The following is a 57,671-nucleotide window of genomic DNA, read 5'->3' as shown; positions in this document are numbered from 1 at the left end:
CTCACCACGTCGGTGCCGTCGAGCAGCACCGCGCCGCCGAGCGTCGCCGTCTCCGGCATCAACCGGAGCATCGCGCGAGCGGTGACGGACTTGCCGGAGCCGGACTCGCCGACCAGGGCGAGGACCTCGCCGGGACGAACGTCGAGGCTGACGCCCTTGACCGCGTCGACGGCGCCGCCGTCGGTGGCGAAGGTGACGGTCAGGTCGTCGACGACGACGACGGGTGCGTTCTCGGTGTCGGTCGTCATGCGCCCGCTCCATCCGCGGTGGCCGTGTTGCGCGCGTCGCGCGTGGACACCAGCTGCTTCAGCCGTCGGCGCGCACGCAGACGGGGGTCGGAGATGTCGTTGAGGCTCTCGCCGATGAACGTCACCCCGAGGACGAGCACCACGATCGCGACACCCGGGTAGACGCCGGTCCACCAGACGCCGCTCGCGACGTCGGACAGCGCGCGGCTGAGGTCGTAGCCCCACTCGGCGCCGGACGTCGGACCGATGCCGAACCCGAGGAAGCCGAGGCCGGCCAGGGTCAGGATCGCGTCGCTGGCGTTCAGCGTCAGGATGAGCGGCAGGGACCGCGTCGAGTTCCGCAGCACGTGCCGGATCATGATGCGCCACGGGTTCGTGCCCATCACGCGCGCCGACTCGACGAACGCGTCGTTCTTCAGGCGCACGGCCTCGGCACGGACCACCCGGAAGTACTGCGGCACGTAGACGACGGTGATCGAGATCGCCGCCGCGATGATGCCGCCCGAGTAGCTCGAGTTGCCGCCGGAGATCACGATCGACACGACGATCGCGAGCAGCAGCGAGGGGAAGGCGTAGATCGCGTCGGCGACCACGACCAGGACCCGGTCGAGCCAGCCACCCAGGTAACCGGAGACCAGGCCGAGCAGGACGCCGACGATGATCGACACGACGACCGCGACGATCACGACGAGGACCGCGGTGCGGGCGCCGTAGACGACCCGGCTGAACACGTCGAACCCGCCGACGGTGGTACCCCAGATGTGCTCGGCGCTCGGAGCGCCGGTGCGCGGGAAGCTCTCGCCGTCCGCGCCCTGCAGCTGGCCGAAGCCGTACGGGGCCAGGAGCGGCGCGAACACCGCGACGAGCAGGTACAGGGCGCAGATGACCACGCCGACGATGAGCATGGCGCGCTGCCAGCCGGTGCTCTTGCGGAGCTGGACCACCACGGGCAGCCGCTTCCAGAGCGGCTCGTGGCGGTCGACGAGGGTGGTGTCGGCCATCGTCAGAACCTCACTCTCGGGTCGATCAGGGCGGCGACGACGTCGACGATGAAGTTGGTCACCGCGACGATCACCGCCAGCATCGCGACGATGCCCTGCACGGCGACGAAGTCACGGGCCGACAGGTACTGGTTCAGCTCGAAGCCCAGGCCGCGCCACCCGAAGGTGGTCTCGGTCAGGACGGAGCCGCCCAGCAGCATCGCGATCTGCAGGCCCATCACGGTGATGATCGGCACGAGCGCGGGGCGGAATGCATGGGTCCGGACGAGCCGCGACTCGCGGACACCGCGGGAGCGCGCCGCGTCGACGTACTCGGAGCCGAGCGACCCGATCATGTTCGCGCGCACCAGGCGCAGGAAGATGCCGGCGGTCAGCAGTCCGAGGGTCAGCGCCGGCAGGACGGCATGCTGCAGGACGTCGCCGATGACCGCCGCGTTGCCGGTCCGCAGCGCATCGATGATGTAGATGCCGCTTGCGCCGGGGATGCCGTCGAGGATGAGCTCCACTCGGGTCGATGCGCGGTCGCCGAGGGGCAGCCAGCCGAGCCACACCGAGAAGACGAGCTTGAGCAGCAGACCGCCGAAGAAGACCGGGGTCGCGTAGGTCAGGATCGCGAGGGCACGGAGCAGCACGTCGGGCCACTTGTCGCGCGTGTACGCGGCCAGCATGCCGAGCGGGATGCCGAGCACGAGTGCGACGACGAGGGCGTAGAACACCAGCTCGGCGGTCGCGCCGCCGTACTGCAGGATGATCTCGGTGATCGGCCGGTTGTCCGTCGACGCGTTGCCGAAGTCACCACGCAGGATGTTGCCGAGGTACTCGAAGTACTGCACGAGCACGGGACGGTCGTACCCGGCGGCGTGCAGGCGTTCCTGCAGCTGCGTCGGCGTGAGCCGGCCGCCGACCGACGCGGTGATCGGGTTGCCGATGACGCGCATCAGGAAGAAGACGAGCGTCACCAGGATGAAGACGGTCGGGATGATGAGGAGGAACCTGACGAGGATGTACCGGCCGAGTCCGCCGCCACTGCTCTTGGCACGGCGTTGTGCCTGTGGCTTGGTCGGATCGGTGCCGTTCACGTCCTGGGTCGCCTCAGGGGTGCTCAGGGTCACGGGGAGGGGTGCCTTTCATGCCGGTGCGCAGGCCGCGGGCGTTCCTCGTGGGAACGCCCGCGGCCTGCGCGAGGGGCGTGGTGCTACTTGCTGAGGGTGGCGTACCGGAACTTGAACGAGGCGTCGAGGGTCAGGCCCTTGACGTCCTTGCCGGCGACGGCGACGGACTTGCCCTGCAGCAGGGGCAGCGTCGAGATCTGCGATGCCTCGCGCTCCTGGGCCTGCTCGATCAGGTCGGCACGCTTGTCGGGGTCGGACTCCGCCTGCTCCTTCGCGATGAGGTCCTGGATGACCGAGTCGTCGTAGTGGTTCTGGACGAAGTTCTCCTTGGTGAAGAACGGCGACAGGTAGTTGTCGGCGTCGGAGAAGTCCGGGAACCAACCGAGCTGGTACTCCGGGTACGCGTCCTTCGTGCGCTCCTGCGCGTAGGTCGTGTAGACCGTCGACTGGATGTTGACGGTGAACAGCCCCGAGTCCTCGAGCTGCGTCTTGAGCAGCGCGTACTCGTCGTCCGAGGCCGAACCGTAGTGGTCGGGCGCGTACTGGATGTCGAGCTGCACCTTGCCGGAGACACCGGCGTCGGCGAGGGTCTTCTTCGCCTTGTCGACGTCGGGGCCGCCGTCGCCGTCGCCGTACATGTCCTTGAACGGCTGGACCGCACCGGTGAGGCCGTCCGGCACCATCGAGTACAGCGGCGTGAAGGTGTCGTTGTAGACCTCCTTCGCCAGGGCGGCGCGGTCGACCACGTCAGCGGCGGCCTGGCGCACGGCGAGGGCCTTCGCCTCGTCGGCGTCGTCCTGACCGGTGCCGAACGGCTGCGTCTTGAAGTTGAAGACCACGTAGCGGATCTCGCCGCCGGGGCCGTCGGTGACCTTGAGGTCGTCGTCCTTGCGCAGGTCCGAGATGTCGGTCGGCGTCAGCGAGCGGTACGCCACGTCGACGTCGCCCTTCTGCACGGCGAGCTTGAGGTCGGTCTCCTTCGTGAAGTAGTTGGCCGTCACCTCGTCGGTCTTCGCCTTGCCGAGCAGGCCGTCGTACTTCGGGTTCGTCTTGTACTGGACCAGCTGGTTCTCCTTGTAGGAGCTGATCTGGTACTGCCCGGCGAACGCCTTGCCCTTGACGATGTCGGCGGCGCTGGTGAGCTCCGTCGGGCTGAAGACGTCCTCGTCGACGATCGGACCGGCGGGGCTCGAGAGCACCTGCGGCCAGGTCTGGTCGGCGTGGTCGAGGTGGAACACCACGGTCGTGTCGTCCGGGGTGTCGATGCTCCTGAGGTTGGCCAGCAGCGACTGCGGACCGTTCTCGTTGTTGATCTTGAGCTCGCGGTCGAACGAGAACTTCACGTCGCTCGAGGTGAGCTTGTTGCCGTTCGCGAACTCGAGGCCGTCCTTGAGGGTGACCTCGTACGTGGTCGGGTCCGTGAACTCCGCCTTCGTCGCGATGTCCGGCTCGACGTCCGGGCTGCCGACGGGCGTGTTCATCAGGAACGGGAAGACCTGGTTCTGCACGGCGAAGGAGCCGTTGTCGTAGGAACCGGCCGGGTCGAGGGACGTGACCTTGTCCGTCGTCCCGATGCTCAGGCCGTTCAGCTCGGTGTCGCTCACGCTGCTGCTCGCGCAGCCGGTCAGCACCAGCGCCGTCGCTGCTGCTCCGGCGCCGAGCGCGATGCCGCGCCTGCCCCACGTGGCTGTGTGCTTCTTGAACACGGATGCCATGTTCGATGCCTCTCTTGAAGATGGGTGCAAGTGTCCTGACCGGCGGGTGGAACGTCTGTGTGCCCGGCCAGGAACGCTCATTGGTATCACCCTGTCACGGAACAGATCGAACCGGGAGCGATTTGTTTACACCGCTGTAATGCACGCACCCGTCGCGTGATGCATCATTCGTGCGCATCGACCCGGCGCGCCGCACACGAAAGTTGCGCCGTGCAACGCGCCGCCCGAGCGCCGCCTCCGGCAGCCGAGGTTCCGAAATCTCGGCATCTCGACGCTCGTTCGGCCCGGCATCGGAACCTCGGCGGAGCGCACGCGGCGTGTTGTGGAACCTCGGCATGCCGACCGGGAGGCCCGTCACACCTCCGCAGCGGCCGTCACCTCGCCGACGTGGTCGCGCCGCACGGCCTCAGTCACGTCGTGCGGTCACGTCGCCTCGGCAATCGTGCCCGCCGAGGTTCCACAAACGGCCGCTCGAGTGCGGCCAGATGTGCAGATTTCGGAACCTGGACGAACCGCACACGGTCGGGCACCCGGACACCCAGGCGCTCTGGCGGGCTCGGGCGGGCGGCTCGGGGGCTAGGACGCCTCGGCGTCGGCGCGCAACCGCATCCGCTGCGCGTCGATGTCCACGAGCTGCCGCTGGATCTCGGCGCGACGCTCGGCTTGCTCGTGCGGGTCCGCGCGCTGCAGCTGTCCGAGCAGCGAGGCCTTGCGGGCGAGCAGGTCCCGCTCGACCAGGGCGACGACGATGCTCCGGCAGTACGCGGCGAGGTCCTCGGCGTTCCGCGCGGGGATCGGCGCGAGGGCCAGTTCGTGCGTCAGGGTGCGCAGCGGCGTCGGCACGTCGGCGAGCAACCGGTCGAGCCAGTCCCCCGCCCCGATGACGTCGACGTTGGCGACCACCGCGTCCCGCACGACGGCGAGCATCGGTGCCGAGAACGTTGCGGACGCGGCGAGCCCGAGCAACGGCGCCCCGACGGAGGTCGGCTGCTGCACCATCGCCATCACGGCGTCGCGCTCCATGCGGCTGATCGGGTCGTTCGGTAGCGAGCGGATCCCGGCGACGGGCTCCTCGACCACACCGGCCCCGTCGGTGGCGTGACCGGCGCGACCGTCGCGCCCCGGGCCTCCTGACCGATCGTCCGTCGACCCCGCGCGCCGACGCGCGGTCTCGACCGCTCGGCGGACCTCGGGCATGTCCATCCCGAGCCACCCGGCGAGCTCACGGACGTAGCCCTGGGTGAGCGATCGGTCGCGGATGCCGGCGAGCACGGGGGCGGCTGCGCGGAGTGCACCGACGCGACCCTCGACCGTCTCGAGGTCGTGGCCCTCCAACGTGCGGCGGATCATGAACTCGAACATCGGACGCTTGTTGGTGATGAGGCGGCGGATGGCGTCGTCACCGCGGGCGAGGCGGAGATCGCACGGGTCGAGGCCGCCGGGCGCCACGGCGACGAAGGTCTGCGCGGCGAACCGCTGCTCCTCGGCGAAGGCGCGAGAGGCGGCTCGCTGCCCGGCCTCGTCCGGGTCGAACGTGAAGACGACCTCGCCGTTGGCGTTCGGGTCGGCCCCGGCCAGGTCGCCGAGCATCGGGCGCAGCACCTTGATGTGGTCGACGCCGAACGAGGTGCCGCACGTGGCGACCGCGGTGGTGATGCCGGCGACGTGGCAGGCCATGACGTCGGTGTAGCCCTCGACGATCACGACCTGCTTCTGCTTCGAGATGTCGCGGCGGGCCAGGTCGAGCCCGTAGAGCACCTGGCTCTTGTGGTAGATCGGGGTCTCGGGCGTGTTGAGGTACTTCGGGCCCTTGTCGTCGTCGAGCAGGCGCCGGGCACCGAACCCGATCGTCGCCCCGGTGACGTCGCGGATGGGCCACATCAGGCGCCCGCGGAACCGGTCGTACGGCGACCGGTCGCCCTGGCTGACGAGCCCGGCCGAGGTGAGTTCCTCGAGGGTGAAGCCCCGACCGCGCAGGTGGTCCTTGAGCATGTCGTACGACTTCGGCGCGAAGCCGACACCGAAGTGCTGCGCCGCCGAGGGGTCGAACCCGCGCTCCCCCAGGAACCGCCGTGCGGGGTCGGCCGCGGCGGTGGTGAGCTGCGCCGTGTAGTACTCGAGCGCGGCTTCGTTGGCGGCGATCAACCGGGCGCGGGTGTTGTAGTCGGTGCGCGGCCCGTCGCCCTCTTCGTAGTGCAGGGTGAAGCCGATCTTCGCGGCCATGCGCTCGACGGCCTCGGCGAAGGTGGTGTGGTCCTGCGCCATGATGAAGCTGAAGACGTCGCCGTCCTCACCGCAGCCGAAGCAGTGGTACCGGCCCACCTGGGGCCGGACGTGGAACGACGGGGAGCGTTCGTCATGGAAGGGGCAGAGCCCCTTCATCGAGCCGACGCCCGCGTTCTTCAGCGTGACGTAGTCGCCGACGACGTCGGCGATGTTGACACGCGAGCGGACCTCGTCGATGTCGTTCCGCGCGATCCTGCCAGCCACCCTCTGATCCTAGTTCGTGGCACCGACCTCGGCCGACCGCGGCCCCGAGATGTGGACGAGCCACCGACGCCCCCGCTCACACCGGGACGTGGACGAGCCACCGACGCCCCCGCTCACACCGGGATGTGGACCGCTTCCCGCTCGCCGACCACCAACCGCCGGTGCCAGGCGATCGCGCCCTGGTCCGTCAACCTGGCGACCTGGTCGACCACGGCACGGAGTCGTCCGTCGTCGTCGGTCGCCGCACGCCAGTCGGCCGCGAAGCCGGGTTCGAGGTCCGACGGCCCGGACGCGGCCAGGGCATCGAGCAGCTCCGTCAGGATCCGCCGCTGGTCCTCGTACACGGGCTGCCGGTCGCCCTGGGTCATCACGAACGCCGCGACGATGCCCTTGAGCACCGCGATCTCCCCGATGATCTCGGGCGGTGTCACGACCGAGGCCGCGAACCGGACGAGGGACCCGGAGGCGTAGGACTCGCGTGTCGCGGCCGTCGCCGTCCGCGCGAAGCGTCCGATCAGCTGCGAGGTCAGGTTCTTGAGGTGCGCCGCGTCGCGGCGGGAGCCGTCGTACGAGGTCATCCAGAGCGGCAGCGCCCGGAGGCGGTCGAACGCCTCGAGTAGTTCCTCGCGGCTCAGGTCGTCGCCCACCCACGCGTGCATCGCGGTGACGATGTCGTTCTCGCCGACGCGGTCACCGAGGGCCGCGACGTCGATGAACCCGGCGACGACGGCGTCCTCGAAGTCGTGCACCGAGTAGGCGATGTCGTCCGACAGGTCCATGACCTGCGCCTCGATGCACCGCTGGCGCCGGGGCGCCCCGGCGCGGAGCCACTCGAAGGCATCGTGGTCGTCGTCGTAGAAGCCGAACTTGGTCCGGCCCGATGACGACTCGGAGACGCCCTGCGCCGCTGGCCACGGGTACTTGCAGCTGGCGTCGAGCGAGGCCCGGGTCAGGTTCAGCCCGAACGGACGGTCCCCGCCCCCGGCAGCGCCGGCGTCGGCGCCCGGCCGCAGCCCGTAGACCTTCGGTTCGAGCCGGGTGAGCAGCCGCAGCGTCTGCGCGTTGCCCTCGAAGCCACCGATGCCGGCGGCCCAGGCGTTGACGGCGGTCTCGCCGTTGTGACCGAACGGCGGGTGGCCGATGTCGTGCGCCAGGCACGCGGTGTCCACGACGTCGGGGTCGAGGCCGAGCGAGTCCGCGAGTTCACGACCGACCTGCGCCACCTCGAGCGAGTGCGTCAGGCGGTTCCGGGCGAAGTCGAGTCCGGTCGTCGGGCTGAGCACCTGGGTCTTGGCGGCGAGGCGTCGGAGCGCGCTCGAGTGCAGCAGCCGTGCGCGGTCGCGGGCGAAGTCCGACCTGCGGTTGCCGTGCTCTTCCGGCAGCCAGCGCTCGGCGTCGGCCGGACCGTACGAGGCGGTGGCGCTCATCCGCCGCTGTGGTGCAGCTCGGCGGCGGCGAGGACCTTGCGGAACTCGCTGTCGACGTCGCGGGACTCGAGCCAGCGGTCGGGCAGGGCGGTGCGCTTCGGGTTGCCGGAGCGGCCGCGGGGCCCCTCGGCGTCGGCCCCGGGGTACGGCGCGTCGTGGTCGAGCTGCCCGAGCAGGTCGTCGATCTCCTGCAGGCTCGACGCCATCGCGAGGCCGGACCGCACGTCGCTGCCGATCGGGTACCCCTTGAAGTACCAGGCCACGTGCTTGCGGACGTCGCGGCAGCCGTGCTCTTCGGACCCGAAGAACTCGACGAGCAGTTCGGCGTGCCGGCGGAAGCCGTCCGCGACCTCGCCGAGCGACGGCATGTACCGCAGCCCCTCGCCGCGGAACGCCGCTGCCAGGTCGCCGAACAGCCACGGACGCCCGAGGCACCCGCGCCCGACGACGACGCCGTCGGCGCCGGTCTCGTCGACCATCCGCAGCGCGTCGGCCGCGGACCAGATGTCCCCGTTGCCGAGGATCGGGATGTCCGTGACGGCTTCCTTCAGCGTCGCGATCGCGGACCAGTCGGCGTGACCGGAGTAGTGCTCGTTCGCCGTGCGCGCGTGCAGCGAGACCGCGGCGACGCCGGCGTCCCGCGCGATGCGTGCGGCGTCCAGGTAGGTGAGGTGGTCCTCGTCGATGCCCTTGCGCATCTTCACGGTGACGGGCACGTCGCCCGCCGCGCGGACGGTCTTCGTGACGAGTTCGCGGAACAGCTCGAGCTTCCAGGGCAGTGCCGCGCCGCCGCCCTTGCGCGTGACCTTGGGCACCGGGCAGCCGAAGTTCAGGTCGATGTGGTCGGCGCGGTCCTCGCCCACCAGGATCGATGCCGCCTCGGCCACGGTGTTCGGCTCGACGCCGTACAGCTGGATCGACCGCGGGGTCTCGGACTCGTGGTGCTGGATGAGCTGCATCGACACGGGGGTGCGTTCGACCAGCGCGCGCGAGGTGATCATCTCGCACACGTAGAGACCGGCGCCGTACTCGCGGCAGAGCCGGCGGTACGCCATGTTCGTGATGCCCGCCATCGGCGCGAGCACGACCGGCACGTCGACCTCGATCGGGCCGATGCGCAGAGGGCGTGCTGGGGCTTGTGTGATCGTCATACCTGCTCCATCCTCCCACGTCGGTGCCCGGCGGTAGCGTTCTCCACATGACGATCGACGCCAGCACCCGGTTCGACACCGACGCAGCGGCCCGCGGCCTCACGGTCGAGGTCGTCGAACGCCCCGCTGCGGACTCCCTGCAGCAGGCCGCCGAGCTGCTCGGCATCGATCCCGGCGACATCGTCAAGACGCTCGTCGTGAAGCGCCACGACGGCGGCTTCCTGCTCGCGCTCGTGCCGGGCGGTCGGAGCATCGCGTGGAAGAAGCTCCGCACCGTGGTCGGCGTGAACAAGCTCTCGATGCCCGACGCGGCGACCGCGCTCCAGGCGTCCGGCTACGAACGCGGCACCATCACCCCCATCGGAGCGACCGGTGCCCTGCCCGTCTACGCCGACGAACGGATCGTCGGTCGACGGGTCGCCCTCGGCGCCGGTCGCCACGGAGCGAGCGCCTTCGTCGACGCCGACGACCTCGTCGCCGCGTACGGTGCGACGGTCGCCGACATCACCGACGAGGAACCGCAGCGCGACTGATCGCGTCGGCAGCAGCGCGACGCGCGACCGACGGATTGCGCCCCCGTGCGGTCGTCGCGCCCCGCAGAGTCGGGGCGCGACGACCGCACCGGGGCGCGGGACCAGCAGCGCGCGACGCGCGACTGACCGAGCGGTCAGTCCGGCACCTCGGACCAGTCACCCTCGGCGCCGGCGAACGAGCCGGCGTCGATCAGGCACGCATCGCCTTCGCAGACCGGCGCCCCGCCGGGCGTGACGAGCGTCAGCAGGGTGGGGCGCGCCTCCAGGCCGGTGAGCGCGTCCGGCACGGACGGCACGGACGTCACGGCCTGGAGGCGCACCGCGCCCTGGTCGCTGATGGTCATGTCCGTCATCGGGTCGCCGCCACGTCGGCGCTCGCGTCGTCCGCAGCGCGTTCGGTCGCCGAGGCGACCTCGTCCGGAGTCGTCCCGCGCAGCGCGACGACCTGCGTCAGCACCTGCTCGAACGCGGCCGGGTCCTGCGCGCCGGAGACCCCGTACTTGCCGTCGATGACGAAGAAGGGAACGCCGTTGATGCCGAAGGCCTGCGCCTGGGCCTGGTCGGCGCGGACGGCGGCGAGCTGTGCGTCGTCGCGGAGCGTCGCGAGGACCTCGTCGCGGTCGAGCCCGATCTCGGCGGCCAGGTCCGCCAGCGTCGCCTCGTCGCCGACGTGTTCACCGCGTTCGAAGTAGGCGGTGAACAGGCGCTCGACCATGTCGAGCTGCTTGCCGTGCTGCTTGGCGAGGTGGATGACCTGGTGCGCCTTCACCGTGTTGGTGTGGTGCATCGCCTCGAAGTCGTAGTCGAGCCCGACGCTCGCGGCGATGCCGGTGACCTGGTCGAGCATCTGCTGCGCCTGCTCGACGGGCATGCCCTTGTGGTTCGACAGGAACTCGGCCTCGGTGCCCTCGAAGTCGACGGGGGTGTCGGGGCTCAGCTCGAAGGAGTGGTACTCGACCTCGACCGGCAGGGAGTCCGACGAGGCGCCGAAGGCGGCCACGCCGGCCTCGAACTTGCGCTTGCCGATGTAGCACCAGGGGCAGGCGATGTCCGACCAGACATCGACCTTCACGGAGTCGTTCATGCTGACACCAACGCACGGCGTGCGCGCGCATTCCCACCCTTGGCGGCGAACCCCTACGCGCCGAGCAAGCGCTGCGCCAGGTAGCCCTGCAGCTGGTCCAACGCCACCCGCTCCTGCGCCATCGTGTCGCGCTCGCGCACGGTCACGGCCTTGTCCTCGAGCGTGTCGAAGTCGACCGTGATGCAGAACGGCGTGCCGATCTCGTCGTGGCGACGGTAGCGGCGGCCGATCGCGCCGGCGTCGTCGAAGTCCACGTTCCAGTTCTTGCGCAGGTCGTCTGCCAGGCCACGGGCGACGGGCGAGAGCTGCTCGTTGCGCGACAGCGGCAGCACCGCGGCCTTGACGGGCGCCAGGCGCGGGTCGAGGCGCAGCACGGTGCGCTTGTCGACGCCGCCCTTCGCGTTCGGGGCTTCGTCCTCGTGGTACGAGTCGAGCAGGAACGCCATGAGCGCACGGGTCAGGCCGAACGACGGCTCGATGACGTACGGCACGTACTTCTCGTTGGCGGCCTGGTCGAAGAAGCGCAGGTCTTGGCCGGACGACTCGATGTGGTTGTTGAGGTCGAAGTCGGTGCGGTTCGCGACGCCCATGAGCTCGCCCCACTCCGAACCGGTGAAGCCGAAGCGGTACTCGATGTCGGCGGTGGCGTCCGAGTAGTGCGCCCGCTCGCCGTCCGGCACGTCGAAGCGCCGGAGGTTCTCCGGGTCGATGCCGAGGTCGGTGTAGAACGCGACGGAGTCGGCGATCCACTGCTCGTAGTGCTCGCCCGCCTCGGCCGGCGGCACGAAGTACTCGATCTCCATCTGCTCGAACTCGCGGGTGCGGAAGATGAAGTTGCCGGGCGTGATCTCGTTGCGGAACGCCTTGCCGACCTGGCCGATGCCGAACGGGGGCTTCATGCGGCTGGTCGTGACGACCTGCGCGAAGTCGACGAAGATGCCCTGCGCGGTCTCGGGGCGCAAGAAGTTCAGGCCCTCCTCCGACTCGACCGGGCCGAGGTAGGTCTTGAGCATGCCGGAGAACTCGCGGGGCTCGGTCCACTCGCCGCGGGTACCGCAGTTCGGGCAGGCGATCTCGGCCATGCCGCCCTCGGGGTCGCGGCCCTTCTTCGCCACGAACGCCTCGGTCAGGTGGTCCGCACGGAACCGGTGGTGGCAGTGCAGGCACTCGACCAGCGGGTCGGTGAAGGTCGCGACGTGGCCGGAGGCCTCCCACACCTTGCGGGGCAGGATGACGGCCGAGTCCAGGCCGACCATGTCCCCGCGGCCGCGGACGAACCGCTGCCACCACTGGCGCTTGATGTTCTCCTTGAGCTCCACACCGAGGGGCCCGTAGTCCCACGCGGAGCGGGAGCCTCCGTAGATCTCACCCGACTGGAAGACGAAGCCGCGGCGCTTGGCCAGGGCGATGACGCTGTCGAGACGGGAGGGCTGTGCCAAAGGGTGCTCCAGAGGTCGCCGAGCTGGGTGCTCGGTGCGGAAACGGTCCGGGCAAGACTACCGGCGTTCGTCGGCCGGGAGGCCCGCCCCGCGTCCGCCGTCCGCGCTCACCTTCCCGACGCGCCCGGCCCCACCCCGCCCAGCGCGGCCACGACGTCGGTCACGTCCGCCTCGTCGTTCCACAGGTGGAACGCGATCCGCAGTCGCCCGGCACGTCCGGAGGCGGTGAGCCCCGCGGCGGTGAGGGCACGGAGGGCCGACCCGTCGGCGTCCGCGAACGTGACGATCGCCTGCCCGTCGCCCTGCCGAGGCGACCCGAGGGCGTCGCACAGCCGATCTGCGAGACCGGTGGCGTGCCTCCAGACCGCCTGCTGGTCGAGCGCGACCGCGTGCTCGAGCGCGGCCACGGCACCGGGCCACGCCTGCCAGGCCGGCGAGACGTCGAAGCGACGGGCGTCGTCGGCCAGGTGCATCACGGGTCCGTAGCACGACGACCACACGTCCTCCCCCGCGTACCAGCCGGCCTGCACGGGGCGGAGCCGGCCGAGGGCGGTGTCGGAGAGTGTCATGAAGGCGACGCCGCGCGGCGCGCAGAGCCACTTGTAGGCGTGCGTGAGCGTCACGTCGAACGGCGCCGCGTCGACGGGCAGGACCCCGGCGGCCTGCGTGAGGTCGCACAGGGTCAGGGCGCCGACGCGGCGGGCCGCAGCCACGACCGGGTCGGGGTCGGTGACCGCGCCCGTGGCGGACTGCACCGCGGACCACGCGACGAGGGCCGTGTCGGGCCCGACGGACGCGGCGAGCCGGTCGAGCGGGACGCTCCGGACCCGGACGCCGCGGTGTACCTGGGCGAGGAACGGGAACACGACCGAGCTGAAGTCGCCGTCGGGGACGACCACCTCGGCACCGTCCGGCAGCGCGTCGGCGACGACCGCGGCCATCACCGATGTCTGCGAGCCGGTCGCGACGCGGGACGCCGGGACCCCGACGAGCTCCGCGAAGAGCGAGCGTCCCTGTTCGACCAGTGCCCCGTAGCGGGCCGGCGACGTCTCGGCGCGGGACCACGCGTCGAGGTCGGCGCGCTGGGCCGCGAGGGTGCCGTGGGTCGGCAGACCGGCGGTGCACGCCGCGAGGTAGCCGCGGCCGGCGGGGAAGGAGTCCATGCGGACAGCGTCCCGGCTCGCTCCCCATCACACCAGTGCCGGTTCGTTGTGCCACCGATAACATCACGTGATGGACGAGATCGATCCCCAGTTGCTCCGGGTGCTGCGCGCCGTGGCCGACGGCGGGTCGATCACCCGTGCCGCCGCAGCGCTCGGGTCGAGCCAGCCGGCGGTCAGCCAATTGCTCGCCCGGGCCGAGCGGCGACTCGGGCACACCCTGGTGCTGCGGTCCGGGCAGGACGGTCGCGGCGGGCGCGGTGCGACGCTGACGGACGCCGGCCGGGTGCTCGCGGACCACGCCCTGCACGTGCAGGCAGCACTGACCGCCGCGCGCGAGGACCTCGACGCCGTCGGGGGCCTGTCCCGCGGTCGGGTGCGCCTCGCCGGGTTCCCGAGCGCTTCCTCCGCCCTCGTGCCCGCCGTGCTCGCACGGCTGGCGGCGACGGCTCCCGGCGTGACGACCTCCTACGTGGAGGTCGAACCGCCCGAAGCACACGACCTGCTGCGGAGCGGCGAGGTCGACGTCGCCCTCACGTTCACCTACGTCGGCGACGAGGTCGGAGCCACCCCGGACCCCGGGCTCGTCACCCGGGCGCTGGGGCGCGACCCGCTCGCGCTGGTGACGCCGGTCGGGGCAGGCCGACCGGGAGGCCCGGGGTCCGTCCGCCCCGCCGGCCCAGCTGCCGTGGACCTGGCGGCACACCGCGATGCCCGCTGGATCGGCGGCTGCCCGCGGTGCCGGGGGCACCTCCTCGCCTCGTGCGCCACCGCCGGGTTCACGCCGGACATCGTGCTCGAGACCGACAACGCGGCGGCGGTCGTGGGGCTCGTCGCCGCCGGACTCGGGGTGGCGTTGCTGCCCCGGCTGGCACTCGCCACGACGGTGATCCCCGCCGAGGTCCGGGTCGATCCCGTCGACGACGACCTGGCTCGACGCGTCGAGGTCGTCGTGGCGCGCGGGGCCGAGCGCGTCCCCAGCGTGCTGGCCGCCCTGGACGCCGTGCGGTCGGCGGCGCACCTGCTCGACGGGCCGCTGCCGGGCTGAGGAGCCGGGCTGCGCGGCCCGGGTCGGGCTGGGCTGGGCTCGGCTGGGGCTACGCCGTCGGGGCGTCGACCGCGCCGCCGTAGCGCCGGTCGCGGCGTGCGTACTCCTCGATCGCACCCCACAGGTCGGTGCGGCGGAAGTCCGGCCACAGGCGGTCGAGGAACACCATCTCGGCGTACGCCGACTGCCAGAGCAGGAAGTTGCTCGTGCGCTGCTCCCCTGAACTGCGGAGGAACAGGTCGACGTCGGGCATCTCGGGCACGTACAGCCGCTTCGCCAGGGCCTTCTCGGTGACCTGGCTCGGCTTGAGGCGTCCGGCGGCGACCTCTTCGGCCATCCCCCGCACGGCGTCGACGATCTCGTTCCGGCCGCCGTAGTTGACGCACATCGTCAGGGTCAGCACGTCGTTGCCGGCGGTCATCTGCTCGGCGCGGTCGAGTTCGTCGATGACGCTCCGCCACAACCGCGGACGCCGACCGGCCCACCGCACCTTGACGCCCCACTCGTTGAGCTGGTCGCGCCGTCGGCGGATGACGTCGCGGTTGAAGCCCATCAGGAACCGGACCTCTTCCGGGGACCGCTTCCAGTTCTCGGTCGAGAACGCGTACGCCGAGATGTGCTTGACGCCGATCTGGATGCCGCCGGCGACGACGTCCAGCAGCGAGGCCTCACCCGCCTTGTGCCCCTCGATCCGGGTGAGCCCTCGGCCGTTCGCCCACCGGCCGTTGCCGTCCATCACGATGGCCACGTGGTCCGGCACGAACCGGGCCGGGATCGCCGGGGGCGTCTGGCCCGTCCAGTCGATCGGGCGGAACGGCTCGGCGTCGTCGGGGCGGCGGGGGCTCATGCGGTGGGGGTTCCTTCGGCGGCGGGATCGAGGTCGGGGTCGGCGGGGTCCGGGACGGAGGGCGCCGGGGTGGAGGGCGCCGGGGTGGAGGCGACCGCACGGGCCGTCGCCTCGGGCCCGTCGTGGGTCAGCGGCACCGGCAGCGGATGCTCCGACCGGTCGACGTGCGGCAGGGACCGGAGCGATCGTTCCAGGTGCCACTGGGCGTAGGCCGCGACCACGCCGGAGGCGCGTGACCGCGTGCGCTCGTCGGTGGCGTCGACGCTCGCCCAGTCGCCGGCGAGCAGCGAGCCGAGTACCCCGAGGGTCGCCGGGTCGAGCCGCGGCGTGCCGGGAGGCGCAGCGCGATCGGCGACCACGCCGCCGAGCTGCACGACGAAGGCCGAGTGCGGCCCGGGCTCCCCGGTGACCGCACAGTCGCCGAACGAGGGCGCCCACCCTGCGATGCTCATCGCGCGGAGCAGGTAGGAGTCGAGCGTGGCGCTGGAGTGGTGCTCACCGCGGGACAACGACCGCAGCGCACCGACGAGCAACAGGTACTGCTGCAGGCCGGCGTCGGCCTCGCTCAGGCGGTCGGCGGTCTCGACCATCGCGCTGGCAGCCGTGTACGCGCCGTAGTCGGCGACGATCTGCGCACCGTAGGCGCCGAGCGACTCAGCCTGCGTGACGATGTCGAGCGAGCGCCCCTCGTAGAACTGGGCGTCGACGACCATGAACGGCTCGAGGCGGCTACCGAACTTCGACGCGGTCCGCCGCACGCCCTTGGCCACCGCTCGGATCTTGCCGTGCTGCCGACTGAGCATGGTGACGATGCGGTCGGCTTCACCGAGCTTGTGGGTGCGCAACACGACGCACTCGTCCCGGTACAGCGGCATGCCCCCAGTATCCCCCGCCCCGCCGACACCGCGCCGCGCGGGGCTGGGCACGCGCGGGGCTGGGCACGCGCGGGGCGGGTCGTGCGCGGGCGCGGGGCGTACTCGGCGGAATCGGGCGTACCTGGTCGAAAGAAACGCCCAGGTACGCCCGATCCGACGTGCCATCGCGCGTGACGGGGGAAGTACCGCGCGTGTCAGGCGGAGACGAGCTCCGGCGAGTCGGCGCCGGTCGCGGCTCCCGCGCGGACCGCACGGTTGACCGCGGAGACGATCGCCTTGAGCGACGCCGTCGAGATGTCAGCGTCGATGCCGACGCCCCACAGGCGCACGCCGTCGACGTCGAGCTCGACGTAGGACGCCGCCTTCGCGTCACCGGAGGCGCTCATCGTGTGCTCCGAGTAGTCGTACAGCGTGACCTGGACGCCCTGCGCGGCGAGGACCTTGAGGAACGCGTCGATCGGACCGGTACCCACGGCGTCGGCGGTGACGGATCCCTCGTCGACGCGGAGCGCGACCGACAGCGAGGTCGTGCCGTCGAAGTCGCTCGACGTCGCCGTCTTCGTGAGCTCGTAGCGACCCCACTTGTCGTCGTCGGTCGGTGCAGGCAGGTACTCGTCCTGGAACACGTCCCAGATGCGCTGCGAGGAGAACTCGCCGCCCTCGGTGTCGGTGTGCCGCTGCACGACGCCGGAGAACTCGATCTGCAGCTTGCGGGGCAGGTCCAGGGCGTGGTCCGTCTTGAGCAGGTAGGCGACGCCGCCCTTGCCGGACTGCGAGTTGACACGGATGACGGCCTCGTACGACCGGCCGATGTCCTTCGGGTCGACGGGCAGGTACGGCACCGCCCACTCGATCTCGTCGATGTCCTTGCCCGCCGCGGCCGCCTTGGCCTTCATCGCCTCGAAGCCCTTGTTGATGGCGTCCTGGTGCGAGCCACTGAACGCCGTGTAGACGAGGTCGCCCGCCCACGGCTGACGCTCCGGCACCGGCAGCTGGTTGCAGTACTCGACGGTGCGCTTCACCTGGTCGATGTCCGCGAACGAGATCTCCGGGTCGATGCCCTGCGTGAACAGGTTCATGCCCAGCGCGACGAGGTCGACGTTGCCGGTGCGCTCACCGTTGCCGAACAGGCAGCCCTCGATGCGGTCCGCGCCGGCCATGTAGCCGAGCTCCGCGGCGGCGACGGCGGTGCCACGGTCGTTGTGCGGGTGCAGCGACAGGATGACGTCCTGACGGTGGGCCAGGTTGCGCGACATCCACTCGATCGAGTCGGCGTAGACGTTCGGCGTCGCCATCTCGACGGTCGCCGGCAGGTTGATGATGACCTTGCGGTCAGGGGTCGGCTCGAAGACCTCGAGCACGGCGTTGCAGATCTCCAGTGCGACCTCGAGCTCGGTGCCCGTGTAGGACTCCGGCGAGTACTCGTAGTAGACCGTCGTGTCGTGCTGGAGCGTCGCCTCAGCCGCCTTGCACAGCTTCGCGCCGGCGACCGCGATGTCGACCACACCCTGCACGTCGGTGCGGAAGACGACCTCGCGCTGCACGATGCTCGTCGAGTTGTACAGGTGGACGATGGCCTGCCTCGCGCCGTCGATCGCCTCGTACGTGCGCTGGATGAGGTGCTCGCGCGCCTGGGTCAGCACCTGGATCGTGACGTCGTCGGGGATCGCGCCCTCGTCGATCAGCGACCGGACGAAGTCGAAGTCGGTCTGCGAGGCACTCGGGAACCCGACCTCGATCTCCTTGTAGCCCATGCCGACGAGCAGGTCGAACATCGCGCGCTTGCGCTCGGCGTCCATCGGGTCGATGAGGGCCTGGTTGCCGTCACGCAGGTCGACAGCGCACCAGCGCGGCGCCTTGTCGATGCGCTTCATCGGCCAGGTGCGGTCGGGCAGGTCGACCGAGATCTGTTCGTGGAAGGGGACGTACTTGTGGATCGGCATCCCGGAGGGCTGCTGCGTGTTCTGCATCGTTCGTCGCTTTCGTGTGCTCTGGGTGAGGGCGGCCACGACGGACTCCGCGACGAGGTGGGCCGGTGTGTCAGGCCTCGTCGCGGCAGCGAAGGAGGAGGAGTGCCGAGTACATCGGGTCCACGGTAGCACCGGCCGCGGCTCGTGTGACAGCGAGGGGCGTTCGAGTGGTCACGACATGCCGTCGGCCGGACGCCGAGGTTCCACGAACCGTCGCCGGCGGCCGTCCGGAGTCCAAGATCGTGGAACCTCGGCGAACGCGAGCGGCGTGGCGCGAGCGGCGTGGCGGGAGCGGCGTGGCGGGGCGGCGTGGCGGGAGCGGCGTGGCGGGGCGGCGTGGCGGGAGCGGCCGGGGCGGCGGAGGCACGGGACGACGGACCGGAGGCACGGTGCCAGCTGGCACCGTGCCTCCCGTCCGCCGCGTGGCCCGACCACGGCCGCTCGTCAGTCGACCGCGAGCGCTTCGGTCGGGGGGACGCGCATCGCGCGCCGCACCGGCGCGATCGTCGCGACGACCGCGAGCACGAGCGCCCCGACGACGACGATCCCGATGGTGAGCGGCGGCAGCACGGGCGTGACCGGGGTGCCCAGCGATCCGAGCAGCGTCTGCCCGCCGACCCAGCCATAGAAGGTGCCGAGCACGAGCCCGGAGACGACGGCCGCGACGACCATCTGCACGGCCTCGGTCACGATCATCCGGCGGACCTGCGCCCCGGTGAGTCCGAGGACCCGCAGCAGCCCGAGCTCACGGCGACGCTGCAGGACCCCGAGTGCGAGCGCGTTCACGACCCCGACGGCGGCGATCACGGCGGAGAACCCGACGATGACACTGACGACGGCGTTCAGCTGCACGAAGAAGTCGCGCTGCGCCTGCACCATCTCGGTCGTCATCTGGCCCTGCCCCAGGTCCTCGAGCTGGGCCTCGAGCACGTGCTGCATGATGCCGAGCGCGACCGCGAAGGTGACGAGCAGGGTGACGCCGATCACGAGCCCGATCGTCGCCCGCGAGGACCGACCCGGCGCACGCATGGCGTTGCGGCCGGCGAGCAGGACGACGGGGTCGTGCGAGCCGATGCGGCCGATGAGCTGCAGGACGGGCGGCATCACGATCGTCGCCCCGACCGCGACGCCCGCGAAGGACACGAACCCGCCGAGTGCCGCCGGCAGCACCGCGATGGGCGAGCCCGCGCTGACCGCGAGCCCGATGAGCATGAGCGCCGCGCCGCCGGCCATGAGCACGATGGCCCAGACCTTGCGGGCGGTGCCGGAGCGGACGTCGTCGTGGCTCGGTTCGACGCTCGACGACAGCGCCTCGAGCGGGGTGACGGTCAGCACCCGGCGGGAGCCCGCGGCGAAGGCTCCCCAGGTCGCCAGGACGACCGCGACGACCGGCAGCACGAGTTCCCACGGCAGGAGCGTGTAGTCGGTGTCGGGCAGGAAGCCGTTGCCGCGCAGGACGACGACGAACACCGCGGACAGTCCGGTGCCGACGACGGCGCCGATCAGCCCGCCGAGTACCCCGACGACCAGGCCGGTCCGGGTGATCCGGGCACGGAGGGTCGCACCCGTGGCACCGACGAGACGCTGCAGCGCGATGATCCGGGTCTGCCCGGCGATGAGGGTCGCGCAGGTGTTGGCGGTGACGATCGCGCCGACGTACAGCGCGATCCCGAGGAACAGCCAACCGACGACGGACAGGATCGCTTTGACCGGCCCGAGGTCGGCGAGCCCGACGGCGCCGAGCGCCTCGGTCACGATGCCCGGGGCGATGACGAGTGCTGAGCCGAACGTCGTGCCGAGCGCCGCGACCAGCACGGTCGGGGCGAAGGAGCGGACGCCGTTCACGCTGCCGCCTCCATCCCCAGCATCGTGGTGGAGATCGCGCCGGCGTCCATCGCCGGGCGGTCGGCGACGACCCGGCCGTCGGCGAGGAACAGGATCCGGTCGGCGTTGGCGGCGGCGACGGGGTCGTGGGTCACCATGACGACGCTCTGACCCCACTCCTGCACGGCGCCGCGCAGGATCGCGAGGACGTCACGGCCGGTGCGCGAGTCGAGGGCACCGGTCGGCTCGTCGGCGACGACGACTGCCGGCCGCGAGGCGAGCGCCCGGGCGATGGCGACGCGCTGCTGCTGCCCACCCGACAGCTGGTGCGGCCGGTGCGACAGCCGGTTGCCGAGTCCGAGCTGGTCGACCAACCGGTCGATCCACGCGCTCTCGTCCTTCGACGGCTTGTGCCCGCCGAGCAGGAACGGCAGCCGGATGTTCTCGCTGACGTCGAGCGTCGGTACCAGGTTGAACGACTGGAACACGAACCCGAGCCGGCGGCGACGGAGCTCGGTCAGGTCCTTGTCGCCGAGCCCGGTGATGTCGACGCCGTCGATCTGGATGCGGCCGGCGGACACCGCGTCGAGGCCGGCGGCAACGTGCATGAGGGTCGACTTGCCGGACCCGGACGGCCCCATCACGGCGGTGAACTCCCCCGCGCCGATGTCGACGCTGACGTCGTCGAGCGCTGTGACCCGGCGCGCGGCGTCGCCGTAGTGCTTGGACACGTGGTCGAGTCGGATGATCGGAGCGTGGCTGGTGGTCATGCACCAACGATGACGGCCGGGAGGCCCGGCCCGCGTCCGTCGGGCGGCTCCTGTGGATGCACCGCTCGGCTCGACTTCCTGTGGACGGGTCATCCGATCGGATGACGTCCGTCAGTCGGCCTTGCCCACCAGTCCGTGCTCGTGGGCGAACACGACGAGGCGCACGCGGTCGCGGAGTCCGAGCTTCGTCAGGACCCGCGAGATGTGGGTCTTCACGGTCGCCTCGCTGACGTACTCGTGCTGCGCGATCTCGCTGTTGCTGAAGCCGCGGGCCGCCAGGTCGAAGATCTCGCGCTCACGCGGTGTCAGGTCGTCGAACGTCGCCGGCACGGTCGCGGCCTGCTCGACCGAGTCGTCGTACCGACGCAGGAGCTCCCGCGTCGCCGAGGCCGCGAAGACCGCGGTGCCGGCGTGCACGGTCCGCACGGCGGCGAGCAGGAACTCCGGGTCGGCGTCCTTCAGCACGAAGCCGCTCGCCCCGGCGCGGATGGCCTTCGCCGCGGCCTCGTCGAAGTCGAACGTGGTCAGGACGAGCACCTTGGCGCCGTCGGTCCCGGCCTGCTCGACGATGTGCGAGGTCGCCGTGATGCCGTCCATCACGGGCATGCGGACGTCCATCAGGACGACGTCCGGGCGGGCGCGGCGGACGAGCTCGACGCCCTCGGCGCCGTCGCCCGCCTCGCCGACGAACTGCAGGTCGGGTTGGGAGCCGATGAGCATCCGGATGCCCGTGCGGAAGAGTGCCTGGTCGTCGACGAGGGCGACGCGGATCCGGCCGTCGGCCGGCGGGGTGGTGGTCATCGGGCGGTGCGCTCCTGCTCGGTCGGGCTGGCGGTCGGGCCGGCGATCGGGGTGACACGGCCGCGGGGCATCTGTCCGCTGGCGGGGACCGCGGGCATCCGGACCGAGACCTCGAAGTCCGGTCCGCGAACCCCTGCGGTCATCGTGCCGCCGGTCATGGTCGCACGCTCGCGCATCCCGACGAGGCCGTGTCCGGTGCCGGGACCCCGCGTGCCGTCGTCCGCGCGGCGGTTCACGACCGCGATCTCGACGGTGTCCGGTCGGTAGGTCAGCGATGCGTGCACCGGGGTCCCCGGTTCACCGTGCTTGTACGCGTTCGTCAGGCTCTCCTGGACGATCCGGTACACCGCGAGCTGCGTCGTGGTGGGGAGACCGGCAGGGTCGCCCTCGCGCTCGACCCGGACGTCGAGGCCGACCTGCCGCATCTCGCCGATGAGCCGGTCGATGTCGTCGATCTCGGGTGTCGGAACGGTCCCCTGCTCGTGCCGCAGCGCACCCAGGAGCTCGCGGACGTCGCCGAGCGCACGGCGGGCGGTCGTCGAGATGGTGCCGAGCGCCTGGTCGGCGACGGCGGGGTCGGCCTTCAGCGCGTAGCGGGCGCCGTCCGCCTGGGCGATGACGACCGCGAGCGAGTGCGCGACGATGTCGTGCATGTCGCGGGCGATCCGCACACGTTCCTGTTCGACGGCGACGGCGCGGTCGGCGCGGGCGGCGTCGCGCTCGGCGAGCAGCTGGGCCTCGCGGCTCATGCTCGCCGACCGGCGGGTGCGCAGGACGAGGCCCGCCAACCACGGCAGCAGCAGGAGGAGCAGGACGACGGCGAAGTACGAGACCGTGACCTGCAGCGACTCCTGGAACGGGGTCGAGGCGGTCTCGATCGTCAGGCGGTTCCGGTAGTCGTCGACGCCGATGTAGAGCGCCGCGGTGACGGACCCGACGATGGCGGAGACGAGTCCCGCCAGCCGGACCCGTCGGCTGCCGTAGGCACTCGTGGTGTAGAGCACCGCCGCGATGAACACGTTCGACAGGTCGGGCATCTGGCCCGTCACCATCTCGAAGACCGCGAACACCCACGCGACCGCCAGGGCGAGTCCCGGTGACAGCCGTCGGAGCGCCAGCGCGGCGGTCATGCCGACGACGGTGACGACCGCGAGCGGGGTGTCCATCCCCCGGGCCGAGGTGATCAGCACGAGCGAGCCGAGCACGACGGCGATGACGACGTCGGTGATGACCTGCGCGCGCAGCATGGGACGGAACACGCGTCCACGGTACGGCGCTCGGGTCACCGGCGCGTCCCTCGCGTGGATGACACCCGGCGCCAGGACCTCAGAACCCGAGGCGTCCGAGCTGCTTCGGGTCACGTTGCCACTCCTTGGCGACCTTCACGCGGATGTTGAGGTACACGTGCCGACCGCCGAGCAGCGACTCGATCTCGACGCGGGCACGGGAGCCGACGTCCTTCAGGCGCTCGCCCTTGTGGCCGATGACGATCGCCTTCTGGCTGTCGCGCTCGACGAACAGGTTCGCGAAGATGCGCAGCGGACCGTCGGCGTCGTCGTCCTCGTCGGGCTCGACGATGTCCTCGATCACGACCGCGAGCGAGTGCGGCAGTTCGTCGCGGACGCCCTCGAGCGCGGCTTCGCGGATGAGTTCGCTGATGCGTTCCTCGTCGGTCTCCTCGGTCACGGCGGACGAGTCGTAGAGCTGGGGCGACTCCGGCAGCAGCGAGGTGATCTCGCCGAGGAGGTCCTCGAGCTGCAGGCCCTTCGTGCCCGACGTCGGGATGATCGAGTCCCAGTCACGGAGCCTCGAGACGGCCAGCAGCTGCTCCCCGACCTTGTCCTTCGAGGTGCGGTCGATCTTCGTGACGATCGCGACCTTCTTGGCCCGCGGGTACTGGTCGAGGGTGTCGTTGATGAAGCGGTCGCCCGGGCCGATCGGCTCGTTGGCGGGGACGCAGAACCCGATGACGTCGACGTCGCCGAGCGTGGACTGCACGAGGTCGTTGAGCCGCTCGCCGAGCAGGGTGCGCGGACGGTGCACGCCCGGGGTGTCGACGATGATGACCTGGCCGTCGGGACGGTGCACGATGCCGCGGATCGCACGCCGGGTGGTCTGCGGCTTCGACGAGGTGATCGCGACCTTCTGGCCCACCAGCGCGTTCGTCAACGTCGACTTGCCGACGTTCGGGCGCCCGACGAACGAGACGAAGCCCGCACGGTACGGCGTGCCCGAGGCGGTGGGGGTGGAGTCGGAGTCGGTCATGCGTGCGTGGTTCCCGTCGTGGTGGTGGCGTCGTCGAAGGCGTCCTCGACACCCGCGAGGGCATCGGTGCGCTCGGCGAGCACGGTGATGAGGTGGCGGCGCTTGCCCTCGACCCGGTCGGCCGTCAGGACGACGCCGGACACCGTGACGGTGTCGCCGGAGATCGCCAGGTGGCCGAGCTCCTTGGTGAGCAGGCCGCCCGCGGTGTCGACGTCGTCGTCGTCGAGCTCGATCCCGAACAGGTCGCCGAGCTCGTCGACGGGCAGCCGGGCGGAGATCCGCCAGATGCCGGGCTCGACCTCGACCCGGTCGACCACCGCGCGGTCGTACTCGTCGGAGATGTCCCCGACGAGTTCCTCGATGAGGTCCTCCATCGTGACGAGACCGGCGACGCCGCCGTACTCGTCGACGACCAGGACCAGGTGGTTCTTCGCGACCTGCATGTGCCGCAGGGTGTCGTCGGCGGCCTTCGACTCCGGCACGAACTCGGCCGGACGCAGCAGGCGCGTGACCCGCTCGCTGCCGGACCCCGGACGCTCGTACAGCGCCCGCGACACGTCGCGCAGGTACAGCACACCGAGCACGTCGTCGCTGTCCTTGCCGGTGACGGGCATGCGGGACACCCCGGCAGCCAGGAACTGCTCCATGCCGGCGGCGAGCGTGTCCGAGCCGTCGACGGTCAGCATGTCGGTGCGCGGCACCATCACCTCGCGCACGAGGGTGTCGCTGAACTCGAAGACCGAGTGGATGAGCTCGCGGTCCTCGTCCTCGAGCACGTTGCTCTCGGTGGCCTCGTCGACGAGGGACAGCAGTTGCTCTTCGCTCGACACCGTCGAGGCACTCCGGCCACGGCCCGGGGTCACGCGGTCGCCGATGCGGACGAGCAGACCGGCGAGCGGACCGAGCACGATCCGGACGGCACGGACCAGCCCGCCGGTGGACGCCAGCAGTCGCTCGGCGTGCGCCCGTCCGACGCTGCGCGGACTCGACCCGACGAGCACGAAGGACACGGCCGTCATGATGGCGGCGGAGACGATGAGCGCCACCCACCAGCTGTCGAACGCCCGCACCAGGGCGATCGTGACGAGCACGGCCGCGGCGGTCTCGGCGAGGACCCGGAAGAAGTTGAGCGCGTTGACGTGCGCACCGACGTCGTCCGCGATCGCCTCGAGCGCGCGACGCCGCTTGTTGCCGCGGGCGATCTCGTCGAGGTCGGCACGGGACACCACGGAGAGTGCGGCGTCGCTCGCGGCGAGGAGTCCGCCGAGCACGACGAGCCCCAGCGCCACCGCGAGCAGGCCGACGACGACGAGCATCGGCTACCGACCCCGGCGCTGGGCCGCGAAGGCCGTCAGGATCTCGCCCTGCAGCCCGAACATCTCGGCCTTCTCGTCCGGCTCGGCGTGGTCGAACCCGAGCAGGTGCAGGATGCCGTGGCAGGTGAGCAGCAGCATCTCGTCGGTGCTCGAGTGCCCGGCGGTCTTCGCCTGTTCCTCGGCCACCTGCGGGCAGAGCACGATGTCGCCGAGCAGTCCGGCGGGCGTGGGGTCGTCCTCGGTACCCGGTCGGAGTTCGTCCATCGGGAAGCTCAGGACGTCGGTCGGGCCGGGCTCGTCCATCCACCGCACGTGCAGCTGCTCCATCGCGCCCTCGTCGACCAGGACGATGGCGAGTTCGGCGTCCGCGTGCACGTGCATCGCATCGAGGGCGAAGGCGGCGAGGCGCTGGATCGCTGCCTCGTCCACCTCGACCCCGGACTCGTTGTTGAGCTCGATGCTCACCGGTTGCCTCCTCGGGCGTCGTTCTGGGGGTACGGGGGTCGCTGACGGTCCTGCGGCGGCCGCCCCCGGCGCTCGGCACGGTTGGCGCCGTCGGGGTTGCCGACCGGCGCGGTGCCGCGGCCACCGGGACGATGACCGGCCTGCTCGGCGAGGCGTTCCTCGTCGTAGACGGTGTAGGCGTCGACGATGCGGCCGACGAGCGTGTGCCGCACGACGTCCTCGCTGCCGAGCCGGGCGAAGTGGATGTCCTCGACCGTCTCGAGGATGCGCGTCACGAGCCGGAGCCCGGACACGTTGCCCGGCAGGTCGACCTGGGTGATGTCCCCCGTGACGACCATCTTCGAGCCGAACCCGAGACGGGTCAGGAACATCTTCATCTGCTCGGGGGTCGTGTTCTGCGCCTCGTCGAGGACGACGAACGAGTCGTTGAGCGTCCGGCCGCGCATGTACGCGAGCGGCGCGACCTCGACCGTGCCCGCAGCGAGCAGCTTCGGGACCAGCTCGGGGTCCATCATCTCGTTCAGGGCGTCGTAGAGCGGCCGCAGGTACGGGTCGATCTTGTCGGTGAGCGTGCCCGGCAGGAACCCGAGCCGCTCGCCGGCCTCGACCGCTGGACGGGTCAGGATGATCCGGGTGACCTCGCGCCGCTGCAGGGCCTGCACCGCCTTCGCCATCGCCAGGTAGGTCTTGCCGGTGCCGGCGGGACCGATCCCGAACGTGATGGTGTGTTCGTCGATGGCGTCGACGTACGCGCGCTGCCCGTCGGTCTTCGGCCGGACGGACTTGCCGCGGCTCGACACGATCGGCGTGCCGAAGGTGTCGGACGGCTTGCGGTCGTCGTCGAGGATGCGCGCCGACATCGGGATGTCCGAGGGGCCGATGTCCTGCCCGCGCTTGACCAGGCCGACGAGTTCGTCGACGAGCGCCTTCGCCCGCGCGACCTCGCGCTCGGGTCCGGTGAGCGTGACCTCGTTGCCGCGGACGACGACCTTGACGCCCGGGTACTGCCGTTCGACGGTCTTCAGGAGCCGGTCCTGGGGACCGAGCAGCTGGACCATGGCGATGCCGTCGACCTGGAGGGCGACGGAGACGACCTGGTCGTCGTCGGTGGTGGGCTGTGCTGGTTCGTTAGCCGGCAAGGGTGCCTTCCTGCAGTTCACCTGCGAGTACGTGCGCGTGCACGTGGAACACGGTCTGACCGGCGGCTTCGCCGGTGTTGAAGACGAGACGGAACTGGCCGCCGGCGCGCTCGTCGGCGATGCGCTGCGCGGTGGCGACCAGGTGGGCGAGGAGGTCGGGGTCACCGGCCGCGAGCTGGGCGACGTCCGCGTACTGCTCGGTCTTGGGGATGACCAGCACGTGGACGGGTGCCTTCGGGGCGATGTCCTCGATCGCGATCACACGGTCGTCCTCGGCGACGACGGTCGCCGGGATCTCGCGCGCGATGATCTTGCTGAAGACGCTGGGCGTGCTGGTGCTCATGACTCCATCGTAGAACGCGGGACCGACCTCGGGCCTTCCCTCACCAGCGACCGAGTCCGGCCTGCAGGATCGCGAGTGCCGCGGGACCGGCGGTCGAGGTCCGCAGCACGCTGTCGCCGAGCCGGACCCTGATCGCTCCCGCGGCCTCGAGCCGGTCGAGCTCGGAGCCGTCGATACCGCCCTCCGGCCCCACCACGAGTGCGATCTCGTCGAGGTCCGCCGGCGGTTCCCAGGTCGCGAGCCGCACGGTCGCGGTGGGGTCGAGCACGAGCACCGCGGCACCGGCACCGAGCGCGGGCACGAGCTGCGCCGTCGTGACGAGCGGCCCGACCTCGGGCACCCGCGACCGGATCGCCTGCTTCGCGGCCTCGTGTGCGATGGACGTCCAGCGCGATCGGCCCTTCTCGACCTTCGGGCCTTCCCACCGGGAGACACTGCGCGCGGCCGACCACGGCACGATCCGGTCCACGCCGATCTCCGTCGACGCCTGCACCGCCATCTCGTCGCGGCCGCCCTTGGCCAGGGCCTGCACGAGCGTCAGCGACGGGACCGGCAGCGGATCGACGGACAGCGACGCGACGGACAACACCAGCGAATCGCGGTCGACGGAGTCCACCGCACCGGACACGACGGTCCCCCGTCCGTCCGAGAGCCGCAGCGTCTCGCCGACCCGCACGCGCGAGACGGTCACGGCGTGCCGCCCCTCTGCCCCGTCGAGCGTCACGGAGCCACCGACGGCGACCCCGTCGAGCGACTCCACGACGTAGAGCGATGCCATCAGAAGTTGAAGAAGCGGTCGCGGAGCTTGCCGAACATGCCCTGCTGGAACCGGGCGAGCTGCGGCGCCGAGGCCTTGTGCGACTTCGCGAGCTGCTCGACCAGCTGCCGCTCCTTGTGCGACAGCTTCGTCGGGGTGACGACCTGCACGCCGACCCGGAGGTCGCCGCGGCCGCTCCCGCGCAGCTTCGTGATGCCGCGGTCCTTGATGACCAGGACGTCGGCGCTCTGCACCCCGGGACGGATCTCGAGCTCGACGGGCCCGTCGAGTCCGTCGATCGTCGTGGTGGTGCCGAGCACGGCGTCGGTCATCGCGACCTCGAGCGTGGCGAGCAGGTCGTCGCCGTCGCGGCTGAAGACGTCGTCGTGCCGCACCCGGATCTCCAGGTACAGGTCGCCGGAGGGGCCGCCGGCGGGGCCGACCTCGCCCTGGCCGGGCATCTGCAGGCGCAGGCCCGAGTCGACGCCGGCCGGGACGTCGACCGGAACCGTGCGACGGGCACGGACGCGGCCCTGACCCTGGCAGGTCGGGCAGGGGCTCGGGATGACGGTGCCGTACCCGCGGCAGGTGCCGCACGGGGCGCTCGTCACGACGTTGCCCAGGAGCGAGCGGACCTGGCGCTGGATGCTGCCGGAGCCGCCGCAGATGTCGCAGGTGCGCGGGCTCGTGCCCGGTGCGCAGCACGATCCGTGACAGGTCTCGCAGAGGACGGCGGTGTCGACCTCGACGTCCTTGTGGGTCCCGAAGACGACCTCGTCGAGGTCGACGTCGATGCGGAGCAGGGCGTCCTGCCCCCGCTCGGCACGGCTGCGCGGACCGCTGCCCCGGCCACCGCCGCCACCGCCGCCGCCGAAGAAGGCGTCGAAGATGTCGCTGAACCCGCCGGCGCCGCCACCGAAGGGGCTGTCGGCCTGTGGCCCGGCGTCGTACCGGCGCCGCTGCTCGGGGTCGCTCAGGACGTCGTACGCGTGCGTGACGTCCTTGAACCGCTCGGCGGCCTCGGGGGCCGGGTTCACGTCCGGGTGGAGCTCACGCGCCAGGCGGCGGTAGGCCTTCTTGATGTCGGCATCGGAGGCGTCTCGCTGGACGCCGAGGACGTCGTAGTGGTCTGCCACGTATCCCTCAGTCGGTTGTGTTCGGTCGGTCGGTCGGTGTTGCAGTCGATCAGTGTTCGCCCAGGAGCTTGGACAGGTACCGTGCGACGGCCCGGACGGCCGCCATGTTCGTGCCGTAGTCCATCCGGGTCGGTCCGAGGACGCCCAGGCGTGCCACCTCGCCGCCACCGGCGAGGTACCCGCCGGCGACGATGCTCGTGGCGTCGAGTCCGTACTCGGCGTTCTCGACACCGATGCTGGCCGCCACCGCGATGTCGTCCACCTGCATCTCCCCGAACAAGCGGAGCAGGGTGACTTGTTCCTCGATCGCTTCGAGCACCGGGAAGAGGCCGCCGGAGAAGTCCTGCTCGCTCTTCGCCAGGTTCGCGGCGCCGGCCATCAGCAGGCGGTCCTGTCGGTTCGCCGCGACCTGCTCGATGAGGGTCGCCACGACGACCCCGCCGAGCGTCTGGGCCTCGGGGCGGAGCTGTTGCGGCACCGCACGGAGCGCGGTGGGCACGTCCTGCAGCAGGAGCCCCACGGCCGCACCGTTCAGCACGGTGCGGAGTTCGGTCAGCAGCGGCTCGTCGAGCGCGACGTCGGTCTCGACGACGCGCTGCTCGACCCGGGCGGTGTCGGTGATGAGCACCACCATCAGCCGGGCGTCGCCGAGTCGCACGAGTTCGACGTGCTGCACCCGGGCGCGCACCATCGACGGGTACTGCACCAGGGCGACCTGGTTCGTGAGCTGGCTGAGCAGGCGCACGGTGCGGCCGAGGACCTCGTCGAGGTCGTTCGGGGCGCCGAGGAAGGTCTCGATGGCGTGCCGCTGGGCGCTCGTCAGCGGCCGGGCCGCGGCCAGGTGGTCGACGAAGAGGCGGTAGCCCTTGTCGGTCGGCACACGACCGGACGAGGTGTGCGGGGCGACGATGAGCTGCTCGTCCTCGAGCAGGGCCATGTCGTTGCGGATCGTGGCGGCACTGACACCGAAGGCGTGTCGCTCGACGATCGTCTTCGAGCCGACCGGTTCGCGGGACGCCACGTAGTCGCGCACGATCGCCTTCAGGACCTCGAGGCTGCGTTCACTGACCACGAGCGCTCCTTCCTGGTCGATCTGGCACTCGGACGTGTCGACTGCTGATCCTACGCCCGCGTGACTGCACCCCCGATACGCTTCCGGCATGACCTACGGACAGCAGCCCGGTGGCCCGCAGAACCCGAACGGACCCCAGTACCCGAGCGGGTACACCCCGCCGCAGCCGATGAGCCCGGAGGACCAGCGCCTCTGGGCAACGCTCACGCACATCGGCGGGATCTTCTTCAGCTTCGTCGCCCCGCTCGTGGCGTACCTGGTGCTCCGGGACCGCGGCGGCTTCATCCGCGAGCACACCCGGGTCGCGCTGAACTTCCACATCACCGTGGCGATCGCCTACGTCGCGTGCGGCATCCTGACCGTGGTGTTCATCGGAGCCCTGCTGCTCCCGATCGTGGCCGTGCTGACGATCGTCTTCGGCATCCTGGCGGCCGTCGCCGCGAACCAGGGCCAGTTCTACCGCTACCCGCTGTCGATCGAGTTCATCAAGCAGTAGGACCCGCCGGCGACCGGCGGCCGCCGGTCAGTCGAGCAGCTCCCGCACCACCGCGTCGGCGAGCAGGCGACCCTGCAGGGTCAGGTCGATGCGTCCCCGCACCGCGGCCGACCCGTCCACGAGACCCCGTGCGATGAGCCCCGCGACCCGGCCACGGGCCTCCTGACGGATCTCGCTCGTCGCGAGCTCCCCGCGGACGCGGGCGGCGAGGAGCAGCCGCTCGACGTACCGGGTCTCGTCGTCGATGACCTCGCGCCCGGCGGCCGGCGAGTCGCCGGACAGCACCCGGTTCGCGTACGCGGCCGGGTGCTTCACGTTCCACCACCGCGTGCCGGCGACGGCGGAGTGGGCGCCGGGGCCGACGCCCCACCAGTCGTGGCCCTTCCAGTACGACAGGTTGTGGCGACTCGCGTGCGTGTCGCCGCGTGCCCAGTTCGACACCTCGTACCAGGAGTACCCGGCGTCGCCGAGCACCTGGTCGGCGAGCTCGTACATGTCGGCGGCCAGGTCGTCGTCGGGGGCGGGGAGCTCGCCGCGGGCGACCATGCGGCCCATCGCGGTGCCGTCCTCGACGATGAGCGAGTACGCCGACACGTGGTCGGGCTCGCAGGCGATCGCGGCGTCGAGCGAGGTCCGCCAGTCGGCGAGGGACTCCCCCGGCGTCGAGTAGATGAGGTCGAGCGAGACGTCGAGGCCCTGCTGCTTCGCGAGGTCGACGACGACGGGCACGCGCAGCGGGTCGTGGGTGCGGTCCAGCGTCGCGAGCACGTGCGGAACGGCGGACTGCATGCCGTAGCTGATCCGGTTGAAGCCGCCCTCGCGCAGGGTCTGCAACGACGACGCGTCGACCGAGTCCGGGTTCGCCTCGGTCGTGACCTCGGCGCCGGGCAGGATCCCCCACGTGTCGTCGATGGCCCGCAGGATCATCGCCAGGTCGGACGCCGGCAACATGGTCGGGGTCCCGCCGCCGAAGAAGACCGTCGACACCGGCCGACGCGGCACACCGGAGCGGTCGAGCACGGTCGCGGCCCACTCGATCTCCCGCACGGCGTGCCCGGCGTAGTCGTCGCGACGGACGCCGCGGAGCTCGGACGCCGTGTAGGTGTTGAAGTCGCAGTAGCCGCAGCGCACCCGGCAGAACGGCACGTGCACGTACAGGCCGAAGGGGACGTCGCCGGCAGCGGGAGCACCGTCGGACCCCGCCGCCGCCCACGGCGTGATCAGGCCGTCCGCGGGGGCTGGATCGGCGATCGGGAGAGCACTCGGCATGGGCTCCATTCTCCGTCATGATGGGAGTCATGGAGCACCATCCCGTCCCCACCACGGTCCTGTGGGACATCGACGGCACCCTCGTGATGAACGCGTCGTCCCCGGGCAACCTCTACCACCTCGCGCTCGAGCGGGCGGTCGGCCGTGACCTCACCCTGCGCGTCGGACACCAGCACGGTCGAACGGACGCCGGGCTCATCGCCGAGCACGTCCGCGCCCACGCGTTCGACGACACCATCATCCCGACGGTGAGCGGCCACCTGCGCGACCTCACCGCCGAGCGGCACGCCTCGGGCGACCACCGCTCACCCGTCCCCGGCGCCACCGCGCTCCTCACCCGGTTCGCGGAGCTGGGCTGGCGGAACGGCCTGCTCACCGGCAACTCCGAGTACCGAGCCCGCGTCAAGCTGGCCGGTGCCGGGTTCGACGAGGGCCTGTTCGACTGGGACCATTCCTACTTCGGCGACACCGAGGTCGAGCGCGCCGACGTCACCACCCGTGCGGCGGCGGAACTCGCCGGCACCCGGGCCGTGATCGTCGGCGACACCCCGCGTGACGGCGAGGCCGCGGACGCCGCCGGCATCCCCTTCTTGGCGGTCGCCACCGGGGTGTTCGACGTCGAGGCCCTGCGAGCGACGAACGCGGTCACGGTCGCGCGGGACTGCCGGGTCGACGCCGGCCTGATCGAGGACGCCATCGCGGCACTGCCCCCGTTGCGCTGACCACGCGCACAAGCGCGCTAGCGGGCACGCGTACGAACGGGCACGCACACGCCCAGGCGCGCACACGCACGCCCACGCCCGCGCCCGCGCCGCTAGTCGCCCCGCAGCGCCGCCAGGTACTGCTCCGCCATCACCTTCTGCTGGCGACGCAGCAGCGGCGCGACGAACCGCCACTTCCGGCTCGACGGCTGCGAGAACTGCCGGATCTGCAGCCACACGGAGCCGTCCGACGTGCGTTCGACGACGAACGACTCCTCGCCGGAGAGCGGGTGCCCCTCGAGCGTGCCGTACGCGAAGCCCTTGCGGTCGTGCTCGTCGATGATCGACACGACCCGGACGGGCGCCTGCACGGTCCGGCCGAAGGCGTGCATCGTGAGGGTCGCCGAGGTGCCCGCGGTCACCAGCGGAGTGCCGTCCGGCGCGAACTTCTCGACCCGGGGCGTGCCGATCGAGGCCGGGGCGATCGGGACGCCGTCGTCGTCGAAGGTCACCGGGTTGTACCGGACCTCGTCGTCGTCGGGCTGTTCCTCGACACGCACGCGGATCCCGCTGCGCTCCTGGATCTGCCACGTCAGGGCCTGCGTCACCGCGGTCTCGAACCGCTGGTCGCCGTGCCCGATCCGCGCACGCGATTCACTGGGGGTGAACCCCTCGGGCGGGTACGTCATGAGGTCCGACGCCTGGGTCGCCCCCACCGCGCCGTAGGTCAGGGCGGTCCGGTAGCTCCCGCGGATGCTCATGCCGCCAGCCTACTTGCGCCTGCCCGGTCGGATCGAACCGATCACCGCTCAGGTCGCGTCGCCCGGGCCGCGTCGTCCGGTTCACGTGCACCCCGAACTGGAGGCCCGACCCGCGGCCGCCACGCCCCTATCGTTGCAACGTGCCCCGCTCCACCCCCGCGCCCTGGCGGTCCGTCGACCGTCGGACCGCGACCCTCGCCGCGCTCACGCTCGTCGCCTTCGGCGCCGCCGCGCTCGCGCGTGTCCTGGTCGACGCGACGACCGCCGGCATCGGCTCGTCCGCACGATACGTCGCGGTGCCACCGGCACAGTGGGACGCCTTCGACACCGCGAACGCGATCGCGGCGGTCGGTGCGTGCTGCGCCGGAGCGGGGGTCCTGCTGTTCGGGGCCACCCTCGTGTCCGCGGTCCGGCGGCACCGGGCCACGAGGATGCCGCAGTGGCTCGGCGCCGTGACGGTCGTCCTGGCCCTCGGGGCCGTGGTGTCCGGCGTCGCCGCGACCCAGCAGACCGACTTCGGTGCGGCCGCCGGGCTGGTCATCCTGCGGACCGCACTGGCGGGACTGGCCGCTGCGAGCCTCCCGGCCCTCTGCCTGGCCGTGCTGCGGGCGCGGGCCGCACGGGCCCGCTGACCCGTCGCTACTTCTTCTTTTCCTCGACGTCGCCGGACAGCGCGGCGATGAAGGCCTCCTGCGGGACCTCGACCCGACCGATGGTCTTCATGCGCTTCTTGCCCTCCTTCTGCTTCTCGAGGAGCTTGCGCTTGCGGGTGATGTCACCGCCGTAGCACTTCGCCAGGACGTCCTTGCGCATCGCGCGGATGCTCTCGCGGGCGATGATGCGGGCACCGATGGCCGCCTGGATCGGCACCTCGAACTGCTGGCGCGGGATGAGCTTGCGCAGCCGCTCGGTCATCAGGGTGCCGTAGGCGTACGCCTTGTCGCGGTGCACGATCGCGCTGAACGCGTCGACCTGGTCGCCCTGCAGCAGGATGTCGACCTTGACGAGGTCGGCCGCCTGGTCGCCGATGGGCTCGTAGTCGAGCGAGGCATAGCCCTGCGTCTTGCTCTTCAGCTGGTCGAAGAAGTCGAACACGATCTCGCCGAGGGGCATCTCGTAGCGGATCTCGACGCGGTCCTCGCCGAGGTACTCCATGCCGAGCAGGGAGCCGCGCCGCGACTGGCACAGCTCCATGATCGCGCCGACGTAGTCCTTCGGGGCGAGGATCGCTGCGCGGACCATGGGTTCGCGGACCTCGACGATGCGGCCGCCGGGGAACTCGGACGGGTTCGTGACCTCGGTCACGGAGTTGTCCTCGTTCGTGACCTCGTAGATCACGCTGGGCGCGGTCGTGATGAGGTCGAGCCCGAACTCGCGCGAGAGCCGCTCGGTGATGATCTCGAGGTGCAGCAGGCCGAGGAACCCGCAGCGGAAGCCGAAGCCGAGCGCCACCGACGTCTCGGGTTCGTAGACGAGGGCCGCGTCGGAGAGCTTGAGCTTGTCGAGCGCGTCGCGGAGGTCCGGGTAGTCCGACCCGTCGATCGGGTACAGGCCCGAGAACACCATCGGCTTCGGGTCCGTGTAGCCGGGCAGCGCGTCGGTCGCGGGCTTCTGCGCGCTCGTGACGGTGTCGCCGACCTTGGACTGGCGGACGTCCTTGACGCCGGTGATGAGGTACCCGACCTCGCCGACGGAGAGCCCCTTCGTCGGGATCGGCTCGGGGCTCGACACCCCGATCTCGAGGATCTCGTGCGTCGACTTCGTCGACATCATCTGGACCTTCTCGCGCGGCTTGATGGAGCCGTCGATCATCCGGATGTACGTCACGACGCCGCGGTAGCTGTCGTAGACCGAGTCGAAGATCATCGCGCGGGGCGCAGCCTCGACGTCGCCGACGGGGGCCGGCACACGCCGGACCACCAGGTCGAGGAGTTCGGGCACGCCGACACCGGTCTTGCCGGAGACGCGCAGGACGTCCTCCGGCTTGCCGCCGATGAGCTGCGCGAGCTCGGCCGCGTACTTCTCGGGTTCCGCTGCCGGCAGGTCGATCTTGTTGAGCACCGGGATGATCTCGAGGTCGTTCTCGAGCGCCAGGTACAGGTTGGCCAGCGTCTGCGCCTCGATGCCCTGGGCGGCGTCGACGAGCAGGATCGCGCCCTCGCACGCCGCCAGGGAACGGGAGACCTCGTACGAGAAGTCGACGTGTCCGGGGGTGTCGATCATGTTGAGCGCGAAGGTCTCACCGTCGAGTTCCCACGGCATGCGCACGGCCTGCGACTTGATCGTGATGCCGCGCTCGCGCTCGATGTCCATGCGGTCGAGGTACTGCGCGCGCATCGCGCGCTCCTCGACGACGCCGGTCATCTGCAGCATGCGGTCGGCCAGCGTGGACTTGCCGTGGTCGATGTGCGCGATGATGCAGAAGTTGCGGATCGCGCCGGCCGGGGTCGCGGCGGGCTCGAGCGGAGCGGATGCTTGTGGGCTCACGGTTCCTCAGGTGGGTCGGACGGTCGGCCCAGTCTCCCATGCTTCACCGGCTCTGGAGGCACGGCGCGACTGGGCGACGTGCGATGCGCGCTTGGTGCGCCCTCGCGCCGTTGTGCCGGCCCCGCACGGTGCGAGGTCGGCGGGCCCGTGCGCGGTTGACCGCCCCGTGACCGGATGCTGCGCGGCACGGGGCGAGCATCCTCGCACCAGGTGGAGGACTGCGCACCGTGCGCTGTCGCGCCGACCGGCACCGGGCCTCCTGGCCGCGACCGCCCGTCAGACGGAGGCGTGCGCCGGTGCGGGCAGCGCACCCAGGCCGCGCCGCAGGTCGTCGGGGGTGGCGGCCAGGCACACGCGGATCCAGCCCTCGCCGGAGCGGCCGAAGGCGCTGCCCGGCGCGACCGCGACGGCCTCGCGCTGCAGGAGGCCGAGCGCCCACGCCGCGACGTCGCCGTCCGAGGCGTGCGACACGTCGATCCACAGGTAGAACGCGCCACGCGGGTCGAGGTACCGGATGCCGGCGGTGTCCAGCACCTGCTTCGCGACCTCGAGGTTCGCGCGGTAGTGCTCGCGGGCGTCGCGCACCGCGGAGTGGTCCCCCACGATCGCCGCCAGTGCCGCGTACTGGTCCGGTTCAGCGACGCAGCTGATCATCGCCTCCTGCGTCGTGCGCATCGTCGGCCCGAGGCCCTTCGGGGTGACGAGGTACCCGACACGGACACCCGTCATGGCGTAGGTCTTGCTGAGCGAGAACGCGGAGAACACCCGGTCGTCCTCGTCGAGCGCGGCCAGGCTGACGTGGCGGGTGCCGTAGGTGAAGTACTCGTAGACCTCGTCGCTGATGACCCACAGGTCGTGGCGCTTCGCGAAGGCCAGGAGCGCGCGGAGGGTGTCCTCGCCGAACACCGCGCCGAGCGGGTTCGACGGGGAGTTCACGACGAGCACGCGGGTTCGCTCGGTGATGCTCGCCTCGAGCGCCTCGAGGTCGGGTTCGAACCCGTGCTGCGGCTCGAGCCGGTACGGCACCGGCGTCGCCCCCAGGATGTGCGCGTTCATCGTGAAGGTCGTGTAGCCCGGGTCCGGCACCAGGACCTCGTCGCCGGGGCTCAGCGTCAGCGTCATCGCCTGGAACAGCGCCTGGGTCGCGCCGATCGTCATCCAGATCTGTTCGAGGTCGGCCTCGATGCGGTTCTCGCGGCGGAGCTTGTCGCGGACCGCTTCGCGCAGGGGTGCGATGCCGCCGTTCGGCGTGTAGTCGGTGCGGTCCTCGGTCCAGGCGCGACGGGCGGCGTCGCCGATGTGCGGTGCCACCGGGACGTCGGGTTCGCCGATCACGAGCATCGTGACCGCGGTCCCGGCGGACTGCAGCAGCGCTGCCTGCTCGAAGACCCTCCGGATGCCGGAGGCGGGCACGGTGTCGATCCGAGGTGCGAGGGATGGCATGTCCGTCACCGTATCCGGTGCATGTTGCCGCGAGATCACGCCGATCCGGCGGTGTTTCGTGCTTTGGTGGCGGGCCGTTCGCCTGGTAATGTTGGTGGCTGGCTTGCGCGTTCCCCGCCCACGGGTGGAACGCGATGCGACCGAGGGCCCCTCTACCCCGCGGTCGCGCCCACCCGTACGAGACGAAGCAGGAGCTACACATGGCGAACATCAAGTCGCAGATCAAGCGCATCAAGACCAACCTCAAGGCCACCGAGCGCAACAAGGCCTACAAGTCGGAGCTCAAGACGTTCATCCGTCACACCAACGAGGCCGTTGCCGCTGGCGACAAGGACAAGGCCGTTGCCGCCCTGGCCACCGCGTCGAAGAAGCTCGACAAGGCCGTGAGCAAGGGTGTCATCCACCGCAACCAGGCCGCGAACCGCAAGTCGGCCATCGCGAAGAAGGTTGCATCGCTCTGATCTCCTGAGTGCTGCACGAAGGCCCCGCACCGTTCGGTGCGGGGCCTTCGTCGTGCGCGGGGGCTTCGGGGGGCGTGGGCGGGGTGGGCGGGGTGTGCGGCCTGCGTCGCGGGCCGCACGCTTCGTGAGCAGAAATGGTCGGGTGGCAGGTCGGCACTCGACCATTGCTGCTCACCAAGCGCGCGGGTGTGGGCGCACGACGACCGCTCGACGACCGCTCGACGACCGGGAGACGCGGGTCGCCTCAGCGCGCCTCGCCGCGTCGGGCGATGGTGCGGACCATGACCTCGAGCGCGTAGTGCGCGTCGCGCGAGCCGCCCTTCACCGCGGTGTCCGCCTCGGCGATGCTCGTGATCGCATTCGCGAGTCCGGCTTCGGACCACCCGGCGACGTCACGCTGCGCGCGCTGCACCTGCCACGGCGCCATGCCGAGCGCCGACGCCGCCTGGCCGCTCGGCCCGCGGAACGCGCTGACCTTCGCCATCGTGCGGATCTTGCTCGCGAACGCGGCGACGATCGGCACGGGCGCTTCGCCGGTGGTCAGTGCGTGCCGCAGCTCGACGATCGCCGGGGCGGAGCGTCCGGCCAGGGCGATGTCGGCCACCTTGAACGCGTTCGTCTCGACGCGACCGCCGTAGTACTTGTCGACGACCTTGTCGGTGATCTCCTGCGCCTCGTCCGCCAGGAGCTGCCGGCACGCGGCGGCGAGTTCGGCCAGGTCGTCGGCGAAGGCCACCACGAGGGTGCGGACCGCCGAGGGCGCGATCTTGCGTCGGGCGGCGCGGAACTCGGCGTTCACGAAGTCGATGCGGTCGGTCTCGCGCTTGAGCTCGTCGCACAGGACCTCGACGCCACCGCCGACGCCGCTGCGGATCGTGTCGAGGAGCTTCTTGCCGCGTACGCCGCCGCCGTGCCGGAGCACCAGGGTGACGTCGTCGGCTGGAGCCTGCAGGTACGAGATGGTCTCGGTGATGAAGGCGTCGGTGCACTTCTCGACGTTGGTGACCCGCACCAGTCGCGGCTCGCCGAACAGCGAGGGGCTCGCGAGCGTCGCGAGCAGGCCGGGGGCGTACTGGTCGGCTTCGAGGTCGTGCACCTCGAGCGCCGGGTCCTCGCCCACGAGCAGGTCCTTGAGCACGCTGCTGGCACGGTCCGCCAGGAACGCCTCGGGTCCGGTCACGAGCACGACGGGAGCCGGTCGGATCCCCGACCAGGGCACCTGGTCGATCTTCGCTGCGGCGCGCGCGGGCTTCTTGGCGGGCATGCGGTCCTTCCGGTGGTGCCGCCCCGGACGGTGCCGGTGCGACGAGTGCTCCGACGATCCTACGGGCGGCCGCCGACGGCGTGCGCTCCGTCCACACCCGCAGGTCGTCCGCGCCCGTCCGACCGACCACGACGGTGCCGAGTTCGTCGGTCCGGTACGCCGCGGTCCCCGCCGACGCGAGCATCGACAGCGCCGAGCGTGTCGGGTGGCCGTAGGTGTTGTCCGCGCCGACGCCGACGAGTCCGACACGGGCCGCGAGCTGTCGGTACAGCAGCGGGTCCTGGTCCGCCGAACCGTGGTGCGAGACCTTCACGACGTCGAGCGGGCCGGCGGGCAGCCCGCCACCGGAACGGAGTCGACGCTGCGCGGTCTCGCCCAGGTCGCCGAGGAACACCCCGGACAGGCACGTGGAGCAGCCGTCGCCCGGCGTTGGCTCGGTCACGAGCACGATGCTGGCGTCGTTGCCCGCGTCCGGATCGCCCGCACGCGGCCACACGACGCGCCAGCTGAGCGGCCCGAGCACACCGGACACCCGGTCGTCGGCCCGCCGGACGTCGACGCCACCGCGCTGCAGGTCCCGCACGACGCGGGTGTCCGATGCGCGACCGACGGGTCCGACCAGTGCCGTGTCGACCATGCCCGCGACCTCGTCCACCGCACCGACGTGGTCGCGGTCGAAGTGCGTGAGGACGAGCAGGTCGATCCTGCTGATCCGCAGCAGCTCGAGGCAGGCGCGTAGGCGCTCCGGGTCGTCCCCGGTGTCGATCAACGCCGTGCGGGTGCCGCCGCGGACCAGCACGGCGTCCCCTTGTCCGACGTCGCACGCAGCGACCGCCCAGTCCCGCGGAACGGTGCCGCGCACGACCAGCACCGGGACCGCGACGGCGGCGACACCGACCACGACGACCACGCCCGCGACGAGCAGCAGGCGGTTCCTGACCGTCGGTGTGCTCAGCACGGCGACCGCGAGGCACGCGCTGACGAGCACCGCGCCGCCCACGCCGACCGTGCCGCCCGGCCAGGGAGCCGACGCGTACGGCAGTCCTGCGGCGCCGTGGGCGATGCCACCGACCGCCGATGCGGGCACCCAGGCGACGGCTGCGAGCACCGACCCGCCCCACGGCCAGACCGGCGCGAGCAGACACGCACCGAGGCCGACGACGGTGACGATCGGCGCCAGGGGCTCGGCCAGCAGGTTCGCCGGCACCGCGTAGGTCGGCAGGGCCGCCGACAGCGGGATCGTCACGGGCCAGCACTCGACCTGCGCCGCCACCGGCACCGCCAGTGACACGGCGATCGGCGCCCACAGCCGTCGGGCGAACAGCGTTGTGAGCGGTGGTCCGAGCACCACGATGCCGGACGTGGCGAGCACGGACAGCGCGAACCCGAACGATCGCGCGAACCAGGGGTCCACCACGAGCATGCCGATCGCGGCCAGTGCGACGAGCGGCACACCGCGCACGGGGCGGCCGGACAGGTGCACGACCAGCACGACGACCGCCATCACCGTGGCCCGGACGATCGACGGGTCGGGCCGGACGAGCACCACGAAGGCGAGCAGGACGGCGACGGCCGACGCCGCCCGGATGCCACGGGGAGCACCGCAGAGCCGCCCGACCACCACCACCAGGCCGACCACCACGGCGCAGTTCGACCCGGACACCGCGGTCAGGTGGGTCAGCGCCGACGTCTCCATGGCCGCCTCGGTCTCCGGGTCGAGGCCGGAACGGTCACCGATCGCCAGGCCGCGCAGGAGCGCGGCCCCCGGCTCGGGCAGACCGGCCGTCGCGCGGACGAAGGCCTGGCGAGCGACGTCGGTCGCTCCGAGCAGTCCGCCGGGAGGCTCAGTGGTCGGCGCACCCCGGACGAAGAGCACGAACGCGGTCGCGGCTCCGGGGGCATCGGGTTCGAGAGTCCCGGTACCGGTCACCCGCGTGCCCGCGGCCAGCACCCTGTCGTGGTCGTCACCCGCCGGCACGAGCCGGACCGGTGCCCGGAGCGCGCCCAGGGTGTCGGCGCGCTCGAGCGTCGCGACCACGGATCGGTCACCCGGGCCCAGGTCGCGCGACAGGACCGCGTCGAACGGGACGGCACCCGAGCCGGAGGCGAGAGCCCGGAGCGGCTCCGGTGCACGGCGGGTCTCCCCCACGGCGACCGAGACCGCCAGCAGCGCGGTCAGCCCTGCCGCGAGGAGCACGGGGCCGGCGCAGGCAGACGCCGTCCGCCGACGACGGCCGGCCACGAGCGCGCTCCCTCCGGCCAGCACGGCGGCCACGGCAGCGACGACGGGAGCCGCTCCCGGTCCCCCGACGAGCACGGCCGTGGCGATCCAGGCCGTCACGACGGGCGCTGCCACCCGCAGGTCCGCCGCGCTCGGCCGCAGCTGTACGGGTACGGGCATCGTGACCGGCACCGCTCACACCCGCACACGATCGCGGAGCTCGGCGAACCGGACGTCGCCGATGCCGCTGACGTCGAGCAGGTCCTCGACCGCGGTGAACCGACCGTGTTCGTCGCGCCAGGCCAGGATCCGGCCGGCCAACCCCGGACCGATGCCGGGCAGGGTCTCGAGCGCAGCCTGGTCGGCACTGTTCAGGTCGACGACGGCGGCGCCGCCGGGTCCCGCCGCACCCGCGCCGTCGTCCGCGCTCCCGCCGCCCCCGGTCGCTGCGGCCGCGCCACCGTCCACCGGATCGAGCGCCGACGGGACCTCGCCCTCGCCCACCCGCGGCACGTACAACCGCTCCCCGTCGGTCAGCACCCGGGCCAGGTTCAACCGAGCGAGGTCGGCGTCCGCCGTCGCCCCGCCGGCTCGCTCGATCGCGTCCGTGACCCGGCTCGACGGCGCCAGGCGCACCACACCGTCGCGCTCGACCGCCCCGAGCACGTGCACCACGACACCCGCCGTGCCCGTGGTGGCCGTCCCCTCACCGGCTGCCGGGTCTGCGGTCGGCGAACCGGCGTCCGGCGGACCGGCGGTCGGCGACACGGTCGGAGCCCCGTTGACCACGACCCCGCCCGCTCCGGCACCACCGCGCCCCGACAACGACCCGACCAGGACCACCACGAGCGCGACCGCCACGACGACCCCGGCCAGCACCACCGCGGCCCGCGGCGACAGCGCCAACCGTGACCACGGCACGCGTCCCGACGACGGCGCGCCGTGCGGTGACCGCGGTTCCGGCGACGAGGGCGACGAGGGCGACGACATGCCCGGAACGCTACGGAGCCCGGCCGATCGGCCGGGCTCCGGAGTGCTGGTCTGTGGACAGGCGTGCCGGCCGTCCACCCTGTGGGCGGCCAGCGACGCGCTCCGACTACCCCTTGATCGCGATGTTCACGAGCTTCGGCGCCCGCACGATGACCTTCACGATCTCGCGGTCACCGATGTACCGCTGCACGTTCGCGGAGGCCCGCGCGAGCGCCTCGAGCTCCGACGGCTCGATCGACTTCGACACCTCGAACGAGTCGCGCACCTTGCCGTTGACCTGCACGACGGCCGTCAGGGTCTCCTGCACGAGCAGCGTCGGGTCGGCCTTCCGCCAGCCGTGCAGCGCGACGGTGGCCTCGTACCCGAGCTGCTCCCACATCTCCTCGCCGGTGTACGGCGCGAACACGGCGAGGCCGAGCGTGACGGTCTCGACGGCTTCGCGCACGGCGGGGTCGGCGGCACCGGGGCCGCTGTCGATCGCCTTGCGGGTCACGTTCACCAGGTCCATGAGCCGCGCGATCACGACGTTGAACTTGAACGACTCCATCAGTCCGGGCGCATCGGCCAGGAACCGGTGCGTCACCTGGCGCAGGGCGCGGTCACCCTCGGCCCAGACGACGTCGGGAGTCGACGTGACGTCGGTCGCCAGGCGGTAGGCGCGAGCCAGGAAGCGTGCCGAGGCGGACGGGGAGACGTCCTCCCAGTTGATGTCGTCCTCCGGCGGCCCGGCGAAGCCCATCACCAGACGGATCGCGTCGACGCCGTTCGCGTCGAGCTCGTCCCCGAGCGAGACGCCGCCCTTGGACTTCGACATCTTCGAGCCACCGGACAGCACCATGCCCTGGTTGAGCAGCGCCGAGAACGGCTCGGTGAAGTCGAGGTAGCCGAGGTCGAACAGCACCTTGGTGACGAAGCGTGCGTACAGCAGGTGCAGGATCGCGTGCTCGATCCCGCCGATGTACTGGTCGACCGGCGCCCACTTGCGGGCGATCGCGGGGTCGAACGCCTGGGTGTCGTCGTTCGCCGCCAGGAAGCGCAGGAAGTACCACGACGAGTCGACGAAGGTGTCCATCGTGTCGGTGTCACGGAGCGCGGGCGTGCCGTCGACCGGGTTCGGCACGTTGACCCAGTCGGTCGCGCCGCCGAGCGGCGAGGTGCCCTTCGGCTTGAGGTCGAGCCCGTCGGTGTCGGGCAGTCGCACCGGCAGCTGGTCGAGCGGCACGGGGTGCTCGCTGCCGTCGGCACCGTGGATGATCGGGATCGGCGTACCCCAGAAGCGCTGGCGCGAGATGAGCCAGTCGCGCAGGCGGTAGGTCTTGGCGGCGCGGCCGGTCCCGCGCTCCTCGAGCAGCGAGATCGCGGCGGTGATCGCGTGCTGCTTCGACATGCCGTCGAGCGGCCCGGAGTTGATCATCCGGCCCTGCCCCGTCAGGGCCTCGCCGGTCGTGGCCGGGTTGCGGTCGGGCAGCTCGGTGTCCTCGGTGATCACCGGGATCGCACCGGTGACGGCGGCGTTGGTGTCGACGACGACCTTCACCGGCAGGTCGAACGCCCGCGCGAAGTCGAGGTCGCGCTGGTCGTGCGCCGGGACGGCCATGACCGCGCCGTGACCGTAGTCGGCGAGCACGTAGTCGGCGGCCCAGATCGGCAGGCGCTCACCCGTGAGCGGGTGGATCGCGAAGCGGCCGAGCGGCACACCGGTCTTCGGCCGGTCGGCGTTCTGCCGGTCGATCTCCGAGGTCTTCTGGGTGGCGACCAGGTACGAATCGAACGCAGCCCGGACGTCGTCCGGAGCAGACGAGACGAGCTCAGCCGCCAGGTCGGAATCCGGCGCGACGACCAGGAACGTCACGCCGTGGATCGTGTCGGGTCGCGTCGTGAAGACCGTGACGGGCTCGTCCCGGCCCTCGATGACGAAATCGACGTCGGCACCGACCGAGCGACCGATCCAGTTCCGCTGCTGCGCGATGACCTTGGCGGGCCACCGGCCCTCGAGCTGGTTGAGGTCGTCGAGCAGGCGGTCGGCGTACTCCGTGATCTTGAAGTACCACTGCGTGAGCTTCTTCTTGACGACGACGGCACCGGAGCGGTCCGAGGTGCCGTCCGGCAGGACCTGCTCGTTCGCGAGCACGGTCTGGTCCACCGGGTCCCAGTTGACCCAGCTGTCCTTGCGGTACGCCAGGCCCTTCTCGTACATCTTCAGGAACAGCCACTGGTTCCACTTGTAGTACTCGGGGTCCGAGGTGTGGATCTCGGTGCTCCAGTCGAACGACGGCGCGTAGCGCTTGAAGGACGCCTTCTGCTGCGCGATGTTCGCGTAGGTCCAGTCCTTCGGGTCCACCCCGCGCTTGATCGCGGCGTTCTCGGCGGGCAGGCCGAACGAGTCCCAGCCGATGGGGTGCAGGACGTTGAAGCCCTGCTGGCGCCAGTAGCGCGCGACGAAGTCACCGAGCGCCCAGTTCTCGGCGTGCCCCATGTGGAGGTCGCCGGACGGGTACGGGAACATCTCGAGGATGTACTTGCGCGGACGGGTGTCGTCGAGGTCGGTGGTGAAGAGCCCGAGCTCTTCCCAGCGGGGCTGCCACTTCTCCTGGATACGACGGAAGTCGTAGGCGTTCGGGTCCTCGGCGTGCTGCTCGGTGGTCACGGTCGTCAACGATACAAGCCGGGAGGCCCGTCCCGCGTCCGCCCGCCGGCTCACCCTGCGAGCAGGCGCCCGTCCCGCATCCGCAGGGTGCGGTCGACCAGGTCCGTGCTGACCGGCACGTGCGACACGATCACGATCGTGCGGCCCGCTGCGCGGGCCGTCGTCACGAGGTCGCGCAGGACGGCGTCGCCGAGGTCCGGGTCGATGTCCGCCGTGGGTTCGTCGAGCACCAGCACCGGGAACGCGTGCAGGAGGGCGCGGGCCAGGGCGAGGCGGTGCGCCTGGCCGCCGGACACCAGACCGCCGCGCTCCCCCACCGACGCGTCGAGCCCACCGCGACGCCCGACCCACTCGCCGAGGCCGACCCGGTCGAGCACCGCGAGCAGCTCGTCGTCGGTGGCGGTCTCGCGGGCGAACAGCAGGTTCTGCCGCACGGACTGGTCGAAGACGAACGGATCCTGCTCGATGAGCCCGATGCGGGCACGGACGGCGTCGGGGTGCATGTCCTTCGCCGAGGTCCCGTCGAGCGTGTACGAGCCCCGGTGGTCGACGAACCGGACGAGCGCGTCGACGAGGGTGGACTTCCCCGCGCCGCTCGGCCCCTCGAGCACGACGACCTCGCCGGGTCGCAGGTCGAGCGAGGCCCCGTCGACCGCGGGTGCCGGCGCTCCTGGCCACTGCACGGTCAGGTTGCGCAGCGCCACGGTGACCGGCCCGGACACCGCCAGTTCGGCGGGGTCGGCGTCCTGCTCGGGTTCCGGCACGATGCCCGCGGGTACCTCTGCCGGGACGACCTGCTCGACCCGCTCGGCGGCGGCACGCACCCGGCGGAGCGTGAGGACGGCGAGCGGTACGCCCCCGATGACCTCGAACAGGGCGAGCGGCACGAACACCGTCAGCGCCCAGAGTGGACCGTCGAGCGCCCCGGCCACCACGGCTGGTGCACCGACGGCCAGGATCCCGATGACCGCCGCGCCGCCGAGCAGCCCGACCAGGGCGCCGACGAGCGACTCGACCGTGCCGCGACGACGCACCGCTCGGGTGACGCCGGCGTCGAGGCGGGCGATGTGCGCCAGCCGCTCGTCGAGGGTGCCGTAGGCGGCGAAGACGTCGAGCGTCCGGACGGTGTCGAGCACGAGGTCGGCGACCCGGCCGCGGTCCGCCGCGGTCTCGCGATCGGAGCGCTCGGCGATCGAGCGTGTCACGACCGACCCGAGCAGCGCCGCGACCGCCAGGGCCAGCACGAGCACGACGGCTGCCGGCACCGACACGCACGCCACGGCGACGACGGACAGCACGGCGACGACCCCGGCGGACACCAGCGGTCCGACGACGCGGATGGGCAGGTCCTGCAGCCGGTCCGTGTCGGTGACCAGTCGGGTCATCAGGTCGCCGCGGCCGGTGCTCCCCAATCCCGCCGGCGCGACCGAGGCGAGCCGCCGGTACATCTCGGTCCGCACCACCGCGAGCTGCCGGAAGGACGCGTCGTGCCCGGCGAGCCGGTCGACGTAGCGCAGCGCCGCCCTGCCGAGGGCGAACGCCCGGACGCCCACCATCACGAGGGTCAGGTACAGGATCGGCGGGTGCTCGGCGGCACGGGTGATGAGGTAGCCGCTCGCGGCGAGGAGTGCCACGGCGCAGACCGCGCTGAGCGCGCCGGCGGCGACGGCCTTCGCCCATCCCGACCCGTGCGGCAACGCGAGGCGCAGGACGGAGCCCCCACGGGCCTCCCGGGACAGCGCCCGCTGCCGGGACAGCGCCCGCTGCCGGGACAGCGCCCGCTGCCGGGACGACCCCCACTGCCGGCTCATGCGCGCGCCCCCGTCCGGACGGTGACCGAGCCGCCGGTGCCGATGTCGACGCGGACGTCGGCCGCGGCGACGACCGCCGGTCGGTGGCTGGCGACCACGACGACGGCTCCGTCGGCTGCGAGGCCGCGGAGCGCGGCGACGACACGGGCCTCGGCCTCGGCGTCGAGCGCCGACGTGGGCTCGTCGAGCAGCACCAACGGCGTGCCGACCCGGCGGGCGCGGTACAGCGCCCGCGCGACGGCGACGCGCTGCGCCTGCCCGCCGGACAGGCCGCTGCCCCCGGCGCCGATCGGGAGGCCCGGGTCGACCTCCAGCCCGGCGTCGCGCAACGCGGTCCGCACGTCCGCGGCGTCGGGGGTCGCGCTGAGCGCGACGTTCTCGGCGACGGTCCCGCGCACGAGGCGGGGGCGCTGGTCGGCCCAGGTGGTGCGCTCGGTGACGGTCGTACCGGCGGCACCGGGCACGACGACGGTGCCGTCGTGCGGCAGGACGCCGCGGAGCGCGGCGATCAGGCTCGACTTGCCGGAGCCGCTCGGCCCGGCGAGGACGACGACGGTGCCGGGACCGGCGTGCAGGTCGAGCGGGCCGATCACCACGTCCGGCCGGCGGACGGTCAGTCCGTGCACGGCCAACGCCGTCGCCGCCGCGCTGTCCGCGCCCGCGGCCTGCCTGCCGATGGTGTCCGGACCGTCGTGCGGCGCGGGGTCCGTGTCGTCGGCGAGCACGTCGAGGACCGCTGCCGATGCCTCGACGCCGTCCTGGGCGGCGTGGAAGTCCGCACCGACCTGACGGATGGGGGCGAACGCCTCGGGAGCGAGGACCAGGACGAACATCGCCGCCCCGAGCCCGAGCGAGCCGTCGACCAACCGGATGCCGATCGACACCGCGACGAGGGCGACGGACAGGCTCGCAGCGAGCTCGAGGGCGAACCCGCTCACGAAGGACAGCCGGAGCACCCCGAGCGTGCCGCGACGGTACTCGTCCGTGACGACACCGATGCGGCCGACCTGGCGGCGGGCACGACCGAAGACCTTGAGCGTGGACAGGCCCTCGACGGCCTCGAGGAAGGCGCCGCCGAGCTTCGCGAGGGCGTCGGACTGCTTCCGCTGCAGCGCCTGGGTCGCGAGCCCGATCAGGATCATGAACACCGGGATGACCGGCAGGGCGAACAGGATGATCAGCCCGCTCGTCAGGTCACCGAGGCCGATCGCGACCAGCAGCAGCGGCGTGGCGATCGCGGTCAGCGCGAGCTGCGGCAGGTAGCGGCCGAAGTAGGCGTCGAGCGCGTCGAGCCCCGGCCCGAGGGTGGTGGCGAACCCCGCACTCGAGCGGCCCGCCAGCCAGGACGGACCGCGCTCGGCCGCGCGGGCGAGCACCGTCGTGCGCATCTCGCTCTTCACCTTCGCCGCGGCGCGTGCCGCCAGGTCGTCGGTCGCCCATGCCGCGACGGCACGGAGCACGAACGCTCCGCCGAGCAGTGCGAGGGCCTGCCCGAGGGCGTCCGGGACACGGCCGACGTGGACCGCGTCGATGCCGAGCGTCACGGCGGCGGCGATCCCCCAGGCGATCGCGATGGTCGCGACCGTGCGGAGGACGCCGGTGCCGGCGGCCGCGACGATGAAGCCGCGCGCCGTCCGCGACAGGCGCAGGAGTCGCGGGTCGAGCGGCTTCACCGTCGCCTGCCTAGTGCGCGGCCTGGGTGACCTGGGCCCGCGAGACACGCTTGCGGAACACCCAGTAGGTCCAGGCCTGGTAGGCGAACACGAGGGGGACGAAGATCAGCGCCACCCAGCTCATCACCGTCAGCGTGTACGAGCCGCTCGAGGCGTTGTACACGTTCAGGCTGTTCGCCGGGTCGTTGGTGGCGGGCATGACGTCCGGGAAGACCGCCGTGAACATGGCGAGCACGATCGCGGCGATGGTGACGGCCATCAGCGTGAACGCACGGCCCTCCTTGCCCCAGGCGTTGCACAGCACGGCCAGGACCAGCGCGAGCGCCGCGACCACGGAGAGCACGAGCGAGGCCGGGGTCGCCCGGACGAACGCCATCCAGACCAGGAACGCGGCGCCGACGAGGATCGTCAGGATGCCGGCCCGGGTCGCCAGTCGCTTGGCGCGCTCGCGGATCTCGCCCTCGGTCTTCAGCGCGACGAACACGACGCCGTGGGTGAAGAACACCAGCAGCGTGGCCACGCCGGTGAGCAGTGCGAACGGGTTGAGCAGGTCGAACAGCGTGCCCGTGTAGTTGTGGCCGGAGTCCATCGGGATCCCGCGCACCACGTTGCCGAACGCGACGCCCCAGAGGAACGACGGCACGGCGGACCCGACGATGATCATCAGGTCGAAGCGGCGCTTCCACTCGAGGTGCTTGTTCTGGTGCCGGTACTCGAACGAGACGCCGCGCAGGATCAACGCCGCCAGGATGAGCAGCAGCGCCAGGTAGAAGCCGGAGAACATCGTCGCGTACCACTCGGGGAACGCCGCGAACAGGCAGGCGCCCGCGACGATGACCCAGGTCTCGTTGAGGTCCCAGACCGGGCCGATCGTGTTGATGAGCACCCGGCGGTCGGTGTCGTCCTTGCCGAGGAAGGGCAGGGACATGCCGACACCGAAGTCGAAGCCGTCGAGGACGAAGTAGCCGACGAAGAACACGCCGACGATCGCGAACCAGAGGACAGGCAGATCCATCTCAGTACACCGTCACTTCGTGCTTGACCTCGCCGGTCTCCTCGTCGACCGCTGCCGGAGCGGCAGGGCCCTCTTGCGCGACCTTCTTGATGAGCTTGAACTCGACCACCGCCAGCGAGCCGTAGATCACGGTGAACACGATGAGCGAGATGAGGACCTCGAGCCCGGTCACGTTCGGCGAGACGCCATCGCTGGTCTTGAGCAGCCCGAACACGAGCCACGGCTGGCGACCCATCTCGGTGAAGATCCAGCCGACGATCATCGCGGCCATCGGGAGCGGGACGGTCCAGGTGGCGACGCGCCAGATCCAGCGCTTCGTCGGGAAGCGGCCCTTGCGGGTCAGCCAGAGGCCGGCGAGCGACACCACGACCGCACCGACGCCGAGCGCGATCATCCAGCGGAACGACCAGTAGGTCACCCAGATGATCGGCTTGTAGTCGCCGGGCCCGTACACCTGCGTGTACTGGGCCTGCAGGTCGTTGATGCCCTCGACCGTGCCGTTGAAGGTGTGCGTCGACAGGAACGACAGCAGGTAGGGCACCCGGATCGAGAACAGTTCGTGCACGCCGTCGGGGGTGCCGAGGGTGAAGATCGAGAACGAGGCGTCCTTGCCGGTCGCCGTGTTGTACAGCGCCTCGGCCGCAGCCATCTTCATCGGCTGGGTGTCGACCATCGTCAGGCCGAGCTGGTCGCCGGTGAGCACGGTCAGGGCACCCGCAGCGACCATGGTCCACATGCCGAACTTCAACGCCGGCATCATCGTCTCGAGGTTCTGGTTGCGCGCCAGGTGGTACGCGGCGACCGAGATGATGACCGCCGCGGCGACCATGAAGCACGCGAACAGCGTGTGCGGGAACGCCGCGAGGGCGACCTTGTTGCCCAGGACCGCCCAGATGTCGGTGAGCTCCGCGCGCCCCTTGGCCTCGTTCATCGAGAACCCGACCGGGTGCTGCATGAACGCGTTCGCGGCGATGATGAAGTACGCCGACATGATCGTGCCCGCACTGACGCACCAGATGCTCGCCAGGTGCAGCCCCTTCGGCAGACGGTCCCAGCCGAAGATCCACACGCCGATGAACGCCGCTTCGAAGAAGAACGCCAGGATCCCCTCGAGCGCGAGGGGCGCCCCGAAGACGTCACCGACGAAGCGCGAGTAGTTCGACCAGTTCATGCCGAACTGGAACTCCTGCACGATGCCCGTCACGACGCCCATCGCGAAGTTGATGAGGAAGATCCGCCCGAAGAACCTAGTCAGCTGCAGGTAGTGCGCTCGACCGGTCCGGTACCAGGCGGTCTGGAACACGGCCACCACGGCGGCCATGCCGATCGTCAACGGGACGAAGAGGAAGTGGTAGATGGTCGTCAGACCGAACTGCCACCGCGACAGGATGAGCGGATCGAGGAGGTCGGTCATGCGGCACTTCCCAGTCGGGTCGCCGCGCGCAGTCGGTGCACGTCAGTGTCTTCCTGTGGAACGGATACATCAGATGTCACAGCCGTTGGGACTCTTCAACCGTACCGCGCCACCACCCACTTCGACAACTTGTAGAAATGTCCCGTGCACGAACGTGCAATGGCAGTGATCGGCACAACCGTGCGGCACGAATGTGCCGATCGGCGGTGCCGGAAACGACGACAGGCGCCGGGCAGTTGCCCGACGCCTGTCGTCTAACTCGCGGAGACTGCTGTTACAGCAGGCCCTCGTCCGTCAGGAACTCCTTGGCGATGGTGGACGCCTTCTCCTTGTCCGCCGTGCTCTTGGTGTTGAGCTCGATCAGGGCCTCGGGGGTCAGCTTCTCGTTGACCGAGTCGATCGCGTCCGCGGCCTTGTCGTTCACCTTGTCGGAGACGACGGGGATGACGTTCTGCGGCAGGATGAGGTTCTCCGGGTCCTCGAGCGTGACGAAGTCGTTCGCCTTGATGCTCGGGTCGGCGCTGTAGATGTCGGCGAGCTGGACGGTGCCGTCCTTCAGCGCCTTGACCGTCAGGGCTCCGCCGGAGTCCTCGACCGCCTTGAAGTCGACGTCGACGCCGTAGACCGACTTCAAGCCCTTCGGACCGTACGGACGGGTCTGGAACTCGGAGTTCGCGCCGACCGTGAGCTTGGACTTGACGTCCTTCAGGTCGGCCAGGCTCGTCACGTCGTTGTCCTCGGAGAACTGCTTCGTGACGGTGTAGCTGTCCTGGTCGGTCGCCTCGGCCTCGTCGAGGACCCGGAGGCCCTTCGGCAGCGCCGTCTCGAGGCCCTCGTCGATCTCGTCGGCGGTCTTCGCCTTGGAGTCCTTGTCGAAGTACTGCAGCAGGTTGCCGCTGTACTCGGGCATGACGTCGATTGCGCCCTTCTCGAGCTGCGGGATGTAGACCTCGCGCTGCCCGATGTTGAAGTTGCGCTCGACCTCGAAGCCATTCTTCTCGAGGACCTGTGCGTAGAGCTCGGCGATGATCTCGTTCGAGTAGTACTGCTGCGAGCCGACGACGATCGTCTTCGAGTCGGACGACGCACTGGAGCCGCTGTCGAGCGGGTCGCTCGACGCGCAGCCGGTCAGGGCGGCGGCGACGCCCAGTGCGAGCGCTGCTGCGACGCCCGCACGGATCTTTGCTGTGATCACGATGGATTTCCTTCCGGGATGGGATTGCGGGCTCGCTCGCGCGATCCCTGGCGCTGCCGGGCCGACGGGTCGGCGGTGCCCTTGGGCACCGACGCACGCTGCAGCACGGCGAACACGATCTCGAACGCGATCGCGAGTGCGATCACGAGGATGGAGGCGCCGAGCATCTCGGCGTAGTCCTGGGTCTTCAGACCGAGGAAGAAGTAGCCGCCGAGGCCGCCGGCACCGACGTAGGCGGCGAGCGTGGCCGTCGCGACGACCTGCAGCACGGCCGCGCGGAACCCGCCGATCAGCAAGGGCAGGCCGAGCGGGACCTCGACCTTCCACAGGATCTGCCAGCCCGTCATGCCCTGCGCCTTCGCGGCGTCGACGGTCACGGGTTCGACCGACTCGATCCCCGAGTAGGCGCCGGCCAGCACCGAGGGGATCGCCAGCACGACGAGCGCCAGGAGCGGCGCCTGCAGTCCGATGCCGAGCAGGAGTCCGAACAGGGAGAGCACACCGAGCGTCGGCAGTGCCCGGATCCCCCCGGACACGGCGATCGAGAAGCCCCGTGCGCGGCGTGTGTGGCCGATGGCGTACCCGATCGGCACCGCGATCACCGAGGCGATCACGACGGCGAGCAGGGTGATCCAGACGTGCTCCCAGAGCCGTCCGGGGATCGCGTTGTAGCCGGAGTAGTTGGTGGGGTCGAAGACCCAGGCGAAGGCCTGTCCGATGATCACGAGGAGACCTCCGCGGTCTGCAGCACGCGACGGGTCTGTCGGCGCGACACCGAGGCCGTCCGGGTCCACGGCATCACGATGCGGCCGAGCAGCACGAGGAGACCGTCGAGCACGAACGCCAGCACGAGGACCATGACGATGCCGGAGATGATCTCCTCGTAGATGCCCCGGCCGAGTCCGTCCGTGAACAGCGACCCGAGGCTCTGGATGCCGAGGACCGCGCCGACGGTGGTGAGCGAGATGGTGGAGACCGACACCACCCGCAGCCCGGCGAGGAGCACCGGCCCGGCGAGCGGCAGTTCGACGCGGAAGAACCGCTGCGCCGACGAGTACCCCATGGCGGTCGATGCCGACTTCGTCCCGGAGTCCACCGACGTGAGCCCGTCGACCGTCGACCGGACCATGAGGGCGAGGCCGTACAGCGTCAGGCCGATCACCACGTTGACCGGGCTCTGCAGACCGGTGCCGATGATGCCCGGCAGTGCCACGAACAGCGCCAGCGACGGGATCGCGTAGAGGAGTCCGGCGAACGTCACGATGCCGCTGCCGACGCCGGAGGCGAACCGCGATCCACCGGGGCGCTGGAGCCGGACGACGAGCCAGCCGATGGGGATGGACAGCAGGAAGGCGATGATGATCGGCGGGATGGCGATCGCCAGGTGCGCGACTGTGGCGTCACGGATCGTGTCGAGGTTCGCCAGCACCCACTTCACCGGGTGCCTCCACCCTGCGCCGGAGCACCCGGGGCGTCCTGCGACGCTCCGGCCTGGTTCGAGGTGGGGTCGGCCTGCACCGCGGCGGCGGCGTCGACGACGTTGACCGGTCCGGTGAGGACCCCGGCGGCGCGCCCGTCACCGTCGACGACGATCGGGCCCGTGGGGGTGTGCTCGACCCGCAGCGACCGACGCCCACGACCCACGCCGATGAAGTTCGCGACGAAGTCGTCGGCCGGCTCGGCAAGGATCTCGGACGGCGTGCCCTGCTGGGCGATCTCGCCGCCCTTCTTCAGGATGACGACCTGGTCGCCGAGCTTGAACGCCTCGTCGATGTCGTGCGTGACGAACACGACGGTCTTGCCGAGTTCGCGCTGCAGGCGGATGAGCTCGTCCTGCAGGTCGTTGCGGACCAGCGGGTCGACGGCGCCGAAGGGCTCGTCCATGAGCAGGATGTTCGGGTCGACGGCCAGCCCGCGGGCCACACCGACACGCTGCTGCTGCCCGCCGGACAGCTGGGACGGGTACCGGTCGGCGAACGCCCGGTCGAGTCCCACGGTGTCCATGAGCTCGAGCGCACGAGCGCGGGCGTCGGCCTTCGACGCCCCCGTCAGCAGGGGCACGGTCGCGATGTTGTCGACGACCTTGCGGTGCGGCAGCAGACCGGAGTTCTGCATGACGTACCCGATGCTCCGACGGAGCTTGACCGGGTCGACGCCGGAGACGTCGGAGCCGTCGATCTGCACAGAACCCGAGGTGGGGTCGACCATCCGGTTGATCATGCGCAGCAGCGTCGTCTTGCCGCACCCGCTCGAACCGACGAAGACGGTGGTGGTCCGGGACGGGATCACGAGGTCGAAGTCGTCGACCGCGGTGGTGCCGTCCGGGTAGGTCTTGCGAACCGAGCGGAACTCGATCATGGGTGCCCTTCTGTTCGGAGGTAGCCCGACTCCGGATGAGAGTACCCGCCAGGTCCGACAGTGGTTCACCCGTTCCGGCACGCGGCGCGTCCCGGACAGGTGCGCACCGCTGTGGACAGGACCGAGCGCACGACGGGACCAGCGCGGACGACGACGCCCGCGCCTCCTGTTCGGAGAGCACGGGCGGGTCGGATGGGGGCGGGTTCCGCGCCGGGTTCAGCCGGCGGCGACCACCGACTCCATGTGCGCACGGCTCATCGCGCGGTACTCGGCGATGAGCGCGGTGTCGGGGTTCGCCCGGTCGCGGTGCGCCCGTGCGAGCACGGCGTGTCCGGACTCGGCCAGCACCACCCAGGCCCGCGCGATGCGCTCGTCGTCGGGCAGACCGAACCGGTCGCGCATGATCTGCCCGACGGCGGCACCGAGCGCCCCCATGCGGTCTTCGGCGTCACCGGTCCCGGTGTCCGCGGTGTCGCCGAAGCGGATCGCGCGGAAGCCCGGCTCGGTGCGGTAGAGCTCCGCCGTCTCGTCGATCAGCGCATCGCAGGCCTGCTGCCAGGTCTCCGCGCCACTCGCGTCGAGCGCCGCGACGAAGCGCGCCGCGAGGCGCTGCGTGCAGCGGATGGCGAGTGCCTCGACCACGGCGATGCGGTCCGGGAAGTACCGGTAGACGGTACCGATGGACGCCCCGGCCCGTTCGGCGACCATCGCGGTCGTGAGTCGTTCGAAACCGATCTCGTCGATCACCGCGGCAGCAGCGTCGAGCAGACCCGCGAGGCGCGCCGAACTGCGGGCTTGGACCGGCTCGTTCCTGAGCAGTGATGATCCCCCCGGCAGAGCGTTCGTTACCTCGGTGACGAGCACGTGTTCTCCTCTTGCGCTCCAGCGCGGTTGGTTGGTGTGACGAGGACGATTTTCGCAGAGACCGGCTGGAACATGGCTGCGACTCACCACAGGCACCCTGGGACGTGGACTTCCGGGTCGTGCATGGGATGATGGGGCGATGCCCGACCCGACGCCCCACGAGCCGTCGTTGGCCGAGCCGCTCCTGCACCGCGCGGCCCGCATCGAGGACGCCGTCCAGGAGTTCCGCGAGCACCGTGCCCGCAGCCGTGGCCTGGTCCCGACCGTCGTCCCCTACACGGGCTACGGCGCCCCCGGATGGGTCCGGATCCTGTGCCGTGTGCTGCTGACCCGCCGCGGTCTCGCCTCCGACGTCTCCTACGCCGGCGTCCGTGGGTGGAAGAGCTTCACGAGCGTCGCGGTCGACCACGCCGAGGTCACCGTCACCGCCGGCGGGGTCTCGCACGTCGTCGAGACCGACCGCGGTGGGGTCGTCGACACCATCGTGCCGATCGACCTCGAACCGGGCTGGCGCACCGTGCGCCTGTCGGCCGGCGGCGGCCGCGACGTCGAGGCCGACGTGTTCGTCGTGCACCCCGACACCCGCTTCGGCCTGCTGTCCGACATCGACGACACGGTGATGGTCACCTCGCTCCCCCGCCCGATGCTGGCCGCCTGGAACTCGTTCGTCCTCACCGAGCACGCCCGCCGCCCGGTGCCGGGCATGTCCGTGCTGTACGAACGCGTGCAGGCGCAGCACCCCGGCTCCCCGACGGTGTACCTGTCCACCGGTGCCTGGAACGTCGCCCCGACGCTGCAGCGCTTCCTGACCCGCAACATGTACCCGTCGGGCACACTCCTGCTCACCGACTGGGGCCCCACGCACGACCGCTTCTTCCGGAGCGGGCAACTGCACAAGCAGCAGAACCTCCGACGTCTGGCGAAGGACTTCCCGGACGTCCAGTGGCTGCTCGTGGGCGACGACGGCCAGCACGACGAGTCGCTGTACGGCGAGTTCGCCCGCGAACACCCCGAGAACGTCGCGGGCGTCGCGATCCGACAGCTGTCCACGAGCGAGGCGGTCCTCGCCGGTGGACGCTCCCGAGCGCAGGAGCGCTCCCGCGACACCTCGGCGCCGTGGGTCTACGCACCGGACGGCGCCGGACTCTGGTCCGAGCTCGCACGCGTCGGCCTCGCCGAGGCGGACGCCTCCGACCCGGCCTGAGCGAGGTTTCAGGCACACCGACGGCACGCGGCCGGCAGACGGCCGGCGACCCGGCCGCTCATCCCCCGCGCTCGGCCACCGGGTGTTCGATCGGGGCATGAGCACCGACACGGACCCGGACCGGACCGCCGACGCCGAACGTCCACCAGCGACCCCCTCGACTCCCCTGAACCGCATCGAGGACCACGCCGTCATCGGCGACACCTCGACCGCCGCGCTCGTCGGCCGCGACGGCACGATCGACTGGACGTGCCTGCCGCGCTTCGACAGCACCGCGACGTTCGCCTCGCTGCTCGGCACCGAGGATCACGGGCACTGGACGCTCCGCCCGACCGACCCCACGGCGACCGCGCACCGGAAGTACCACGGCGACACGCTCGTCCTGTCGACGGTCTGGACCACGGCCGACGGCGTCGTCGAGGTGACCGAGTTCATGCCCGTCGGCGCGCACCGGCCGTCCATCGTCCGCCGTGTCCGCGGGCTGAGCGGCACGGTCGAGGTGCAGCAGACCCTGCGGATCCGGTTCGACTACGCCCTCGCCCTGCCGTGGGTGCGCCAGATCGGCGGCGACGAGGACCCGGCACTGCTCGCCACCGCCGGCCCCGGGTCGGTCATCGTGCGCGGCCCGCGGTTCCGGGCATCGGACCACCGGCACACGGCCACCGCGACCATCCACGACGGCGACGTGCTGGACACCGTCCTCACCTGGTACCCCTCGCACCGCGAGCCCCCGGCGCCCGTCGACGTCGACGCCGAACTCCACCGCACCGTGACGTGGTGGACGGACTGGATGGCGACGGCGCGCACCGAGGGTCGCTACGCCGGCGCCGCCCGCCGCTCCCTCCTGCTGCTCCGCGCCATGACCCACGGCGAGACCGGCGGCGTGGTGGCCGCCGTGACCACCAGCCTGCCGGAGGACCCGGGAGGCGAACGCAACTGGGACTACCGCTACGTGTGGCTCCGCGACGCCTCCCTCGCACTCGCCTCCCTCATCGCGCACGGCTACCGCGACGAGGCGGCACACTGGCGCGGCTGGCTGCTCCGCGCCATCGCCGGCGACCCCGCCGACGTGCAGATCATGTACGGCATCGCCGGGGAGCGCGAACTGCCGGAACGCGAACTCCCGCACCTGCCCGGGTACGCCGGCTCGACGCCCGTCCGGGTCGGCAACGGCGCGTACACGCAGTACCAGGGCGACGTGTTCGGCGAGGTCCTGGCAGCGCTGCACGACGCCCGCGAGCTCGGGGTCGAGGAGAACGCCGACTCGTGGGCCCTGCAGCGCGCCCTGCTCGGCTACGTCGAGGAGCACTGGCAGGAGCCCGACAACGGCATCTGGGAGATGCGCGGCCCGCGACGGCACTTCACGCACTCGCGCGCCATGATCTGGGCCGCGTTCGACCGTGGGGTCG

At 71.2% G+C, this 57,671-nt stretch carries 49 protein-coding genes and 3 pseudogenes (2 of these 52 only partly in view); 8 read left to right on the top strand and 44 right to left on the bottom strand.

Features of this window, described 5'->3' with window-relative positions:
* The 8 genes and pseudogenes from KZI27_RS09450 to dusB all read right to left on the bottom strand — a co-directional run.
* Positions 1–248 carry the 5' portion of an ABC transporter ATP-binding protein gene (locus KZI27_RS09450; protein ID WP_222660835.1) on the bottom strand. Its footprint begins 1,429 nt before the window's first position, so the window shows 248 of its 1,677 coding nt (coding positions 1–248); the start codon lies at positions 246–248; its stop codon lies off the left edge, out of view.
* Positions 245–1,249, bottom strand: a complete 1,005-nt coding sequence (locus tag KZI27_RS09445; RefSeq protein WP_123312879.1) for an ABC transporter permease — start codon at positions 1,247–1,249, stop codon at positions 245–247. Before KZI27_RS09445 ends, KZI27_RS09450 begins: the two co-directional genes overlap by 4 nt.
* A gap of 2 nt (positions 1,250–1,251) precedes the next feature.
* Positions 1,252–1,938 carry an ABC transporter permease gene (locus KZI27_RS20465; protein WP_402725871.1) on the bottom strand — a complete coding sequence of 229 codons (687 nt, stop codon included), beginning with the start codon at positions 1,936–1,938 and terminating at the stop codon, positions 1,252–1,254.
* Positions 1,939–2,052: 114 nt separating this feature from the next.
* Positions 2,053–2,328, bottom strand: a pseudogene (locus KZI27_RS20460) (ABC transporter permease); the annotation flags it as partial.
* A 116-nt stretch (positions 2,329–2,444) separates the two neighbouring features.
* Positions 2,445–4,076, bottom strand: a complete 1,632-nt coding sequence (locus KZI27_RS09435; RefSeq protein ID WP_222660834.1) for an ABC transporter substrate-binding protein — start codon at positions 4,074–4,076, stop codon at positions 2,445–2,447.
* Between the two features lie 576 nt (positions 4,077–4,652).
* Entirely contained in the window at positions 4,653–6,566 is a 1,914-nt protein-coding gene (gene dnaG, locus KZI27_RS09430) for a DNA primase (RefSeq protein ID WP_222660832.1), read from the bottom strand.
* Positions 6,567–6,679: 113 nt separating this feature from the next.
* Positions 6,680–7,993: a deoxyguanosinetriphosphate triphosphohydrolase gene (locus tag KZI27_RS09425; protein ID WP_222660830.1), complete on the bottom strand. Its 1,314-nt coding sequence runs from the start codon at positions 7,991–7,993 to the stop codon at positions 6,680–6,682.
* Entirely contained in the window at positions 7,990–9,144 is a 1,155-nt protein-coding gene (gene dusB / locus KZI27_RS09420) for a tRNA dihydrouridine synthase DusB (RefSeq protein ID WP_222660828.1), read from the bottom strand. The genes KZI27_RS09425 and dusB overlap by 4 nt, the downstream gene beginning before the upstream one ends.
* A gap of 47 nt (positions 9,145–9,191) precedes the next feature.
* Here dusB and KZI27_RS09415 point away from each other — a divergent pair, with 47 nt between their 5' ends.
* On the top strand, positions 9,192–9,677 hold the full coding sequence (locus KZI27_RS09415) for an aminoacyl-tRNA deacylase (RefSeq protein WP_222660826.1): 486 nt from the start codon (positions 9,192–9,194) through the stop codon (positions 9,675–9,677).
* Positions 9,678–9,811: 134 nt separating this feature from the next.
* Here KZI27_RS09415 and KZI27_RS09410 read toward each other — a convergent pair whose 3' ends face one another.
* The 4 genes from KZI27_RS09410 to KZI27_RS09395 all read right to left on the bottom strand — a co-directional run bounded on the left by KZI27_RS09410 (position 9,812) and on the right by KZI27_RS09395 (position 13,363).
* A complete protein-coding gene (locus KZI27_RS09410) occupies positions 9,812–10,021 on the bottom strand; it encodes a hypothetical protein (RefSeq protein ID WP_222660824.1) in 210 nt (69 codons plus the stop codon).
* 5 nt (positions 10,022–10,026) lie between these two features.
* Positions 10,027–10,761 carry a DsbA family protein gene (locus tag KZI27_RS09405; RefSeq protein WP_123312886.1) on the bottom strand — a complete coding sequence of 245 codons (735 nt, stop codon included), beginning with the start codon at positions 10,759–10,761 and terminating at the stop codon, positions 10,027–10,029.
* A gap of 53 nt (positions 10,762–10,814) precedes the next feature.
* Positions 10,815–12,200 carry a glycine--tRNA ligase gene (locus tag KZI27_RS09400; protein WP_123312887.1) on the bottom strand — a complete coding sequence of 462 codons (1,386 nt, stop codon included), beginning with the start codon at positions 12,198–12,200 and terminating at the stop codon, positions 10,815–10,817.
* 107 nt (positions 12,201–12,307) lie between these two features.
* Entirely contained in the window at positions 12,308–13,363 is a 1,056-nt protein-coding gene (locus KZI27_RS09395; RefSeq protein WP_222660822.1) for an aminotransferase class V-fold PLP-dependent enzyme, read from the bottom strand.
* A gap of 70 nt (positions 13,364–13,433) precedes the next feature.
* On the opposite strand from KZI27_RS09395, the gene KZI27_RS09390 reads away from it, so the two are divergent.
* Complete coding sequence (locus tag KZI27_RS09390; protein ID WP_222660820.1) at positions 13,434–14,408, top strand: LysR family transcriptional regulator; 975 nt, start codon at positions 13,434–13,436, stop codon at positions 14,406–14,408.
* A gap of 49 nt (positions 14,409–14,457) precedes the next feature.
* On the opposite strand, the gene KZI27_RS09385 is transcribed toward KZI27_RS09390, so the two are convergent.
* The 15 genes and pseudogenes from KZI27_RS09385 to hrcA form a co-directional block, all read right to left on the bottom strand.
* Positions 14,458–15,255 (bottom strand): isoprenyl transferase, encoded by a 798-nt coding sequence (locus tag KZI27_RS09385; protein ID WP_222660818.1) that lies wholly within the window; start codon positions 15,253–15,255, stop codon positions 14,458–14,460.
* A 152-nt stretch (positions 15,256–15,407) separates the two neighbouring features.
* Positions 15,408–16,130: pseudogene (gene recO / locus KZI27_RS09380) on the bottom strand (DNA repair protein RecO); the annotation flags it as partial.
* A gap of 194 nt (positions 16,131–16,324) precedes the next feature.
* Positions 16,325–18,100 (bottom strand): 2-isopropylmalate synthase, encoded by a 1,776-nt coding sequence (leuA, locus tag KZI27_RS09375; protein ID WP_222660815.1) that lies wholly within the window; start codon positions 18,098–18,100, stop codon positions 16,325–16,327.
* A 444-nt stretch (positions 18,101–18,544) separates the two neighbouring features.
* Positions 18,545–19,945: an ABC transporter permease gene (locus KZI27_RS09370; protein ID WP_222660813.1), complete on the bottom strand. Its 1,401-nt coding sequence runs from the start codon at positions 19,943–19,945 to the stop codon at positions 18,545–18,547.
* Positions 19,942–20,694, bottom strand: a complete 753-nt coding sequence (locus KZI27_RS09365) for an ABC transporter ATP-binding protein (protein ID WP_123312894.1) — start codon at positions 20,692–20,694, stop codon at positions 19,942–19,944. The genes KZI27_RS09370 and KZI27_RS09365 overlap by 4 nt, the downstream gene beginning before the upstream one ends.
* 111 nt (positions 20,695–20,805) lie before the next feature.
* On the bottom strand, positions 20,806–21,495 hold the full coding sequence (locus tag KZI27_RS09360) for a response regulator (protein WP_222660811.1): 690 nt from the start codon (positions 21,493–21,495) through the stop codon (positions 20,806–20,808).
* Positions 21,492–22,754 (bottom strand): sensor histidine kinase, encoded by a 1,263-nt coding sequence (locus tag KZI27_RS09355; protein WP_261784197.1) that lies wholly within the window; start codon positions 22,752–22,754, stop codon positions 21,492–21,494. The genes KZI27_RS09360 and KZI27_RS09355 overlap by 4 nt, the downstream gene beginning before the upstream one ends.
* Before the next feature lie 67 nt (positions 22,755–22,821).
* Complete coding sequence (gene era, locus KZI27_RS09350; RefSeq protein WP_123312896.1) at positions 22,822–23,760, bottom strand: GTPase Era; 939 nt, start codon at positions 23,758–23,760, stop codon at positions 22,822–22,824.
* Entirely contained in the window at positions 23,757–25,076 is a 1,320-nt protein-coding gene (locus KZI27_RS09345) for a hemolysin family protein (protein WP_222660809.1), read from the bottom strand. Before KZI27_RS09345 ends, era begins: the two co-directional genes overlap by 4 nt.
* A 3-nt stretch (positions 25,077–25,079) precedes the next feature.
* The gene (gene ybeY, locus KZI27_RS09340; RefSeq protein WP_123312898.1) at positions 25,080–25,541 is read right to left on the bottom strand and encodes an rRNA maturation RNase YbeY; all 462 of its coding nucleotides are present in this window, start codon (positions 25,539–25,541) and stop codon (positions 25,080–25,082) included.
* Positions 25,538–26,680, bottom strand: coding sequence for a PhoH family protein (locus tag KZI27_RS09335; RefSeq protein ID WP_222660807.1), 1,143 nt, complete (start codon positions 26,678–26,680; stop codon positions 25,538–25,540). Before KZI27_RS09335 ends, ybeY begins: the two co-directional genes overlap by 4 nt.
* Positions 26,670–27,023, bottom strand: coding sequence for a histidine triad nucleotide-binding protein (locus KZI27_RS09330; protein WP_222660805.1), 354 nt, complete (start codon positions 27,021–27,023; stop codon positions 26,670–26,672). The genes KZI27_RS09335 and KZI27_RS09330 overlap by 11 nt, the downstream gene beginning before the upstream one ends.
* A gap of 40 nt (positions 27,024–27,063) precedes the next feature.
* Positions 27,064–27,801 carry a 16S rRNA (uracil(1498)-N(3))-methyltransferase gene (locus KZI27_RS09325; protein ID WP_222660803.1) on the bottom strand — a complete coding sequence of 246 codons (738 nt, stop codon included), beginning with the start codon at positions 27,799–27,801 and terminating at the stop codon, positions 27,064–27,066.
* Positions 27,801–28,916 carry a molecular chaperone DnaJ gene (gene dnaJ / locus KZI27_RS09320; protein WP_222660801.1) on the bottom strand — a complete coding sequence of 372 codons (1,116 nt, stop codon included), beginning with the start codon at positions 28,914–28,916 and terminating at the stop codon, positions 27,801–27,803. Before dnaJ ends, KZI27_RS09325 begins: the two co-directional genes overlap by 1 nt.
* Before the next feature lie 49 nt (positions 28,917–28,965).
* Positions 28,966–29,988: a heat-inducible transcriptional repressor HrcA gene (hrcA, locus tag KZI27_RS09315; RefSeq protein ID WP_123312903.1), complete on the bottom strand. Its 1,023-nt coding sequence runs from the start codon at positions 29,986–29,988 to the stop codon at positions 28,966–28,968.
* Positions 29,989–30,076: 88 nt separating this feature from the next.
* Here hrcA and KZI27_RS09310 point away from each other — a divergent pair, with 88 nt between their 5' ends.
* The gene (locus KZI27_RS09310; protein ID WP_261784196.1) at positions 30,077–30,484 is read left to right on the top strand and encodes a DUF4870 domain-containing protein; all 408 of its coding nucleotides are present in this window, start codon (positions 30,077–30,079) and stop codon (positions 30,482–30,484) included.
* Positions 30,485–30,511: 27 nt separating this feature from the next.
* Here KZI27_RS09310 and hemW read toward each other — a convergent pair whose 3' ends face one another.
* The gene (hemW, locus tag KZI27_RS09305) at positions 30,512–31,753 is read right to left on the bottom strand and encodes a radical SAM family heme chaperone HemW (protein WP_222660799.1); all 1,242 of its coding nucleotides are present in this window, start codon (positions 31,751–31,753) and stop codon (positions 30,512–30,514) included.
* 29 nt (positions 31,754–31,782) lie between these two features.
* Between hemW and KZI27_RS09300 the strand changes: the two genes are divergently transcribed.
* Positions 31,783–32,475 (top strand): HAD family hydrolase, encoded by a 693-nt coding sequence (locus tag KZI27_RS09300; RefSeq protein ID WP_222660797.1) that lies wholly within the window; start codon positions 31,783–31,785, stop codon positions 32,473–32,475.
* A gap of 92 nt (positions 32,476–32,567) precedes the next feature.
* Here KZI27_RS09300 and KZI27_RS09295 read toward each other — a convergent pair whose 3' ends face one another.
* Positions 32,568–33,215 carry a DUF1990 family protein gene (locus tag KZI27_RS09295; protein WP_222660795.1) on the bottom strand — a complete coding sequence of 216 codons (648 nt, stop codon included), beginning with the start codon at positions 33,213–33,215 and terminating at the stop codon, positions 32,568–32,570.
* A gap of 140 nt (positions 33,216–33,355) precedes the next feature.
* Here KZI27_RS09295 and KZI27_RS09290 point away from each other — a divergent pair, with 140 nt between their 5' ends.
* Positions 33,356–33,847, top strand: a complete 492-nt coding sequence (locus KZI27_RS09290; protein WP_222660793.1) for a hypothetical protein — start codon at positions 33,356–33,358, stop codon at positions 33,845–33,847.
* Positions 33,848–33,854: 7 nt separating this feature from the next.
* Here the strand turns inward: KZI27_RS09290 and lepA are convergent, their stop codons facing one another.
* Both lepA and KZI27_RS09280 read right to left on the bottom strand, forming a co-directional pair.
* Entirely contained in the window at positions 33,855–35,702 is a 1,848-nt protein-coding gene (gene lepA, locus KZI27_RS09285; RefSeq protein WP_111085750.1) for a translation elongation factor 4, read from the bottom strand.
* A gap of 276 nt (positions 35,703–35,978) precedes the next feature.
* Positions 35,979–37,145: a pyridoxal phosphate-dependent aminotransferase gene (locus KZI27_RS09280; protein ID WP_222660791.1), complete on the bottom strand. Its 1,167-nt coding sequence runs from the start codon at positions 37,143–37,145 to the stop codon at positions 35,979–35,981.
* Between the two features lie 200 nt (positions 37,146–37,345).
* On the opposite strand from KZI27_RS09280, the gene rpsT reads away from it, so the two are divergent.
* Positions 37,346–37,606, top strand: coding sequence for a 30S ribosomal protein S20 (rpsT, locus tag KZI27_RS09275; protein ID WP_123312910.1), 261 nt, complete (start codon positions 37,346–37,348; stop codon positions 37,604–37,606).
* A gap of 244 nt (positions 37,607–37,850) precedes the next feature.
* Here rpsT and holA read toward each other — a convergent pair whose 3' ends face one another.
* The 13 genes and pseudogenes from holA to KZI27_RS09205 all read right to left on the bottom strand — a co-directional run bounded on the left by holA (position 37,851) and on the right by KZI27_RS09205 (position 55,058).
* Entirely contained in the window at positions 37,851–38,870 is a 1,020-nt protein-coding gene (gene holA / locus KZI27_RS09270) for a DNA polymerase III subunit delta (RefSeq protein ID WP_222660789.1), read from the bottom strand.
* Between the two features lie 343 nt (positions 38,871–39,213).
* Positions 39,214–40,566 (bottom strand): annotated as a pseudogene (locus KZI27_RS20455) (ComEC/Rec2 family competence protein); the annotation flags it as partial.
* A gap of 720 nt (positions 40,567–41,286) precedes the next feature.
* Positions 41,287–42,081 (bottom strand): ComEA family DNA-binding protein, encoded by a 795-nt coding sequence (locus KZI27_RS09255; protein ID WP_222660785.1) that lies wholly within the window; start codon positions 42,079–42,081, stop codon positions 41,287–41,289.
* Between the two features lie 106 nt (positions 42,082–42,187).
* On the bottom strand, positions 42,188–44,728 hold the full coding sequence (gene leuS, locus KZI27_RS09250; protein WP_222660783.1) for a leucine--tRNA ligase: 2,541 nt from the start codon (positions 44,726–44,728) through the stop codon (positions 42,188–42,190).
* A gap of 50 nt (positions 44,729–44,778) precedes the next feature.
* Positions 44,779–46,539: a thiol reductant ABC exporter subunit CydC gene (gene cydC / locus KZI27_RS09245; protein ID WP_222660781.1), complete on the bottom strand. Its 1,761-nt coding sequence runs from the start codon at positions 46,537–46,539 to the stop codon at positions 44,779–44,781.
* Complete coding sequence (cydD, locus tag KZI27_RS09240) at positions 46,536–48,212, bottom strand: thiol reductant ABC exporter subunit CydD (protein WP_222660779.1); 1,677 nt, start codon at positions 48,210–48,212, stop codon at positions 46,536–46,538. Before cydD ends, cydC begins: the two co-directional genes overlap by 4 nt.
* 10 nt (positions 48,213–48,222) lie before the next feature.
* Entirely contained in the window at positions 48,223–49,227 is a 1,005-nt protein-coding gene (gene cydB, locus KZI27_RS09235; RefSeq protein WP_222660777.1) for a cytochrome d ubiquinol oxidase subunit II, read from the bottom strand.
* 1 nt (position 49,228) lies between these two features.
* A complete protein-coding gene (locus tag KZI27_RS09230) occupies positions 49,229–50,641 on the bottom strand; it encodes a cytochrome ubiquinol oxidase subunit I (protein ID WP_222660775.1) in 1,413 nt (470 codons plus the stop codon).
* Between the two features lie 274 nt (positions 50,642–50,915).
* The gene (locus KZI27_RS09225) at positions 50,916–51,836 is read right to left on the bottom strand and encodes an ABC transporter substrate-binding protein (protein WP_222660773.1); all 921 of its coding nucleotides are present in this window, start codon (positions 51,834–51,836) and stop codon (positions 50,916–50,918) included.
* The gene (locus tag KZI27_RS09220) at positions 51,833–52,561 is read right to left on the bottom strand and encodes an ABC transporter permease (RefSeq protein WP_123313146.1); all 729 of its coding nucleotides are present in this window, start codon (positions 52,559–52,561) and stop codon (positions 51,833–51,835) included. The genes KZI27_RS09225 and KZI27_RS09220 overlap by 4 nt, the downstream gene beginning before the upstream one ends.
* Positions 52,558–53,274 carry an ABC transporter permease gene (locus tag KZI27_RS09215; protein WP_222660771.1) on the bottom strand — a complete coding sequence of 239 codons (717 nt, stop codon included), beginning with the start codon at positions 53,272–53,274 and terminating at the stop codon, positions 52,558–52,560. The genes KZI27_RS09220 and KZI27_RS09215 overlap by 4 nt, the downstream gene beginning before the upstream one ends.
* A complete protein-coding gene (locus KZI27_RS09210; protein ID WP_123312919.1) occupies positions 53,271–54,194 on the bottom strand; it encodes an ABC transporter ATP-binding protein in 924 nt (307 codons plus the stop codon). The genes KZI27_RS09215 and KZI27_RS09210 overlap by 4 nt, the downstream gene beginning before the upstream one ends.
* Positions 54,195–54,410: 216 nt before the next feature.
* On the bottom strand, positions 54,411–55,058 hold the full coding sequence (locus KZI27_RS09205) for a TetR/AcrR family transcriptional regulator (protein ID WP_260233051.1): 648 nt from the start codon (positions 55,056–55,058) through the stop codon (positions 54,411–54,413).
* A gap of 139 nt (positions 55,059–55,197) precedes the next feature.
* Between KZI27_RS09205 and KZI27_RS09200 the strand changes: the two genes are divergently transcribed.
* The gene (locus KZI27_RS09200) at positions 55,198–56,262 is read left to right on the top strand and encodes an App1 family protein (protein WP_111085765.1); all 1,065 of its coding nucleotides are present in this window, start codon (positions 55,198–55,200) and stop codon (positions 56,260–56,262) included.
* Positions 56,263–56,359: 97 nt separating this feature from the next.
* Positions 56,360–57,671, top strand: partial view of a glycoside hydrolase family 15 protein gene (locus KZI27_RS09195; RefSeq protein WP_222660769.1) — the 5' portion only. The gene runs 626 nt beyond the window's last position; only the first 1,312 of its 1,938 coding nucleotides appear in the window; it begins with the start codon at positions 56,360–56,362; the stop codon falls past the right edge of the window.

Origin of the sequence: Curtobacterium sp. TC1, assembly GCF_019844075.1 — a bacterium.
Lineage (GTDB): Bacteria > Actinomycetota > Actinomycetes > Actinomycetales > Microbacteriaceae > Curtobacterium.
Note: the sequence above shows the minus strand (reverse complement) of the source record. Positions and strands in the feature narration are given on the sequence as shown.

Excerpts from the sequence above, each read along its gene's own strand:
- KZI27_RS09445 (WP_123312879.1), bottom strand. The coding sequence starts at position 1,249 with ATGGCCGACACCACCCTCGTCGACCGCCACGAGCCGCTCTGGAAGCGG.
- KZI27_RS09435 (WP_222660834.1), bottom strand. The coding sequence starts at position 4,076 with ATGGCATCCGTGTTCAAGAAGCACACAGCCACGTGGGGCAGGCGCGGC.
- KZI27_RS09425 (WP_222660830.1), bottom strand. The coding sequence starts at position 7,993 with ATGAGCGCCACCGCCTCGTACGGTCCGGCCGACGCCGAGCGCTGGCTG.
- dusB (WP_222660828.1), bottom strand. The coding sequence starts at position 9,144 with ATGACGATCACACAAGCCCCAGCACGCCCTCTGCGCATCGGCCCGATC.
- KZI27_RS09415 (WP_222660826.1), top strand. The coding sequence starts at position 9,192 with ATGACGATCGACGCCAGCACCCGGTTCGACACCGACGCAGCGGCCCGC.
- KZI27_RS09410 (WP_222660824.1), bottom strand. The coding sequence starts at position 10,021 with ATGACCATCAGCGACCAGGGCGCGGTGCGCCTCCAGGCCGTGACGTCC.
- KZI27_RS09405 (WP_123312886.1), bottom strand. The coding sequence starts at position 10,761 with ATGAACGACTCCGTGAAGGTCGATGTCTGGTCGGACATCGCCTGCCCC.
- KZI27_RS09395 (WP_222660822.1), bottom strand. The coding sequence starts at position 13,363 with ATGGACTCCTTCCCCGCCGGCCGCGGCTACCTCGCGGCGTGCACCGCC.
- KZI27_RS09390 (WP_222660820.1), top strand. The coding sequence starts at position 13,434 with ATGGACGAGATCGATCCCCAGTTGCTCCGGGTGCTGCGCGCCGTGGCC.
- KZI27_RS09385 (WP_222660818.1), bottom strand. The coding sequence starts at position 15,255 with ATGAGCCCCCGCCGCCCCGACGACGCCGAGCCGTTCCGCCCGATCGAC.
- leuA (WP_222660815.1), bottom strand. The coding sequence starts at position 18,100 with ATGCAGAACACGCAGCAGCCCTCCGGGATGCCGATCCACAAGTACGTC.
- KZI27_RS09365 (WP_123312894.1), bottom strand. The coding sequence starts at position 20,694 with ATGACCACCAGCCACGCTCCGATCATCCGACTCGACCACGTGTCCAAG.
- KZI27_RS09360 (WP_222660811.1), bottom strand. The coding sequence starts at position 21,495 with ATGACCACCACCCCGCCGGCCGACGGCCGGATCCGCGTCGCCCTCGTC.
- era (WP_123312896.1), bottom strand. The coding sequence starts at position 23,760 with ATGACCGACTCCGACTCCACCCCCACCGCCTCGGGCACGCCGTACCGT.
- KZI27_RS09345 (WP_222660809.1), bottom strand. The coding sequence starts at position 25,076 with ATGCTCGTCGTCGTCGGCCTGCTCGCGGTGGCGCTGGGGCTCGTCGTG.
- KZI27_RS09330 (WP_222660805.1), bottom strand. The coding sequence starts at position 27,023 with ATGAGCACCAGCACGCCCAGCGTCTTCAGCAAGATCATCGCGCGCGAG.
- KZI27_RS09325 (WP_222660803.1), bottom strand. The coding sequence starts at position 27,801 with ATGGCATCGCTCTACGTCGTGGAGTCGCTCGACGGGGTCGCCGTCGGT.
- KZI27_RS09310 (WP_261784196.1), top strand. The coding sequence starts at position 30,077 with ATGACCTACGGACAGCAGCCCGGTGGCCCGCAGAACCCGAACGGACCC.
- hemW (WP_222660799.1), bottom strand. The coding sequence starts at position 31,753 with ATGCCGAGTGCTCTCCCGATCGCCGATCCAGCCCCCGCGGACGGCCTG.
- KZI27_RS09300 (WP_222660797.1), top strand. The coding sequence starts at position 31,783 with ATGGAGCACCATCCCGTCCCCACCACGGTCCTGTGGGACATCGACGGC.
- KZI27_RS09295 (WP_222660795.1), bottom strand. The coding sequence starts at position 33,215 with ATGAGCATCCGCGGGAGCTACCGGACCGCCCTGACCTACGGCGCGGTG.
- KZI27_RS09280 (WP_222660791.1), bottom strand. The coding sequence starts at position 37,145 with ATGCCATCCCTCGCACCTCGGATCGACACCGTGCCCGCCTCCGGCATC.
- rpsT (WP_123312910.1), top strand. The coding sequence starts at position 37,346 with ATGGCGAACATCAAGTCGCAGATCAAGCGCATCAAGACCAACCTCAAG.
- holA (WP_222660789.1), bottom strand. The coding sequence starts at position 38,870 with ATGCCCGCCAAGAAGCCCGCGCGCGCCGCAGCGAAGATCGACCAGGTG.
- KZI27_RS09255 (WP_222660785.1), bottom strand. The coding sequence starts at position 42,081 with ATGTCGTCGCCCTCGTCGCCCTCGTCGCCGGAACCGCGGTCACCGCAC.
- cydC (WP_222660781.1), bottom strand. The coding sequence starts at position 46,539 with ATGAGCCGGCAGTGGGGGTCGTCCCGGCAGCGGGCGCTGTCCCGGCAG.
- cydB (WP_222660777.1), bottom strand. The coding sequence starts at position 49,227 with ATGGATCTGCCTGTCCTCTGGTTCGCGATCGTCGGCGTGTTCTTCGTC.
- KZI27_RS09230 (WP_222660775.1), bottom strand. The coding sequence starts at position 50,641 with ATGACCGACCTCCTCGATCCGCTCATCCTGTCGCGGTGGCAGTTCGGT.
- KZI27_RS09210 (WP_123312919.1), bottom strand. The coding sequence starts at position 54,194 with ATGATCGAGTTCCGCTCGGTTCGCAAGACCTACCCGGACGGCACCACC.
- KZI27_RS09200 (WP_111085765.1), top strand. The coding sequence starts at position 55,198 with ATGCCCGACCCGACGCCCCACGAGCCGTCGTTGGCCGAGCCGCTCCTG.